Below are 55,419 nucleotides of genomic sequence, written 5' to 3' on the forward strand. Positions count from 1 at the left end.
CGGTTTTCGATATATTCGCGGGCGTGATCGACCAGATGCATGTAATGGACGCCCGACGGGCAGGTCGTCATGCAGGCCAGGCAGGACAGGCAGCGGTCGATATGCTTGACGGTCTTTTCGTCCGGCACACGCTCGTTTTCCAGCATGTCCTTGATCAGGTAGATGCGCCCGCGGGGGCTGTCCAATTCGTCGCCCAACACCTGATAGGTCGGGCAGGTGGCGGTGCAGAACCCGCAATGCACGCAGTTGCGCAAAATCTCGTTCGCGCGGCGGGTGCCGGGGTCTTTCAACTGGTCTTCGGTGAATGTGGTCTGCATCGCCCTATCCCATCAGCCCGGGGTTGAACACGCCGCGCGGGTCGAATTTCTGTCGAATCCCCTGTGTCAGAGCCGCAATACCCTGCGGTTCCGGCTGGAACAGGCCCAGCCGGGCAAGGGTATCGGCCCCGGCCCGCACCAGCGTGGCGTGGCCGGAAAACGCGCCAATGCGCCCGCGCAGGTCGGTGCCTGCGGGCACCAGCGCCCAGATCAACCCGCCGCCCCAGTCGAGCAGGGTCCGGTCGGCCTCGACCCGCGCGGCGATTTCGGGCGCGTCGCCGGGTTTGACCGAAATCCGCCAGACATCGCCGGGCGTGTCGGCGAAATCGGCCGCATCGCGGATCGTCTGCCACAGGGCATCCGACGGCTCGACCGGATCAACCGCGCCGAACCGGCCCAGCAACTCCTGCAGACGCCCGGTGCGATATGAGACCGATTCCGCAAACCCCTCGATCCGGATCAAGGCGCGCTGCTGCTGCGGATCATAGGCTGCGCCGGTGACCTCAAAGGGTGATTTCAGCGCCTCGGACAGGAAGCGAACCGCAGTCGCTGCGTCCTTGGCGGGTACGGCCAGCGTCGCGCTGGCCTCGGGTTTGGGAAGCACCTTCAGTGACACCTCGGTCAGCACGCCCAGCGTGCCCCAGGACCCGGCCATCAGCTTGACCAGGTCATAGCCGGTGACGTTCTTCATCACCCGCCCGCCATTCTTGATGATCTGCCCCTGCCCGTCGACAAAGCGCACGCCCAGCAGGAAATCGCGGCAGGCCCCGGCCTGGATCCGGCGCGGCCCCGAGACGTTGGCGGACACGACACCGCCGATCGTGGGCGCGCCCGAGGACCCCAGCAAGGCCCGATGGTCCATCGGCTCGAATGCCAGTTGCTGGCCTTCGGCCTCCAACGCGGCCTCGATCTCGGCCAGCGGGGTTCCGGCCTGCGCCACAAGCGTCAGCGCCCCGGGCTCGTACAGGGTGATCCCGCGCAGCCCCTCGGTGCTCAGCATCCGGCCGGGGCCCGTCACACCGCGCGTGCCGCCACCGACAACGCGTACCGGTTCGTTCAGGCCGGCCACGATTTCGGCCAGTTCAGACTCTGATTCAGGTCTCATTGCGGGGTCCGTTCTGTCTTGGGAGTCATTCCGCCGCCATCGGCACGACGCGCCGGGCCGCGCTGGCATCCAGCGGGAACACCTTGGCGGGGTTCAGCAGCCATTTCGGGTCGAACACGTCCTTGACGGCCATCTGCGCCTCAAGGTCCTGAGGCGCGTATTGATGATGCATCAGGTCGCGTTTTTCGATGCCCACCCCATGCTCGCCGGTCAGGCAGCCGCCGGCATCGACGCACAGTTTCAGGATCTCGGCCCCGAAGGCCTCGCACTTTTCCAGATCCCCGGGCTTGTTCGCGTCGAACAGAATCAGCGGGTGCATGTTGCCGTCGCCGGCGTGGAACACGTTGCCCACGGGCAAGCCAAACTCTTTGCTCAGTTCGCCGATGCGGCGCAGCACGTCCGGCAGGGCCGACACCGGGATCGTGCCGTCCAGGCACATATAGTCGTTGATCTGCCCCATCGCGCCAAAGGCCGATTTCCGGCCCAGCCAGATGCGGGCGCTTTCCTCGGCCGACTGGCTTTCGCGCAGTTCGACCGGGTTGTGGCGTTTGGCGATCTCGACGATCTTGGCCAGCTGGCTGTCGATCTCGGCATCCGAGCCCTCGACCTCGACGATCAGCAGCGCCTCGCAATTCGGATAGCCGGCATGGGCAAAATTCTCGCAGGCTTCGATGCACAGCCGGTCCATGAACTCGATCGCCACGGGCAGGATGCCGGATTTGATGATGTCCGAGACGCATTCGCCCGCCACCGCGTTGTCATCAAAGCCCATCAGGACCGGGCGCGCGCCCTCGGGCTTGCGGAGGATGCGCAGCGTCGCCTCGGTGACGACCCCCAGCTGACCTTCCGAGCCGCAGACCACGCCCAACAGGTCCAGCCCGCCGGAATCCAGATGCGCGCCGCCGATCTCGACCACGCGGCCATCCATCAGCACCATCGTCACGCCCAGCAGGTTGTTGGTGGTCACGCCGTATTTCAGGCAATGCGCGCCGCCCGAGTTCATCGCGATATTGCCCGCGATGGCGCAGGCCAGCTGCGACGACGGATCGGGCGCATAGAAGAAATCCTGCTCTTCGACCGCGCCGGTGACGCTCAGATTGGTGCGGCCGGTCTGCACGCGGATGAAGCGGTTGTCATAGTCAACCTCAAGCACCTCGTTCATGCGGGCCACGCCCAGGATCACGCAATCGGCGGTGGGCAGCGCCCCACCAGCCAGCGAGGTCCCGGCCCCGCGCGGCACGACCGGCACGCCTTCGTCATGGCAGATGCGCAGAATGTCCGAAACCTCCTGCGTCGAGGACGGCAGAACCGCGATCATCGGCGCGCATTTGTAGGCGGTCAGGGCGTCGCATTCATAGGCGCGGGTTTCGGCCGGGTCGGCGATGATGGCATCTTCGGGCAGGACCTGCCGCAGACGGGCAAGCACGCTGACCTTGCGGGCCAGAACGTCGGGGTTGGGCTGTGGCATGTCCATGGCGAGTCCTCCGGTTTGGTAAAATAATATTACCAATTTCTGCATCTGGCAAGTTGCCTTCGTCGGACGTACTGTCGCGCCATGACATTGACCGAACGCGCCCTGCTGTTTTCGCCCCTGGACTACGCCGCCGTCCTGCTGTTGCTGATCGCCTGGCAATGGATCGGATGGCGGATCGAGAACCCCGCGCCCGGCAAGCGCTCGGTCGCGGTGATGATGGACGAGTTCCGCCGCTGCTGGATGCGCGAGATGGTGACCCGTCAGCCCCGCATGTTCGACGCCCAGGTCGTGGGCACGATGCGTCAGGGCAGTACGTTCTTTGCCTCGACCACGATGATCGCCATCGGGGGCGGGCTGGCCCTTCTGGGCAATACCGAGCGCCTGTCGGGCGTCGCCAAGGATCTGGCCATCGGCAGCGCACCGGCCATGGTGTGGGAGGTCAAGATCCTGATCGTGCTGCTGTTTCTGTCGAACGCCTTTCTGAAATACGTCTGGGCGCACCGACTATTCGGCTACTGCGCGGTGCTGATGGCGGCGGTTCCCAACGACCCCGAGGATCCGCAGGCCTATCCCCGCGCCGCGCAGGCGGCCGAGATCTGCGTGACCGCCGCGCGCAGCTTCAACCGCGCCCTGCGCGCCACTTATTTCGCGCTGGCCTCGCTGGCCTGGATCCTGGGCCCGATCACTTTGATCATCGGCACGCTTCTGACATTGGGGGTTCTTTATCGGCGCGAGTTTGCCTCGCATTCCCGCGCGATCCTGCTGAGCCTGCCGCCGGACACGCAGACGTGATAGCGCCCCGCCCGATCAGATCATAGACTGGCGAAATGCGACACCTGATCCCCTGCCTGTTTCTGGCCGTCCCGGCCCTCGCCGACCCGCCGACGGTCGAAAATGTCACCGCGACGCGCACGGGCGAGACCTGGCGATTCGACGTGACCATCGGCCATCCCGATACCGGGTGGGACCACTATGCCGATGGCTGGCGCGTTCTGGCGATGGACGGGACCGAGCTGGGGATGCGGGTGCTGCATCACCCGCACGAGACCGAGCAGCCGTTTACCCGATCGCTGGGCGGGGTCGCGATCCCCGAAGGCGCGAGTCAGGTTCAGGTGCAGGCCCGGTGCAGTGTCGATGGCTGGAACGCGGACACCACGCTTGTGACGCTGGACTGATCGTCAGAACACGCCCAGCGACAGCCCGGTGCCCAGCGCCGCGCCGATCTCGCGGCATTTGACCAGTTCATCCTCTGGGATAGTCTTTTCCGCCAATATCGCCTCGGGCGTCTGGGCATGGGTGCAGACGATGAGGGGCGGCTGCACCTCTTTCAGGCGCCAACCGGTGGCGATGCGTGCCAGTTGCCGCGCCGCGTTCTGACCGTCGGACCCGGCGCAGATCATCTGCGCATAGGGACGCCCCTCGATCCGGCCCAGAACCGGATAGTAGCATCGGTCGAAGAAGTCCTTCATGACGCCTGACAGCGCCGCGAGGTTCTCGGGCGCGCAAAAGATGTATCCGTCGGCCGCCAGCAGATCGTCGGGTCCCGCCTGCTCGGCGGGTTTCAGGCTGACCTCGGCCTCGGCGCTGCCCGCCTGAGCGGCCGTTTCGGCCATCTGCCGGCTGCCGCCGGTGCGTGAATGGTAGACGATCAGCAGACGGGCCACAGCGGTCAGGCCCGATGATACGGGCCGCCCGACAGGATCGTCGCGGCACGATAGAGTTGTTCGGACAGCATCACCCGGACCAGCATATGCGGCCAGACCATCGCGCCGAAAGAAATCGAAAAATCAGCCTCGGCCCGCAGCGCCGGGTCGATCCCGTCGGCGCCACCGATGACAAAGGCCAGATCCTGCCGGCCCATGTCTCGCCACCCGGCCAGCTTCCGCGCGAAATCGGGGGAAGCAATCACCTTTCCCCGCTCGTCCAATGTGCAGATCACCGCGCCAGCGGGCAGCGCCTTGCGCAGCAAGCCGGCCTCGGCGCCCATACCGGCGTTTTTCTTGTCTTCGACCTCGATCACGCGCGCAGGCCCAAGGCCCAGGCCGCGGCCGGTCCGGTCGAAACGGGTCAGATAGTCGTCAAGCAGGGTCTTCTCCGGTCCGGCACGCAATCGCCCGACCGCACAAATGCTGATACGCATGTCGCTCTCGCCGCCGGCCCTTCAATACGGGCCGGGATGGCGCCTCAGTTGGCCGAGGCGCTGCCGCCCTGAGGCAGCCACATCTTTTCCAGCTGGTAGAATTCGCGCACTTCGGGGCGGAAGATATGGACGATCACGTCGCCCGTATCGATCAGCACCCAGTCGCCGGCATCCTTGCCTTCGACCTTCGAGGTGAAACCGAATTCCTGCTTGATGCGATCCGTCAGCTTTTCCGCCATCGCCGACACCTGACGCGTCGACCGGCCCGAAGCGATGACCATGTAGTCGGCCACCGAAGACTTGCCCTGCAGGTTGATCTGCACAACATCTTCGGCCTTGTCATCGGAAAGTGAGGAAAGGATGCGTTCAAGCAGCTTGTCGCTGATTGACTGAGAGCGGGCCATCACAGCGGCCCCTTCATCGGCGGGCAAACCCGCCTGTGTGTGTAGAGACAGGACATGGTCCTCCTTGCTAAAGCGCCGTGTAACCCCGGCGCCGGGGTACTATTAAGGTAGCAAGGCAATTGCAACATTTCAATGAACGGCAACCGCTGATGGCACGGGGTTGATCAATCCGTGTCCAGATGTGGCACAGCGGTGTCGGTGGCACCCTGCCCCAGCAGGCGCACTTCGCGCTGCGGGAAGGGGATCGAGATGCCCTCGGCCTGGAATGCATCCCACAGCGCCAGATAGACATTGCCGCGGATGTTGGTCAGGCCGGCCGTCGGGTCCCGGATCCAGAACCGCAGCACGTAATCGACGCTGCTGTCTCCGAACCCGGTGATATGGCAGACCGGTTCGTGCTTGCCGCCGCTCAGAACGCGTTTGACTGATTTCACCGTTCGCACGGCGGTCTCGCGCACCTTGTGCGGGTCGTCGCCGTAGCTGGTGCCGAAGGTCAGATCTAGGCGGACGAACTCGTCGGAATGGGACCAGTTCACCACCTGCCCGGTAATCAGATCCTCGTTCGGGATCAGGTATTCGCGCCCGTCGCGGGTGACGACCGAGACGTAGCGGGCGCCCAGCGCGTTGATCCAACCGAACGTGTCGCCCAGCGAGATCACGTCGCCCGGCTTGATCGACCGGTCCATCAGGATGATGATCCCCGAGATCAGGTTCGACACGACCTTCTGCAGGCCGAAGCCGATGCCCACGCCGACCGCACCGGACAACAGCGCGATCCCGGTCAGGTCGAATCCCAGCGTCCGGATCCCGATCAGAAAGACCAGCCCGTAAAACGCGACCTGGATACCCTTGGCCAGCAGCACCTGCATAGAAGGCGAGATGTCGTCATTGCTTTTCAGCCCGCGTTCAGCCGCCCGGGTGCCAAGCCGCGCCAGCACCAACAACGTGCCGATCAGCAGAATGGCCTTGAGAATCCCCAATGCCGAGATGTGAAGGCTGCCGATCGAAATCGCCACGCCGTCCAGGAACTCGGCGACGTCATCGGTCAGACTCAGCGCGACCAGCGTGGCGTAGATCCACATCGACCAGCGGAAGATGCGCCGAATCGTCCGGTTGCGGACCAGTCGCGAAATCAGCGCGATCGCCAGCCACGCGGTTGCCAGCGTTGCCAGAACACCGATGATGTAACTCCGCGATGGCCAGGTGACCTGCTGCATCACCAGATAAACGCCCCAGGCCAGCACGACGAAGTAGACCAGCGTCATCCGCTGCATCAGCTGAACCAGAACCCGCAACCGCCATTTGGGCCATCCACTGCGCGCCCGCGCCCAGGCTTCCCACCGGCTTTTTGTCAGCAGAGTCAAAAGGAAGGACAGCGCCACCAGCCCTAGGATGATGGCGATCTGATACTGCCTCCACCCCGGAGTCACGATCAGCTCGACCAGGTTCCCAAGCTGCAACAGAAAGGCCTCGGCCATGTTGTCGAACAGCTCAGAAATCGAACTTGGGATCAAATCATTGTCCATGCGGGTCTCCTGCCGCCAGATTGAACAGCAATGTGGCGGCTTGCAAGGCCCACCGACCTGTCCCGGGACGCGGATTGAGCCTTGATTGACGAGGGGGCGCGATATATCTGGATCGCATGAGATTCCATCAGGCCCCTGCTCCGAACCTGCAAGACCGCGCGCGCCTGCGTGAACGGTTCTTCGGGGCCGCCCGCACGGTTCTGGCCCGCCTATAATCGGCGCCCAGCCACTCGCCAGCATTTCTCAATACAGACGGGAGAGGACCGATGTCCCCCAAAACACTCTATGACAAGATCTGGGATGCCCATGTCGTGCATGAAGCCGACGATGGCACCTGCCTGCTTTATATCGACCGCCACCTGGTGCACGAAGTGACCAGCCCGCAGGCCTTCGAAGGCCTTCGCATGGCGGGCCGCAAGGTGCGCGCGCCGGAAAAGACGATCGCCGTGCCGGACCATAACGTGCCCACCACGCCCGACCGCGTGAACGGGATCGAAAACCCCGAATCGCGCATTCAGGTCGAAGCGCTGGACAAGAATGCCCGCGAATTCGGCATTCACTACTACCCGGTGAATGATATCCGTCAGGGCATCGTCCACATCGTCGGCCCCGAACAGGGCTGGACCCTGCCGGGCATGACCGTTGTCTGCGGCGACAGCCACACCGCCACCCACGGCGCGTTCGGCGCGCTTGCCCACGGCATCGGCACCTCCGAGGTCGAGCATGTTCTGGCCACCCAGACTCTGATCCAGAAAAAGTCCAAGAACATGAAGGTCGAGATCACCGGCAAACTGCAGCCGGGCGTGACCGCCAAGGACATCACTCTGGCCGTGATCGGCGAAACCGGCACCGCCGGCGGCACCGGCTATGTGATCGAATATTGCGGCGAAGCGATCCGCGACCTGTCGATGGAAGGCCGCATGACCGTCTGCAACATGGCCATCGAGGGCGGCGCCCGCGCCGGCCTGATCGCGCCGGACGAAAAGACGTTCGAATACGTCAAGGGCCGCCCGCACGCTCCCAAGGGCGCGCAGTGGGAGGCCGCCCTGGCCTGGTGGAAGACGCTCTATTCCGATGACGACGCCCATTGGGACAAGGTCGTCACCATCCGCGGCGAAGAAATCGCCCCCGTGGTTACCTGGGGCACCAGCCCCGAAGACGTTCTGCCGATCACCGCGACCGTGCCCAACCCCGAGGATTTCGAGGGCGGCAAGGTCGAGGCCGCGCGCCGCTCGATCGAATACATGGGGCTCAAGCCGGGCCAGAAACTGAGCGACATCGAGATCGACACGGTCTTCATCGGTTCCTGCACCAACGGCCGGATCGAGGATCTGCGCGCCGCGGCCGAGATCCTGAAGGGCAAAAAGATCAAGGACGGCATCCGCGCCATGGTCGTGCCCGGCTCGGGCCTTGTTCGCGCGCAGGCCGAAGAGGAAGGCATCGCCGAGATCTTCAAGCAGGCCGGGTTCGAATGGCGCCTTGCGGGCTGTTCGATGTGCCTGGCCATGAACCCCGACCAGCTGACCCCGGGCGAGCGTTGCGCCGCCACCTCGAACCGCAATTTCGAGGGTCGTCAGGGCCGCGGCGGACGCACCCATCTGCTGAGCCCCGCGATGGCTGCCGCTGCGGCAATCACGGGAAAGCTGACAGATGTGCGCGAATTGATGTAAGGTCCCCTCATATCTAGATATTTGAGGGAGAGACTGAAATGAGTGAATGGGTCAAATGGCTCCTGATGGGGCTTCTATCGATCGTGTTCGGCATATTCGTGCTGGGCGCACCGGTTGTGGCATCCGTGGCAGTGACCGTGGTCACCGGCGTCCTTTTGCTGGTGTCCGGCGTTCTGCAGGTTGTCGGCGGTTTCACCGTCGAAGGAACCGGAAACAAGATCCTGGCCTTCATCATGGGTGCGGTCATGCTGTTCTTGGGTTGGTCGTTTCTGGACCATCCGCTGGCGGGCACTCTGACGCTGGCAACGGTGGTGCTTATCCTGTTCATGGCAGGCGGGATCGCACGGATCATTCTCTCGTTTCAGATGCGAGGCACGTCATTTTTCTGGCCAACCCTGATCTCGGGCATCTTGTCGATCATCCTGGCAGGCATCATCTGGTCTTATGCAAGCTCGGAACCGGCGGTGCTGTTCCAGTTGCTGGGCATCCTGCTGGGCATCGAGATGCTGTTCAACGGGTTCGGGTTGGTCTTCATGGCGTTCTTCGTCAAGAACGCGCCCAAAGACGAAACTACAGAAGCTCAACAAGCTTGAAACGCGGGGCATGGGGCCTGACCTCTCCCGCAGGAGTGTGAACATGGAAAAGTTTGAAAAAGTCCACGGTGTGGCAGCCCCCATGCCCCTGATCAATATCGATACCGATATGATCATTCCCAAGGTGCATCTGAAAACGATCAAACGGTCCGGCCTCGGCGTCGTCCTGTTCGACGAGATGCGCTATCACGATGACGGACGCGAGAACGAAGAATTCGTCCTGAACAGACCCGCTTATCGCAACGCCGAGATTCTGGTGGCCGGCGACAACTTCGGGTGCGGCTCATCTCGGGAACACGCGCCCTGGGCGATCAAGGATTTTGGTATCAAGGTGGTCATCTCGACCAGCTTCGCCGACATCTTCTTCAACAACTGCTTCAAGAACGGCATCCTGCCCATCGTCGTCGAAGAACACCACCACGTCATTCTGATGGAGGATGCCCACAAGGGCGAGAACGCACGTATGACCGTGCATCTGGAAGATCAGCAGATCGTCACCTCTGACGGCGTCGTGATCGAGTTTGATATCGACCCGCACCGCAAGCATTGCCTGTTGAACGGTCTGGACGATATCGGCCTGACGATGGAAAAAGATCACCACATCGACACGTTCGAATCCCATGCCGGACAGGCGCGCCCCTGGGTGTGATTCTGGGGATGAACCTGTGGATACTCAACCTGACGGGGTCGCCAAGGCGGCCCCGTTCGCATTCTTGGGGTTAAAGTCAAAGCAACCACAACATGTAGAGAACCATTTCCATTACACGTCGAATTTGCGACGTGAATGATGCAAAGCCGCACCAGTTTCGCCATCTTTTTGCCCGAAATCACGTGTTTTCTGCACCTCGGCTTGAGCGAAATGCCGCTTATCGCCAATGATGGCGCTAAAGGGGCATCCGCCAAATATCGAGATTGGCGGGCATCAAGTTGGAACCAAGTCGGCAAAGAATCGACTGGTCCGGTTTGGAAAGGGTTCGGATAGTGATTGCTCGCACAACAGGGGCTGCGATACGGGGATTGTTGGTGGCACTTCTGGTGCTGACACCCGCATTGTATCTGCCCGCATCTACGTCCAACGGGACCGAGATCGTTGTCTTTCTGGCAATCCTGGCATTCATTCTGACATTCGCCGAATACAACTCGGCTTTTCCCAGCTTTATCGAATTCCGCGATGCGCCGCCCGTGAACAGACTGCGCTTTGTCGGCCTGATGTCGATGATCTCGTTTCTGACCTTGATCTGCAAGAACGCCTATGCGCCGACGGAACTGACCAGCACCGTGTATTCGGTCGGTCTGGCCGTCGCGAATGTCGTCGACTTCCCCTATTCACCTGTCCGCCTGGTGGTGTTGATGCTGCCTGCTGACGCGAGCCAACCCCTGGTCGAGTTGGTACGCATCACGGCAAGTGTCGCCTATGTCGCCGCTTTGGTCACGATCGCCAGCTTTGCCTATGCGGTCAAACTGCGTGGATGGCCCACTGGCAATGGGGCATTCAATGTCTGGACCAACCTGCCCCTGTTCGACCCCACCAAGGGTGGAGACGTGGTGACTCGCCTGCAGCGCGACGGTCGGTTGAACATTTCGGTCGGCGTTCTCCTGCCGTTCCTGATTCCGGCCCTGATCAAGCTGCTCACGGATTTCATTGATCCGCTGTCGTTGTCCAATCCGCAGACGTTGATCTGGACCATGAGCGCGTGGGCCTTCCTGCCGGCCAGCATGATCATGCGCGGGATGGCAACCCTGCGCATTGCCGGGCTGATCGTGGAAAAACGCCGCGCCTACTCGACCGCCGAGACGACCCAAACCGCATGATCCGTATTCTTGTTCTGCTGTTGCTGCCGTTTGTGGCGCAGGCAGAGCCAGTGCGCGTTGCCAGCTTCAATGCTGAGCTCGGCCGGAAAGGTCCGGGCCTGCTGCTGCGGGATATTCGGCGTGATGATCCCCAGGTGCAGGCCGTGATCGACGTTCTGACCGCCACTGCCCCCGATGTTCTGGCCCTGCAAGGCATCGACTGGGACCATGACAACCTGGCCCTGTCCGCTCTGGCTGATCGGTTGCGCGCGGCAGGGCTGGATTACCCGCATCTCTTCGCTGGTCAGCCCAACTCGGGGCTGATGACGTCGCTTGATCTGGACGGGGACGGGGAACGGGGCGGACCCGGAGACGCCCAGGGATGGGGCCGTTTCACCGGGAATGGCGGGCTGGCTGTGCTGTCCCGTTATCCGATCGCAAAGGATGAGGTTCGTGACCTCTCGGCGCTGCTGTGGAAGGATCTGCCCGGCGCGACGCTACCCACCCGTGGCGATTTGCCTTTCCCGTCCGAACAGGCCCACGCTGTTCAGCGTCTGTCGTCGACCGCCCATTGGATCGTTCCGGTGGAGACGCCTCAAGGCCGCCTGGACCTGATGACCTTTCACGCCACCCCTCCTGTCTTCGACGGGCCTGAGGATCGCAACGGATTGCGCAATCGCGATGAGATCCGGCTGTGGTCGGTGTTGCTGGACGGCGGGCTGGGTCCAGCCCCGAAAAGTCGTTTCATCATTGCCGGTGACGCAAATCTCGACCCGAACCTGGGCGAGGGGCGCAATGAAGCCATCCGCGATCTGTTACAGCACCCCAGCCTGCAGGATCCGCAACCCGTGGATGGCGCAGGCTCGGCTGTAACGGCAGTTTGGAAGGCGGTGGGTGAACGGCGTGTTGACTATCTGCTGCCATCGGTCGACTGGGTGGTTGAAAACGCCGGTATCCACTGGACCGATGCCAAAGGCGTGCCCCTTGCCGCGGCCCGCAAGGCCAGCCGACATCGCCTGATTTGGGTTGACCTGTCACACCCGGACATGCGGCCGGGCCTATGACAGGCCCTGAACTCGATCCACGTCTGTGGTTCGCGGGCTATCATGCCACACGGACAGCACAGCGGTTTTCAAAGCCTCGTGCAGCGGCGTGGATGCGAAATCGCTGACCAAAGAATCGAAGAACGAGCCATCCAAGCGGTGCGGCGTGTCCCACAGATAGCGCATCTCAAGCAGATGCGGGGCCAGTTTCCAGAACGGCTGTGCCAGAACAATTGGCCACCAGTTCATCTGCTTCAGGCGCACCGGAGCCCCGGTCACTTCCGACAAGGCCTGTGCCAATTGCCGGCCGGTCAGCGTGTATCCGGCAAAAGGAATGTCGCAATAGCGTGGCAAGTCATGCCGCATCTCGGCCAACAGAACCGCAGCGCGGGCCAGATCGGGCAGGTAGGCCCAGGCGTGGGCAATGTCAGGATCACCGGGATAGACGAAACGCCCCTTGGCCAGCGGCTTGATCATGATCTGGTCGAACCAATTGCCAGAGGCTTGCGTGTCGAGGAAATCCCCGGCGCGCAGTATCACAGTGCGCACGCCCGACGACCGATAGGCCTCCTCCATCCGGATCCGAATCTGGCCAAGAGGGTTGGTTGCAAGATGCGGAGTATCTGCCGCCCACGGCCCGGGCGTATCGGCCCCGAAAACATAGACGTTCCCGGGCACGATCACGGTCGCCCCGGTTGCCTGTGCCGCACCGATGACCTGAGCATGCAACTCCGGCACCTGCCGCGCCCACTCGGTGTATGGCGGGTTCCAGCCATTCACGATGACATCCGTGCCTCTGGCGGCGGTGGACAGATCATCCCTCGCGCGGTCAAATCCCCGCACCGTCCATCCGGCCGCTTGAAACGCGTCTGCGGCATTGCGGCCAAAACGCCCCGAAGATCCCAGGATCAGCACCCTTCCCGTCATCTCGACCTCCTGTCAGCCCTGGCGGTTGAACAAAAGATATCCATTCACGCACCTTTGGGAATTGCCGAAAAACGCAGAGCATGTATTCATCTGCGCATGGATAAAACCTTGGCACTTTCTGATTGGTCTTTGGTGCAGAGCTTTCTGGCAGTTGCGGAAACGGGATCGTTGTCGGCGGCCGCGCGGGAACTGGGGCGCAGTCAGCCGACGCTTGGTCGCCAGGTGCAGGCGCTTGAGACTGATTTGGGCGTGTCGCTGTTTGATCGCCATGCGCGAGGCCTCAAGCTCAGCGCGGCCGGCCAGCAATTGCTGCCGATGGCGCAACAGATGCACGCGGCCATGCGTGAGCTGAGCCTGGCCGCCGCCGGGCAGTCGCAACAGCTGGGCGGTACGGTCCGCATCACCGCATCGGTCTTCGCATCGCACCATATCCTGCCGTCCATTCTGGCGGACATCCGCAGGCAAGAGCCTTCGATCCAGCTGGAACTGGTCGCCACCGACACCAGCGAGAACCTGCTGTTCCGCGAAGCTGATATCGCGGTTCGCATGTACCGCCCCGAGCAGGTCGATATCGTGACCCGTCATCTGGGCGACGTACCGTTGTGTTTCTGCGCAGCCCGGTCGTATCTGGACCGCGCCGGTCGGCCAACCACCCCCGAAGAGTTGTTTCAGCATGACCTGGTGGGTTTCGACTCCAACGACCTGATCATCTCGAAAATGCAGGCCAAGGGTTGGCCTGCCAGCAAGGAAAACTTTGCCACCCGTTGCGATCTTCAAAGCGCCTATTGGGAGTTGATCCGTGCGGGTTGCGGCATCGGTTTCAGCCAGGTTCAAGTGGCCGAGGCTGATCCTGCGGTCGAAATTCTGCCCTTGGATGTGGACATCCCGGTCCTGCCGGTCTGGCTGGCTGCGCCGCAGGCCATGCGGCAGACACCGCGCATTCGCCGGGTCTGGGACCTGCTGGCAGAAGGGCTGAAAGCCAGCCTGTGACCCAGATCGGGTGACCGGCGCATGTTCAGCGGCGTTTTTCGCGCTGTACGGCCCTGATTCCGCGCATTTTGACCAGAACGCCTCATTGACCAGATGCACCGCAAACGCTAGGCCCGATGCTGAAAAACGCAAGGAGACCGTTCATGTCCAACCCCTCGCTCCTCATCCTGCCCGGAGACGGAATTGGCCCCGAAGTCATGGCCGAAGTGCGCAAGATCATCGGCTGGTTCGGCGCCAAGCGCGGCCTTGAATTCGACGTGAGCGAGGATCTGGTCGGCGGTGCCGCCTATGACGTGCACGGCAAGCCCCTGTCGGACGAGACGATGGCCAAGGCGCAAGAGGTCGACGCGGTTCTGCTGGGCGCCGTGGGCGGCCCGAAATACGACGATCTGGATTTCAGCGTGAAGCCCGAGCGCGGCCTGCTGCGCCTGCGCAAGGAGATGGACCTGTACTCGAACCTGCGCCCGGCCCAGTGCTTTGACGCGCTGGCCGATTTCTCGTCGTTGAAAAAGGACGTGGTTGCCGGTCTCGATATCATGATCGTGCGCGAACTGACCTCGGGCGTCTATTTCGGCGAGCCGCGCGGCATTTTCGAGGAAGGCAACGAGCGCGTGGGCATCAACACCCAGCGCTACACCGAATCCGAGATCGAACGCGCCGCGCGTTCGGCCTTTGAACTGGCGATGCGCCGCAACAAGAAGCTGTGCTCGATGGAAAAGGCCAACGTGATGGAATCGGGCATCCTGTGGCGCGAGGTGGTGACCCGCGTGGGCCAGGACTATCCCGAGGTCGAGCTGAGCCACATGTATGCCGACAACGGCGCCATGCAGCTGGTGCGCGCACCCAAGCAGTTCGACGTGATCCTGACCGACAACCTGTTCGGCGATATCCTGTCGGACTGCGCGGCGATGCTGACCGGCTCGCTGGGCATGCTGCCTTCGGCCTCGCTGGGCGCGCCGATGGCCAACGGCCGGCCCAAGGCGCTGTATGAACCCGTCCACGGCTCGGCGCCCGACATCGCCGGCCAGGGCAAGGCCAACCCGATCGCCTGTATCCTCAGCTTTGCGATGGCGCTGCGCTACAGCTTTGACCAAGGCGCCGAGGCCGATCGCCTGGAAGCCGCGGTCGAAAAGGTTTTGGCCGATGGTGTCCGCACGGCTGATCTGTTGGCCGAAGTAGGCGTTCAGCCGGTCTCGACCAGCGAAATGGGCGACGCGATCGTCGCCGCGCTGGACGAAAGCCTGTAACGACCGATCCGGGCGGCGCCCAGCGCCGCCCGTCTGATCATCTGCGGTCTAATTGCCGCCAAAGAGATCCTTCAACAGACTGTCGACGGCCTTGGCAAAGCCACCCTGCTGCCTGCGGCGTGGCTGGGATTGCTGAGTCGTCTGGACCGGAGCGGCCGGAGCCAGCATCGGCAGCGGGGTCGGAGTCATACCTTCGGTGACCCGCACCATGGTTTCCTTCCAAATCTCGGCTGGCAGCCCACCGCCGGTCACGCCCGACAACGGTGTGTTGTCGTCATAGCCCATCCAGACACCGGCCACATAGTCCGCGGTAAAGCCGATGAACCACGCATCCCGGGCGGCCTGGGTCGTGCCTGTTTTGCCTGCAACCTGCCATCCCGGCAACTTGGCGCGTTGTCCAGTTCCCTCGGATACCACGCGTTCCATCATCCAGGTCAGTTGCTTGGCAGCTTCGTCTCGGATCACTCGCTCGCCAATCCCGGTCGTTGTCACCATCATCGGGGCATCATCACCCAGCAGTTTCAACTCGGTCAGGCCGTACGGCTCCACGGACGAGCCACCATTCAGGATACCGGCATAGGCGCCAGTCATTTCGATCAGCGTGCTTTCCGAGGCGCCCAGCGCCAGCGCAGGGCCCGCCGCCAGATCGCTTTCGATCCCGAACCCGCTAGCCACCGTGCGCACATTGTCCAGCCCGGCAACCTCGGCCACCTTGACGGCTGGGATGTTCAGCGAGTTCTTGAGCGCATCCGCCAGGGTCACGCGGCCGTAGAACTTGTTGGTATAGTTCTTGGGGCACCACTGGCCGGACCCCGGGATGTCGATGCAATAGGGCTCGTCCACCACCGTGGCCAGTGGCGAATAGCCCAGTTCCAGCGCGGTGGCATAGACGAAGGGTTTGAACGAAGATCCGGTCTGGCGCAGCGCCTGCGTCGCACGGTTGAACGCGCCCGACACCTTGGTCTTGCGTCCGCCCACCATGGCCCGGACCGCACCATCGGCCGACATCACCACGATCGCGGCCTGCGCTTTTGAGCCTTCACTGACCTTTTCGTCGAACACCTGTTTCAGCGCCGCTTCGGCCGCCTGCTGGATCCGCTGGTCCAGCGTGGTCTTGATCACCACGTCCTCGGTGGTGTTGCGGGTAAAGAACTCGGGGCCGCTGGCCATGACCCAGTCGGCAAAATACCCGCCAGCGCGGGCGGCGGCGGCCTCGGACAGCTCAGCCGGGTTGTTGCGGGCCGCGGTAGCCTGTGACGTGGTCAGGTAACCCTGATCCTCCATCAGGCTGATGACCACCTTGGCCCGGTCCTGCGAGCGTTGCAGGTTGTTGGTGGGCGCATAGCGTGTGGGCGCAACCAGCAGCCCCGCCAGCATCGCCGCCTCGGCCGGGTCCACCTCGGCTGCGGACTTGCCGAAATAGCGCTGGCTGGCCGCCTCGAACCCGCGGGCCCCGGCCCCAAGAAACGCCCGGTTCAGATAGATGGTCAGGATCTCGTCCTTGGAGTATTTGACCTCCATCGCCATCGCGTAGATCGCTTCCTTGGCCTTGCGCCACAGCGACCCCTGACGGCAGTCAGCCTCGTACGCCGCTTCCGATTCCCACTCGGTCGGATCGTACGGCACGCCCAGACACAGCAGCTTGGCCGTTTGCTGGGTGATGGTCGAACCGCCATGCCCCGACAGTGGGCCACGCCCCTCGGACAGGTTGATCTTCACCGCACTGGCAATGCCGCGCGGGCTTACGCCGAAGTGACGGTAAAACCGCTTGTCCTCGGTCGCGACAACCGCATTCTTCAGATGCGGCGACACGGTGTCGGTGGTGATAACGCCGCCGAACTGATCACCCCGCCATGCAAAGACCTTGCCGTCCCGGTCCAGCAGGGTGACCGACCCGCGCGCGCGCCCGTCCAGCAGGGCATCGACCTCGGGCAAGGTGGAGTAGACAACCCCAACGGCAAGCGCCAGCAGCAGAGCGGCTATCGCACCCACCCGCCAGGTCAGCCCCCAGATCAGGCGCCCTATCCAGCGGAACAGCCGGCGAAAGAAGCCGCCCTGCCCGCCTCCCGAACGCTTGCGCCGGGGCTTGCGGCTGGTCTTTCGGGTCGTGGTCTTGCGCGCCGTCGCCTTCTTGCCCGCCGGTTTCGCCGTCCGCTTGGCAGACGAGGTCTTGCGGCCTCCGGACGGATACCGTTTGTCCGCCACCAGCGGTTTTCGACGCTTGGACTCAGTCATGCTCAAACTCTGCCCGTTTTTGCTTTTGTGGCACCATACCGCGCTGTCGCGCCCATGTAGAGGTGTGAAATAGCGCGAATTTCCCTCTCACACTTGCGTATTTTTTAATCACTTTGCCGCTTTTGTGCAAAAAATGTGCAACTTTGCCCCTCTTCCCCAGCGTCTTTTTGCCGAAATCGTTCCTTGAGCGGCCATGTCGGGCTCTTTTTCTGCAGGTGCAAAGCCGGACCCACCGGAACAGAAGAGGGGAAAGACGTGAAACTGATCATTGCGACAATCAAGCCGTTCAAGCTCGAGGAGGTGCGCGAGGCACTGACCGAGGCGGGCGTGCGCGGCATGATGGTGACCGAGATCAAGGGCTTCGGCTCGCAATCCGGTCACACCGAAATCTATCGGGGCGCCGAATACGCGGTGAACTTCGTGCCCAAGATCAAGCTGGAAATCGTGGTGCCCGCCGCGATGACCGACCAGATCGTCGAGACCATCACCAAAACCGCCAAGACCGGCAAGATCGGCGACGGCAAGATTTTCGTCCTCGATGTCGAGCAGGCCCTGCGCGTGCGGACCGGGGAACTCAACGAGGAGGCGCTGTAAGGCGCCGCGACCGACAATCATTCGAGGACTGAACATGAACCTGATGAAATCACTCATCCCTGCCGCCGCGATCGTCGCGCTGCCGCAGATGGGCCTGGCGCAGGAGGCCGCCGCAACCGGCGAAACCGCGCAGCATACGCAATACATCCTGACTTCGCTGCTGTTCCTGATGGGCGGCTTCCTGGTGTTCTGGATGGCCGCGGGTTTTGCAATGCTCGAGGCCGGTCTGGTGCGCTCCAAGAACGTGGCCATGCAGTTGGTCAAGAACATCGGCCTGTTTTCCTTTGCCGCCATCATGTACTGGCTGGTCGGCTTCAACCTGATGTATCCGGGCGACGGCTGGACCATAACCGGCATTCTGGGCGCCTTCTCGCCCACCTCGCTGGAACCGGTCGGCCTTGATGGTGTCGAAACCGATCTTTCCTATGCGTCGGTCGGTTCGGACTTCTTCTTCCAGCTGATGTTCTGTGCAACCACCGCCTCGATCGTGTCGGGCACCATGGCCGAGCGGGTCAAGCTGTGGCCCTTCTTCATCTTCGTGATCGTCCTGACCGGTGTCATCTACCCGATCGAAGCCTCGTGGCAGTGGGGCGGCGGCTGGCTATCCGAAATGGGCTTCAGCGACTTCGCGGGCTCGACCCTGGTGCATGCTGCAGGTGGCTTTGCCGCGCTGGCCGGTGCCATTGTGCTGGGCCCCCGGATCGGCAAATACAGCAAGGACGGCAAGGTCGTTCCGATCCCCGGCTCGAACCTGGCGCTTGCCACCCTGGGTACGTTCATCCTGTGGCTGGGTTGGTTCGGCTTCAATGGCGGCTCGCAGCTGGCCATGGGCACGATCGGCGACATGGCTGACATCAGCCGCATCTTCGCCAACACCAACATGGCCGCAGCCGCCGGCGCCGTCGCTGCCCTGATCCTGACCCAGGTGATGTACGGCAAGGTCGACCTGACCATGGTGCTGAACGGTGCGCTGGCCGGGCTGGTCTCGATCACCGCCGAACCGCTGGCACCGTCGCTGTTCCAGGCGCTGATCATCGGCGGCATCGGTGGCGTGATCGTGGTCTACACCGTGCCGCTGCTGGACAAGATGAAGATCGACGACGTAGTCGGCGCCATCCCGGTTCACCTGATCGCGGGCTTCTGGGGCACCTTCATCGTGGCCTGGACCAACGGCGACGCGTCCTTCGTGACCCAGATCATCGGCTTCGCGGCCATCGGGATCTTCGTCTTCGTGGTCAGCTACATCCTGTTCTCGATCCTCAAGGCCACCGTCGGCCTGCGGGTTGGCGAGGAAGAAGAGATCAACGGCCTCGACATGGGTGAGCTGGGCATGGAAGCCTATCCCGAGTTCTCGAAGGGCTGAGATCCCTTCAATCCAAACAAAAAACCCGGGCATTCGTGCCCGGGTTTCTTTTTTGAAATGCCTTATCTCAGACGCCGACGTCGATGATGGCCTTGGCCAGGATCGGCACGGTGGCCTCGTTCAACCCGGCGATGTTCATGCGGCTGTCGCCGACCATGTAGATGCCGTGCTCGACCCGCAGTTTCTCGACCAGCTCGGGCGCGGCGCCCAAGCGCGAGAACATGCCGCGATGCTGGGCCAGGAAGCCGAACCGGTCCGATCCGCTCAATTGCTGCAACTCGTCCGCCAGCTGGCGGCGCAGCCCCAGCATCGACAGGCGAACCTCCTCCAGTTCGGCCATCCAGTCGGCGCGCAGACCCTCATCCATCAGGATCGCGGTCACCACGCGCGCGCCGTGATCCGGCGGGAATGAGTAGTTCTGGCGGTTCAGAAACGCCAGCGTGCCCTGGTTCAACGCGGTCTGGCCCGCATCGGCACTGACGGCCATCAGCAGGCCGGTCCGCTCGCGGTAGACACCGAAATTCTTCGAACAGGACGCCGCGATCAGGCATTCCTTGACCGACGCAGCGACAAGCCGGGTCGCCTGGGCATCCTCGCTCAGACCGTCGCCGAAGCCCTGATAGGCGATGTCAATCATCGCCACTAGACCACGGTCGTTGATCAGGTTCACCACCTCTTGCCACTGGACCATGTTCAGGTTGGCGCCGGTCGGGTTGTGGCAGCAGCCGTGCAGCAACACGACGTCGCCCGCCTTGGCAGTCTTGAGGTCCTCGATCATGCCGTCGAAATCGACGCCACGGGTTTCCTCGTCGAAATAGCGGTAGGCGACGGTTTCGATGCCCAGGTAGTTCAGGATCGAGATGTGGTTCGGCCAGGTCGGGTTCGACACGAACACCCGGGCCGAGGGGTTGGCCATGCGGATCAGCTCGAACGCTTGCCGGCAGGCACCGGTGCCGCCCGGGGTGGCCACGGCGGCGATGTTGGCGCGCGGCACGCTGGTGCCGAGGATCAGGCTGATCATCGCATCGGCATAGACCGGATCACCGGCCAGCCCGGTATAGGCCTTTGAGTCCTGCTCTTCCCAGATTCGCTGCTCGGCGGCCTTGACCGCCCGCATCACCGGGGTCACCCCATTGGCGTTTTTGTAGACGCCGACACCCAGATCAATCTTCTGTTCGCGCGGGTCCTCGCGATACATCTGCATCAGGGCCAGGATCTTGTCGGCTGGCTGCGGCTTGAGGTTTTCAAACATCAGGAGTCTCCGGTTGCGACGGGCAGGGTCGGGAAGGCGCCCCATTCGGCCCAGCTGCCGTCATAAAGCGAATGGTCTTTCTTGCCCATGCGCTCGAGCGCAAGGCTGAGGATCGCGGCGGTCACACCCGACCCGCAGGTGGTGATGGCGGGTTTCGACAGATCGACGCCTGCGGCTTCGAACACCGCGCGGCAGTCCTCGGGCGATTTCATGGTGCCATCGGGGTTCAGCAACTGTCCGAAGGGCACGTTGCGCGAGCCGGGGATGTGCCCTGCCCTCAAACCTTCGCGCGGTTCAGGCTGGGTTCCGGCGAAACGGTCCGCGGCGCGGGCGTCGATGATTTCGTGATCGGCCAGCTTGGCGGCGGCTGAGACCTGGGTCACGTCGCGGACCAGCTGGTTCTGCACGCGCACGGTCATGTGGCGATCGCGGATGACAGGGGGCAGATCCTCGATTTCGCGCCCTTCGGCGACCCATTTGGGAAGGCCGCCGTCCAGAACGGCGATGTTCTCCTGCCCCATAAGGCGGAACAGCCACCAGACCCGTGCGGCCGAAAACAGGCCCGCGCCGTCATAGACCACGACCTGATGACCGTCGCCCACGCCCATGGCCCGCAGGCGCGACATGAACTTCTCGACCGGAGGCGCCATGTGCGGCAGGTCCGAGCGGTGGTCCGAGATCTCGTCGATGTCGAAGAACCGCGCGCCAGGAATATGTCCGGCCTCGTATTCGGCGCGGGCGTCGCGCCCCTGCTGCGGCAGGTACCACGAGGCGTCGAGGATCCGCAGATCCGGGTCCTTGAGGTGGGCGGCAAGCCACTCGGTGGAAACCAGGGTTTTTGGATCGTCCAGCATCAAAGCCTCCCCTTTACGCGCAGGGATTTCCCTATACGCGCAAGGGTGCGGGTTCAAGGCTGGATCGGGTCCCTGCGGCCCTATCGCGCCCGTCGCAGGCGGAAATGCTGGATGATGCCGATCAAGCTGATGGCGATCCAGAAACTTTCGATCAGCATCGAGGCCAGGTTGAAGTTCTGCAGCAGCGAATAGACGATCAGAACCGACCCCACCAGGTTGACGACCGGAAAGGCCAGATCGTCGGAATTCATCATCCGCATCTGGGTGGCGAAATAGGCCGCGACCACGATCAGCGCCCCGAAGGACCCGATGCCATCGGCCAGCGTCAGGCCGTTCAGGAATTCCGTCATCGGGTCATCTCCTTCTGCCGTATCAACCGGCCGTGGCGGTCGCGGACCGGTGTCCGTAGTGATGCATGTTCAGAAACGCCGCGCCCTCGGGCCCGGCGCGATAGCCATGCGGCAGATCGGCCGAAAAGCGCAACCCCTGGCCCGCGCTCAACGGCACCCATTCGCCGTTCCGCAGCACCTCGAGCGCGCCGCTCAGCACAAAGACTTCCTCGGTCACGCCGGCGGCATGGGCGGGGGATTCGTGGCATTGGTTGCGGTCCAGTTCGACGTGAAAGGTCTCGGCCCCCAGAACCGGGTCGAAGGGAAAGACGATCTTGACCTTCAGACTGCCCGGAAAGGTCACGGTGCGGAACCGGGCCGCATCCGCCGGATCGCGCAGGGCGCTGGTTCCGATCAGCGCGCTCAGCGGCATCTGGAACCCCTTGGCGATCTTCCACAGCGTCGCGATGGTGGGGCTTGATTCGCCGCGTTCGATCTGACCCAACATGGCTTTGCTGACTCCGGTCAACTCGGCCGCTTTGGCCAGGCTCAGCCCCGATGCTGCCCGGACGTCTCTGAGTTTCAGGGTGATGTCGTCCGATTCCATGGCCACGTCCCGCGATTTACCTTGTGCGTTATAACGCACATGTGCTACGTGCGCTATAACGCACGCACCCCCGGTTTTGCAACCGGGCAAAAGGGAAACAGCATCATGCCAATGTACCGATCCAGAACTTCGACCCATGGCCGCAACATGGCCGGTGCCCGCGGCCTGTGGCGCGCCACCGGGATGGGCGACGACGATTTCGGCAAGCCGATCATCGCCATCGTCAACTCGTTCACGCAATTCGTGCCGGGCCATGTCCACCTCAAGGATCTGGGTCAGATGGTCGCCCGCGAGGTTGAGGCCGCCGGCGGTGTAGCCAAAGAGTTCAACACCATCGCCGTCGATGACGGAATCGCCATGGGCCATGACGGGATGCTGTATTCGCTGCCCTCGCGCGAGATCATCGCCGACAGCGTCGAATACATGGTCAACGCACACTGCGCCGATGCGATGGTCTGCATCTCGAACTGCGACAAGATCACCCCGGGCATGCTGATGGCAGCGATGCGCCTGAACATCCCGGCCATCTTCGTCTCGGGCGGGCCGATGGAGGCCGGCAAGATCGACATCGCCGATCTGGATGTGAAGAAGATCGACCTGGTCGATGCCATGGTCGCCGCCGCCGATGACAAATACACCGACGAGCAGGTCAAACATATCGAAGAAAACGCCTGCCCCACCTGCGGATCGTGCTCGGGCATGTTCACCGCGAACTCGATGAACTGCCTGGCCGAGGCGCTGGGTCTGGCGCTGCCGGGCAATGGCTCGACGCTAGCCACCCATGCCGACCGCAAGGAGCTGTTCCTGGAGGCCGGCCGCCGCATCGTCGAAATCACCAAGCGCCACTATGAGCTGAACGAAAAAGGCTTCCTCCCGCGCGAGATCGCGACCTTCGAGGCCTTCGAAAACGCCATGAGCCTGGACATCGCCATGGGCGGCTCGACCAACACGGTGCTGCACCTGCTGGCCATCGCGCATGAGGGCGGGGTGGATTTCACCATGTCCGACATGGATCGGCTGAGCCGCAAGGTGCCCTGCCTGTGCAAGGTCGCGCCCAACACCGAAAACGTCCACATGGAGGACGTGCATCGCGCGGGTGGCATCTTCTCGATCCTGGGTGAGTTGAGCCGCGCCGGTCTGCTGCATGACGACTGCTGCACGGTGCATTCGGCCAGCATGGCCGAGGCCATCGCCAACTGGGACATCACGGTGACCAACAACCCCAAAGCGCAAGATCTGTTCAAGGCCGCCCCCGGTGGCGTGCGCACGACCCAGGCGTTCAGCCAGTCGAACCGCTACAAGGAACTGGACACCGACCGGGAAAACGGCGTGATCCGATCCAAGGACCATGCGTTCAGTCAGGATGGCGGTCTGGCCGTTCTGTTCGGCAACATCGCGCGCGACGGCTGCATCGTGAAGACCGCGGGTGTGGATGAGAACATCCTGAAATTCACCGGCACCGCCTATGTCTGCGAAAGTCAGGACCAGGCGGTGAACGACATCCTGACTGGCAAGGTCAAGGAAGGCGACGTGGTCGTGATCCGGTATGAAGGCCCACGCGGCGGGCCTGGTATGCAAGAGATGCTGTACCCGACCTCGTACCTGAAATCCAAAGGTCTGGGCAAAGCCTGCGCGCTGCTGACCGACGGTCGCTTCTCGGGCGGCACTTCGGGTCTGTCGATCGGGCACGTCTCGCCCGAGGCGGCCGAAGGCGGTGAGATCGGTCTGGTGCAGAACGGGGACACGATCGAAATCGACATCCCCAACCGCTCGATCCACCTCGCCGTGTCCGACGAAGAGCTGGCAGCCCGCAGGGAAGTCCAGGACGAAAAGGGCTGGGTTCCCGCTGCACCGCGCAAGCGCAAGGTGTCCACGGCACTGAAGGCCTATGCCAAGCTGGCGACCAGCGCTGCAAAAGGCGCGGTGCGTCAGGTTTGAACACTACCAGCCTGCTTCATGCGGGCCGGTTCGTTACCTGAAACCGAAGTGCTCCCGCGCCTGACAGGACCCATCGGCTGCGCCGCTGCCTCCGTCAGTCTTGGGCCGGGCGCCGCGCCGTGCGCGGCGCCCGGCCCAACCAGAGGAGATGTCTCGCCAGAGACATCGACGATGGGCGGGAGCGCCCCTGCCTGTGGGATCAATCACCCAGCTTGGCGTGAATCTCATCCAGGTCGATTTCACCTGTCGGCATCTTGTTGGCCGGGTTCTCGAAATCGTATTTGAACAATTCGAAATCCTGTTTGTAGATTTCGTAGACCAGATGCATCGACAGGTCGTCGAAATAGTCCTCGACCGGGTGCGCACGTTTGGGGCCGTGGCCCTCGGATTCGTTGAAGCGCGGGATCTCGGACAGGGTCACGGGATGCGGGGTTTCCAGCGCGTCCAGCACGCCTTGCATGCCCTCGTTGAACTTCTCGGTCCAGAATATCCGGTCATAGCGCCCGCCATTCACGATGAAGGTCGACACATGCCCCGACATGGCCGACCAGTGAATGTCCGGGTCCATTGGCCGCCGCCAACGGATCGTGTCGCGGGCAAACAGAAGAAACCGGCGGAAACTGGCGATCTGGTCGAATTCGCCCTTGCCGTCCTCGCCCCCGACCTCGATCCCGTAATTGTAGATCAGCGTCGGCACCAGATTGCCCCGGTACCGTTTCCCGTTGCGCTGAATCCCGCAGATCTTGTCGAAGAACGAACTGAGGATCCGCGTATAAGGGTTGCGCACGCAGGTGAAGGCGAACGACTTGTGTCCGCGCACATTGGCCGAGATCACATCCTGGCTGTGGTCAAACGCCCATTTGTGCATCCCGTCTTTGGCGTCGTGGATATCGCCGTCAAAGAACCGACCGTGATCGGAGTAATACATGATCTGCCCGATGGTCGAGCAGGCGCATTTGGGCACGACGCGATAGACCATGCTTTCGCTTTCGGTCATCCATGTACCGGGAAATCCCATCTGCCATGCCTCCTTAGCCGGCCGAGTCTCAAGGTGATGCGCCAGCTTTTGACGCCAGAGAAGCAAAAATATTCTGTTTATTCAATCGCTCATCCTCAGTATCACGGTTGGAACCGGGCAGTAACGGACTTCATGCAACGCCAATGGCCAAGATCGCCTACATTCTGCTGTGTCACAAAGACCCTGACGCGATTATCGCACAGGCCGAACGGCTGACGGCCGCCGGGGACTGCATGGCCATCCATTTCGATGCCAGCGCATCCGCACAGGACTTTGACCGGATCCAGACGGCCCTGAAAAGCAATCCCAATGTGACCTTCGCGGCCAGGCGGATCAAATGTGGCTGGGGGGAATGGTCGCTGGTGCAGGCAACACTGAACGCGGTGCAAGCTGCGGTCGAGGCCTTCCCGCGAGCGACCCATTTCTACATGCTGTCGGGCGACTGCATGGCGATAAAGACCGCAGAATATGCGCATCGGTTTCTGGATGAAACCGACAAGGATTTCATCGAAAGCCACGACTTTTTCGAAAGCGACTGGATCAAGACCGGCATGAAGGAAGACCGGCTGATCTATCGCCACTATTTCAACGAACGCACGCAGAGCAAACTGTTCTATGCCGCCTACGAGGCCCAGAAACGTCTCGGCCTGACCCGCGAGATCCCGGAGGATCTCCAGATCATGATCGGCAGCCAGTGGTGGTGCCTTCGCCGCCGGACAATCGAGATGATCCTGGATTTCCTGCGCCAGCGCCGGGACGTGGTCCGTTTTTTCTCGACCACCTGGATTCCGGACGAGACGTTCTTTCAGACCCTCGTGCGCCACCTGATCCCGAAAATCGAAATCGAAAACCGTACGCTGACTTTCCTGATGTTCTCGGACTACGGGATGCCGGTGACGTTTTACAACGATCACTACGACCTGCTGCTGACCCAAGATTACCTGTTCGCCCGCAAGATCAGCCCCGAGGCGCAGTTGCTGAAGCAGAAATTGGGTGCGCTCTATGCCAGCGAAGGGGTCGCGTTCCAGATCTCGAACGAGGGTCGGAATCTGCACGGATTTCTGACCGGCCGTGGCCGCGTGGGACGCCGGTATGCACCCCGCTTCTGGGAAACCGCCAACACGCTGGGCGCCGATCGCGATCTGTACATGGTCGTCTGCAAGAAGTGGCATGTGGCCAAGCGGCTGATCGACCAGATCGCCTCTGAGACCAACCTGCCCTGCATCGAGTACCTGTTCAACGAGGAAACCGCCCCGCTGCCCGATCTTGGGGGCTTGGAGACCACGCTGGTCAAACGATCCCGGCATCGCAGGGCGGTCACCCGGATGCTGTACGATCACTTCGGCGCCGACCGGCTGCTGATCTGCCTCGATCCCGCCAGTCTGGATATCGTACAGGATTTCTGCTCGGACAAGGCGCGCACCCATGTGCTTGAAATCGAGTGCACTTATTCAGACGCGTATCTTGTCGGCCACGCCCACAGGGTCGGGTTGGCCGGAGAAAACAGCCCAGCCGCAACCGTCGAACGCCTGTTACCGACGATCCGCAGCGATCTGGCCTATGAATCCGAACAGCTGCGCGGTGCCGGGATCGAGAGGTTCTTCCGATTGCGCGAAACCGCTGACCCGGCCGAGAACGTGGCCGCGATCGCGGGGTTCCTTGGGGTTTCGGAGGAAACCGCCCAGTCAATCATGCAGCTTGACTACCTGTTCACGGACTGAACGCAAGTGTTGGCCCGGCCGCACTATGCCGCCGGGCCGGGTTTTCAGATGTCGAACTTCACGCCCTGCGCCAATGGCAATTCGGCCGAGTAGTTCACGGTGTTCGTCTGGCGCCGCATATAGCCCTTCCAGGCGTCCGAACCGCTTTCGCGTCCGCCACCGGTTTCCTTCTCACCGCCGAACGCGCCACCGATCTCGGCGCCCGAGGGGCCGATATTCACGTTGGCGATGCCGCAATCGGACCCGGCGGGCGACAGGAACTGTTCCGCCTCGCGCATGTTCAGCGTGAACACGCAAGACGACAGGCCCTGCGGCACGTCGTTCTGCATCTCAAGCGCCTCGTCGAAACCGTCATAGCCCATGACATAGAGGATCGGCGCAAAGGTTTCGGTCTTTACGATCTCGGTCTGGCCCGGCATTTCGACGATCGCGGGCTGCATGTAGACACCGCCCTCGGGCACGCCGTCGGACACGCGCTTGCCGCCGAAGACGGTGCCGCCCTCGGCCTCGGCCGCCTTCAACGCGGCCTCCATCGCCTGCCCCGAGGCCTCGTCCACCAGCGGCCCGACCAGCGTGCCTTCGGCCAGCGGGTCACCGATGGGCAGACCGGCATAGGCCTTTTTCAGCCGTGCAACCAGATCGGCACGGATCGAGTTGTGCACGATCAGCCGCCGAAGCGAGGTGCAGCGCTGACCCGCGGTGCCCACGGCCGAGAACACGATGGCCCGCACCGCCATTTCCAGATCGGCCGAGGGGCCCACGATCATGGCGTTGTTGCCGCCCAGCTCCAGGATGCATTTGCCGAACCGCTGCGCCACGATCGGTGCGACCGCGCGGCCCATCCGGGTCGAGCCGGTGGCCGAAATGATCGGCACCGCCTCGCTGGCCACAAGCGCCTTGCCCAGATCGGCACCGCCGATCAGCAGTTGCAGCAGCCCCTCGGGCGCGTCGCCGAACCGGGCCACGGCCTTTTCAAAGATCTTCTGACAGGCCATCGCGGTCAGGGGCGTTTTCTCGGACGGTTTCCAGATCACCGGATCGCCGCAGACCAGCGCCAGCGCCGCGTTCCACGACCAGACTGCGACCGGGAAGTTGAAGGCCGAGATCACGCCGACCGGACCGGCCGGGTGCCAGGTCTCCATCATCCGGTGGCCGGGGCGTTCCGAGGCGATGGTCAGGCCATACAGCTGCCGCGACAGGCCCACGGCAAAATCGCAGATGTCGATCATCTCCTGCACTTCGCCCAGACCTTCCGAGGTGATCTTGCCGGCCTCCCAGCTGACCAGCGCGCCCAGGTCCTCCTTGGCCGCGCGCAGTTCCTCGCCCAGCAAGCGGATCAGCTCGCCCCGGCGCGGGGCGGGCACGGTGCGCCAGACCTTGAAGGCCGCCGTTGCGCGGGCAAAGACCGCATCCATGTCGGCAACGGGTGTTTCATGCACCCGCGCCAGGAAGCGGCCGTCGATGGGCGAGCGGACCTCCAGCGTCCCGCTGGTCAGCTCGGCCGCCGTCAGGCCCAGTTTTTCGAGTGTGTGTTCTGCAGTCATGACTACGTCTTTCATGTTCAGGCCGCCTTGTTCTGGGGGGTCACTTCGCCAGCGCGGTACAGCTGGCCGAATTCGGTGTTCAGGAAGTCATCCAGCCCGACCTGCTCTTGCCGGACAAAGCCTTGGGTGGGCAGCGCGCCGGTGCGCATCAGGTCGACCACGCCCAGAACGCCGGCGGCGGTGGTGATCTGGATCGCGCTCCAGACCTGGCCGTCGATGGTGCGGGCAAAGGATTTGTTGATCAGGGATTTCTCGCGCAGGGCCCCGTCGATCATGCCCTTGGCCGTGCAATAGACCAGAACCACATCCTGATCGGTGCGCGGCAGCGCGGTTTCAAAGATGTCCTTCAACAGGTCGCGGCGCTGGCCCAGGCCCAGATCGGTCAACAGCAGCCTCAGGATGTCGCGATGGCCGGGATAGCGGATCGAGCGATAGGACACCGCCCGCGCCTTGCCGGCCAGCGTCTCGGGCAAGGTGCCGAGGCCGCCCGAAGTGTTGAAGCATTCGTATTCCACACCGTCATGGCCGATGATCTCGTAATCCTCGAGCGGCGCGGTCTTGACCCGTTCGCCATTCACGATGGCATCGCAGGGGTTGCAGTATTCGTTGATCAGTCCGTCAGTGGACCAGGTCAGATTGTATTTCAGCGCATTGGTCGGATAGAGCGGCAGCGCGCCCACCCGCATGTGCAGGCTGTCCAGCGTGTCGAAGTCGGCCGCCAGTGCGGCTCCCGCTATGCCGACGAAACCCGGGGCCAATCCGCATTGCGGCATGAAGGCGGTGCCGCTGTCGCGGGCCAGTTCGCGCACGGCGTTGGTCGCGGCGACATCCTCGGTCAGGTCGAAATAATGCGCACCCGCGGCCTTGGCCGCCTTGGCGATGGCAGGCGTCAGGAAAAACGGTGCGGCCGAGATCACCGCATCGAACCCCGCAAGCCCCTGTGCCAGCCCGGCTTCGTCGCCCGCGTCGATCTGGCGGGTGGTGATGCCCTGCCTGTTCAACGCCGACAAGGCCGTCAGGTCATGGTCGGCCACGGTTACGGTATAATTGTGCGATTTCTTCAACAGGGCGGCGATCATCTGTCCGATCTTTCCGGCCCCGACGACGCAGACGTTCCAACTCATTGTGCGCCTCCTCCTCTGCTCTGGTTCCAGTATGACCGCGCCGCCGTCCTGGCACAGCAATCGAGTTGACGAAACGGGCAACTTTTCCGTCATATTGACGAAAATTGAATCACAATGTCGGATCACGGCCGCAGCGTTTTGGAACCTGACGTCAGGGGTGGAAATGTCTTGCAACCGATTGCACCATTTTTGCAATGATGCGACATTCAACAGACCCGATCGACCTCACGAAGGAGACCAGGCAAGTGGGCGTTACGCTGAAGGAAGTTGCGGCCTTGGCCGGGGTGTCGCGGTCAGCGGTGTCGCGCACCTTCACGCCGGGCGCCTCGGTCTCGGCCAAGACCCGCGCCAAGGTCGAAAAGGCCGCCAAGGAACTGGGCTACAGCCCCAACGCGCTGGCTTCGTCGCTGACGACGGGGCGGACCAAGCTGATCGGACTGATCTCGAACAACTTCCACAACCCCATTTTTCTTGAGGTTTTCGACCAGTTCACCCGCGCCTTGCAGGAACGCGGGCTGCGCCCCCTGATCGTGAACCTGACCGACGAGACCGAGCCCGCCAATTCCGTGCGCATGCTGCGGCAATATTCGGTGGATGCGGTGATCGTCGCCTCGTCGACCTTGCCGCCCAGCTTTGCCAAGGCGTTCCACGATGCCGGCGTGCCGGTGGTGCACACCTTCGGGCGCTCGGCGACCTCGCCCGAGGTGCATGTGGTGGGCATCGACAATGTGGAATGCGGACGCATGGCCGCGCGCGAGTTGGTCTCGCGAGGCTATGCCAGCGTGGGCTATCTGGGCGGGCCGATCGATGCGACCTCGGCACGGGACCGGCAACGGGGCTTTACCGAGGAAATGGCAAACCACCCACAGGTTCCCGTCAGCCACTCTTTCGCCGGGGCCTACTCCTTCGAGGCCGGCCGGGCCGAGATGCTGCGCCTGCTGGCGGGTGACCCGGCGCAGGCCTATTTCTGCGGCGACGACATCCTGTCGATCGGTGCGCTGTCGGCGCTGGCCGACCACGGGCTGAAACCGGGTTCCGACATCGGGATCATCGGCCTGAACGACATGGAGATGTCGCGCTGGGAATACATCAACCTGACGACCATCCATCAGCCGATCAAGCAGATCATCACCGCGTCGGTCGATCTGGTCGAAGAGATGCTGAAGACGCCCGATCGCTACCCCGAGGCGCGGATTTTCCCCTGCCGGGTGATCGAGCGGGGCACGTTGCGGCCCCGCCCCTGATCAGCGGAACATCGGCGGGCGCGCGTCCTGCCAGGCGCCCTCTGCCCGAGCCGAGGCCACGGCCGCGTGCACCGCGGCAATCGAGCGGACGCCATCGGCGGGGTTGGGCAGCCCATCGCGCGGTTCGCCCCGGATCGCGTCGGCCAGATCGCAATAGATATTGGCCACGGCCAGCGGAAAGCCTTCGGGATGGGCAATCGCCACGCGCGACAGACGCATCGCGTCTTCATGCAGGCCGCCCTCGCCCTTTTCGATGATCTGGGTGCGTCCACCGACCGGGGTGTAGATCAGCTGGTTGGGATGTTCGGACGCCCAGCGCAGCCCGCCGGTCTCGCCGAACACCTGGATATCGAACCCGTGCTGCCGCCCGATCGCCACGGACGAGGTCCACAACCGGCCCACGGTGCCGCCCTCCATGCGGAAATTGACCATGGCGTCGTCCTCCAGCTGGCGGCTGGGAATGGTCGAGGCCATGTCGGCCGACAGCGTCGCGACCTCGTCATCGCAAATGAAGCTGGCCATGTGCAGCGCGTGGATGCCGCAATCGGCGAATTGCCCCGACACGCCCGCCATGGCCGGATCATAGCGCCAGCGCACGCGCGGATTGTCCGCGTCAGTGGCATCCCCATGATGGCCGTGGCTGAAATTGGTGACGACCAGGCGCACCTTGCCGATCTCTCCGGCGCGGACCATGGCGCGGGCCTGCCGCACCATCGGATAGGCCGAATAGCAGTAGTTGACCGCGCAGATCCTGCCCGAGGCCCGGGCCACGCGCACGATCTCTTCGCCCTCTTCCACGGTCATGGTCATCGGCTTTTCGCACAGCACGTTGAACCCGGCCTCAAGATAGGCCTTGGCGATCTCGAAATGGGTCGCGTTCGGGGTGGCGATGGTCACAAGGTCGATCCGGTCGGGCCGGTCCTTTTCGCCGGCCAGCATTTCCTGCCAGTCGCCATAGGCGCGGTCGGCGGGCACACCCAGCCGCTGCGCATAGGCGCGCCCCGCATCGGGCCGGTGGTCCAGCGCGCCGGCGGCGAATTCGAACAGGCCGTCGGCCTGTGCGCCCAGACGGTGGGCGGGTCCGATCTGGCTGCCTTCTCCGCCCCCGATCATGCCCCATTTCAACTTTGCCATGGTCTTGGTCTCTCTGCGAACGATGTTGGAAAACGTGCCGGGCCTAGAACGCGCCAACGTCCTGCCAGCCGCGACTGTCGGCCGAGGCCAGCGCCGCCGCCAGCACCCGGTTGACCTCGTGCCCGTCCCGGAAGGTGGGCCAGTTGCTCCGGCCGGAATGAATGGCGGTCAGAAAATCCTTGGCTTCGATGATGATCTGATCCTGATATCCGGTGCCGTGGCCGGGACCCTGGCAAAAGGGCTCATAATCGGGATGCTCCGGACCGGTCAGGATCTTGGTGAAACCGCGCTGGGTCTCGGGGCCTTCGCGGCGATAGAGCCACAGGGCGTTCTGATCCTCCTGGTCAAACCGGATCGCGCCCTTGGTGCCCGAAATCTCGTAGGCATAACCCATCTTGCGGCCGGTCGCGATACGGCTGAAATATAGGTTCCCCATGACGCCGTTTTCAAACCGGCACATCATCTGGGCGTGGTCGTCATTGGTCACTGCACCGCCCGGGCGGGTGTGGTGAACGGTTTCCACATCGGCCATGACCTGCGCGATCGGCCCCACCAGAGCCAGCGCGCCATTGACCATGTGTGGCGCCAGATCGCCGATGGTGCCGTTGGCCATGCCGGTCGTGCGCCAGGTCGCCGGGGCCTCGGGGTCGGCATAGAAATCCTCGGTATGTTCACCGCGGAACCATGTGATGTCGCCAATCGCGCCGTCGGCGATCAGCTGGCGGGCAAACTGGCTGGCCGGGGTGCGGATATAGTTGAACCCAACCATGTTGACGGTGCCCGAGGCCTCGGCCGCCGCCACCATGGCACGGCTGTCCTCAAGCGACGCGCCCAGCGGTTTTTCGCACAGCACCGGCTTGCCCAGCGCCAGCGCCGCCTCGGCGATCTGCCGGTGGGTGGACTGGGGCGATGCAATCACGACGGCCTCGACCACCGGATCTTTGACCAAGGCCTGCCAGTCGGCGGTGGCACGGCGGAACCCGTAGGCGGCGCGGTAGCGTTCGGCACTGTCAAGGCTTGAGGCGCAAATCATCTCGAGCCGCGGTCTGAGCGCGGTGTCGAACACGGCGCCCACGGCGGACATGGCCACCGAATGGGCCTTGCCCATATAGCCGCCTCCGACGATTCCAATTCCGATTTCTGGCATTTTGGGCGGCTCCGAACATACTGATTGCAACCGGTTGCAAAATCAGTATCGTGAGAATCGATCCAATGCAAGGTCCATCGGATCGGCGGGATCAAAATGCCTGGGAGGTACAGTTTGAGTCACTTGATCGACGGCATCAAAGGAAACCGGTTTGCCGTTTTCGGGCGCGCTGGCATGGACATGTTCGCCGATCCGGTCGGTGTCAAAAGCGAACATGCCGACATGTTCCGCGCGGACTTGGGCGGTTCGTCCGCGAATATCTGCGCGGGTCTGGTCAAGCTGGGCAGCCAGGCGTCGCTGATCACCTCCGTCTCGGATGACGCGGTTGGGCGGTTCTGCCTCAACAAGTTGCATCACTATGGTGTCGACACCTCTTTCATCCGCGTCGTCGGCGGTGAATACCGCATGTCCTTGGCGGTCTATGAAAGCTGCATCGAGGACTTTCAGAACGTCATCTACCGAAACGGCGCCGTCGATTTTCAGGTCACTGAAGATGACATGGACCGGGTCGACTATGGTCGTTTTAGCGCGGCGATCTCGGCCGGAACCGTGTTTGCCGCCGAACCGTCGCGCAGCGCCACCTTCCGCGCCTTCGAAAACGCGCGCAAGGCCGGTCTGCCGGTGATCTTCGACATCGACTACCGGCCCTACAGCTGGCCCTCGGCGCAAGTCGCCGCCGACGTGCTGTCGCGCGCGGGCGAGGCCAGCGACATGATCGTCGGCAATGACGAAGAGTTCGGTTTCATGGCCGGTGGGATCGAGAAAGGCTTCCGGAAAGCCTGCGATCTGGCCGAGAAACCCGGCCGCATCGTCATCTACAAGATGGGCGAAAAGGGCGCCGTGACCCTGACCGACGGGCAAGAGATCCACACCGGCATCTACCCGGTCACCGCCGTCAAACCCAACGGCGCGGGCGACAGCTTCATGGCCGGGCTGCTGGCCTCGGTCGCGGCGGGCCATTCGCTGGAACAGGCGGTGTTGCGCGGCTCGGCCTGCGCCTCGATCGTCGTGTCCAAACCAGGCTGCGCGCCCGCCATGCCAACCACCGAAGACCTGGACGCTTTCCTTGCGTCCCACCCCGGCCCCACCCCGGCCGGATAGGAGAGCCCGATGCACATCCCCCCGTTCGACAACCAGAACAAACCCATCGTCGATGTCGATGATCCGACCGTGCCGCTGAACTATTTCAACATCGTCAAGTTGAAGCGCGGCGAAGCCTTCGAATACCAGGTCCCAGGGTACGAGACCTGCATCGTGCCCGCCACCGGCAGCGTCGATCTGGATGTCGAGGGCGTGCACTTTGCCCATCTGGGCAACCGGGGCGAGGATGTCTGGGATGGCGAGCCCGAGGGGGCTTATGTCCCGTCAGGGGCACGGGCGCAGATGGTCTGCGTCTCGGATACGGCCGAGGTGTTCGTGGCCGGCGCAAAGTATGACAAGGTGCTGGACCCGTTCGACGTGCGCGAGCATGACTTGGTGCAATATGGCAGCGACGACACCAAGACCCATCGCAAGATCAAGCATATCCTGGGCCAGAAACAGCATGACAAGGTCGGCCGCCTGCTGGTGAGCGAGCTGTTCACCGTGGGTCAGGGCGGCTGGTCGGGCTTTCCCAGCCACAAGCACGACACCAACCGCCTGCCGGACGAGACCCGGCATGACGAGACCTACAATTTCCGTTTCAAACCGAACTGGGGCTCGGGCCTGCAGATGCTGCAGCGCGAGGACAACGAACCGGGTGACGCCTATCACATCGTCGATGGCTCCACGATCTGTATCGACAAGGGCTATCACCCCTGCTGCGTTCTGCCGGGATACGAGATGTATTACTTCACCATCCTCGGCGGGCTGACCCAACGATCGCTGGTGCAGTATTTCCAGCCCACCCATGCCTATCAGATCGAGACGATCCCGGGCATCAAAGACATGATCGCCAAGTTCAAATGACCCTCGTTACGCTCAAAGACGTCCTGCAACCCGCCTATGAACAGGGCTATGCCGTCGGCGGCCTCGTGACGTTGGGCTGGGAGGACATGCGCGCCTATGTCGCCGCGGCCGAGGCCGAGAACGCCCCGGTGATCCTGCAGGCCGGCCCCAGCTGCCGCGAGCACACGCCGCTGCCGGTTCTGGGCAAGATGTTCCGGTATCTGGCCGAAAACGCCTCGGTGCCCGTCGTGGCGCATCTGGACCACGGCTATACGTTCGAGGAGTGCAAGATCGCGCTGGACAGCGGGTTCACCTCGCTGATGTTCGACGGATCGCGCAAGCCCCTGCAGCAGAATATCGACGAGACCGCCGGGATTGCCGAAATGGCCCATGCCGCCGGGATCTCGTGCGAGGGCGAGATCGGCTTCGTCGGCTATTCCGGGGGCGAAGGCTCGGCCGGGACCGACCCGGACGAGGCCGCCACCTTCGCCGCCCAGACCGGCGTGGATGCGATGGCGATCTCGGTCGGAAACGTCCACCTTCAGCAGAACAAGGAAGGCGGGCTGGACAAGGACCGCATCCGCCGAATTCAGGCCGTGACCAGCGTACCGTTGGTGATCCATGGCGGATCGGGCGTGCCCGTCGAACAGCGCGCGCGGCTGGCGCGTGAAACCGCGATCTGCAAGTTCAACATCGGGACCGAGTTGCGCATGGCCTTCGGCGCCGCCCTGCGCGAGGCCGTCAACCGTGACCCCGACCGGTTCGACCGGGTGACGATCCTGAAGGAAACCCATGATCCGGTCGAGGCTGCCGCCCGCGCCGTGATCCGCGCCTTTGGTGCGCCGCCGCAGCGCTAACCGTCCCGACCTGTGCCGTTCTTCAAAATGCGCTGGCGGGTCCTAATCGTCGCGCCCCGGTTCGTTTGGATTGCTGGAAAACAGGGCGATCTTGTTGCCCTGTGGGTCCCGCAGATAGCCGACATAAAAACGCGGCCCGTACATAGCGCGAAAGCCCGGCTGACCTTCGTCCGATCCGCCGGCCCGCAGCGCGGCGGCGTGCAGGTCTCGTACCTGCCGCTGACTGCGCGCCTCGAAGGCGACCATCGCACCATTCCCGGCCGAGGCCGCAGCCCCATCAAAAGGCGGTTTGACATAAAATTCCGGCAGAACCAGTTGCTGGCCCGGCGGCACCGGCAAGGCGAAACTCAGCCCCTCGGGACCCTCTTCCAGCGCATAGCCGAGATCCGGCAGAAAGGCGCAGTAAAACCGTTTTGCACGCGCGATGTCGTCCGCGCCAACCGTGACATAGGAAATCATCCCGCATCTTTCCTTGCCGGGTGTCGATCCGTCAACCGGCCCCAGTGTATCGACGCACGTCCATTCCGGACGGGAACGACCCCATGGGCGTCAGATAGAGCCGCCCTCGACCATGAAATTGGCCGCGCTGCACATGGCCGCGTCGTCCGAGGCCAGAAACAGCACCATCCGCGCCACATAGACCGGGTCGATCGGGTCGGGCAGGCATTGGCGGTCGATCTGCTTGGCCAGCGCCTCGGGCGTGACCCACAGGTCTTTCTGGCGCTGGGTCATGATCCAGCCGGGCACGACCGTGTTGACCCGGATCCGGTGATCGCCCAGTTCCCGCGCCATGGTGCGGGTCAGGCCGTGCACAGCGGATTTCGCGGTGGCATAGGCGGGAAAGCCCGCGCCGGCCTCCCACCAGGAATTCGAGCCGATATTGATGATCGACCCCGCGCCCTTGTCGATCATGCCGGGCGCCACGGACTGGATGGCGAAGAACATGTGGCGGAGGTTGGTCGCCATGCGCTCGTCCCAATAGTCCGGCGTCACCTCGCGCCAGTCGTGCCGGTCGTCATGTGCGGCGTTGTTGACCAGAACGTCCGCTGTGCCCAGCGCGCCCGCCAGCTCGTCAAAAGCGGACCGCAGCGCCGCGATGTCGCGCAGGTCGCAGGCGGCAAAGGCGTGGGTTCCGTCCAGTTCTTCCAGCAGCGCGTTTCCGCCCTCGGCGTTGATGTCGACAAAGCCGACCTTGGCCCCCTGCTCGGCAAAGCCGCGCACGATTTCGCGCCCGATGCCCGAGGCCCCGCCGGTCACGAACACCGTGCGCCCTTTCAGGCTGGGATGGATGGCAAAGGCCTTGGTCATTTGTCGCGCTCCATGATCCATTCGACTTCGGGCGCCGGAACGAAACGCCATTTGCGCAGCGGCCCGGCCATGACGTTGAGGTAATACATCTCGAACCCGTAGGGCGCCCCGCAAGGGTGGTGCCCGCGCGGCACCAGTACCACATCGCCATCGGACACGGCCATGGTTTCGTCCAACTGACCGTCATCGGTATAGACGCGCTGGATGCCGAACCCGCTGGCCGGGTTCAGGCGGTGGTAATAGGTCTCTTCCAGATAGGTGATGCGGGGATAGTCATCCTCGTCATGCCGGTGACTGGGGTAGGATGACCAATGGCCGTGGGGGGTGAAGACCTCGGTCACCAGCAGGCTGTCGGCGCAATCCTCGGCCTCCATCGCGATGTTGTTGATGTGGCGCGTGTTCGTTCCCTTGCCGCGCTCGGTCAGGGTGATGCCCTCGGGCCCGATCCGGCGCGGGGCATGGCCGCCCTTGCCCGGGGCCGAGCACACGGCGATCACGCAATCGGTTTCGGCTGCTGCCTCCCACTCGGTGCCGTTGGGCAGGTACAGGCAATGGGGCGGGGATTTTTCGAACACGTTCATCCGGTCGCCCAACACGCCCCAATCCTGCCCGGCGCCGGTAATCCGGGCCTTGCCCTCGACCATCACCAGAATGACCTCGCGGTCGCCGGTGACCTCGGCGGCGCGCTCGCCGGCCCGCAGGTGATAAAGGCCAAAGCCCACATAGCGCCAGCCAGCGTTGGCCGGCGTGATGTCATGCACCTTTCCATGGGTTCCGAACGGTTTTCTCAGCAGTTCTGCCATCGGTTTCACCTGTGTTGGGGCAGCACCGGCCGCCCGGGTTCCGTCATACCGCCTGCCGCGCCTGTCGCGCGTCCAGCGCCTGTTCCAACTGTGCCTGCGTCCAGCTTTCCGACACCGCCCGGCGCAGGATATCGGCCTGGCTGGGCGGAGCGTTTCCGCCCACCGGCGGATCGGTGTCCAAATTGGTCGGAAAGGGATAGCCTTCGGCCGTGGCCGCGATTGCGGCGCCGATGCGGGCATCATCCAGATCGCCGCGCTGTTTCAACGCCATCAGTGCCGGGAATACGGCCACACACATCGCCTTGCGGTCCATAGCTTCCATCGCGCGCCCGAAGGCCGACGAAACCTGCAGCAGGTTGGCCATCCGGTGGATGTCGGCGCTGCTGTTTTCGCCGGCTGCATGGAACAGCGCCGGGTTGAAGAACACCGCATCGCCCTTGGCCAGCGGCAGCTGGATGCAGGTCTGTTCGAAATGCGCCCGATGCGCGTCGTCGTGAAAGGCGACATAGCCGGGCCCATACAGCTGCGAGAACGGCAACAGCTTGGTCGGGCCGCTCTCGATGGGCATGTCGCAATGGGCAACCGCGCCCTGCAGGGTCAGCGCGGCGGTGACCATATGGGCATGCGCCGGGAACTGGGCCGCCTTGTCGGCGGTCTGGAACCCCAGGTGATAGTCTCGATGCGCCTGCTGCGCCTTGCCGCCCGGCCGCACCTGGTTGATCTGCGCGGTCATCTGGTAATCGGGGCCCAGCCAGGCCTCGCTGGCGGCGGCAATCGCCGTGTTGCCGAAATAGAGCGCAAAACCCTCGGGGTCGCGCAGGCATTGCTTTTGCAGCGCGTTCCACACCCGATCATTCGCGCCCGAAGCCGCAAAGTGATCACCTTCGCCGCCCCCGGCCTGACGCTCATCTTCGATGATCCGGCGAAACACCTCGGTCGCCCGGTCGATGACCGAGGTCTCGGCATAGGCCCCTTTCAGCGCGATCACCCCGGCAGATCGGCCCAGAATCCAGCCCCATTCGGCCAGCAGGGCACGCCGGGCGTCCGGCGTTTCCAGGGCGGGCCGCAGCGCGTGCATGTCATAGATGGGCACGTTCTTCTCCACCGCGGCCGCGTGAGGCACCTGCTCGGGCCACAGGCTCTGCGAGGTCAGCACCTTGAATTCGTCCAGATCACAGGACTCGGGGCCGAAACAGCCGGCGAAACCAGGTTGCTGACGGACCATGAAACGCTCCTTTCCCATGGCTGCGCCCCGGGGGGCGAAAGATCAGGCCGTGATCGTCAATCCGGCCTGACCGCAGACCTCGACGATGTGGTCATAACCCATCTTCGAGTATTCATAGGGCGGGGCCTTGGCCGGGTCCTGCTCGGCCTCGACCACGATCCAGCCCTCGTAATCCAGGGCTTTCAACGCATGGGCGACCTCCTGAAAGTCGATGCAGCCATCGCCGGGCACCGTGAAGGCCCCTGCGATCACCGCATCCAGGAAACTGCGCCGGTTGCCGCGCGTGTCGCGCACGATGCCGGGGCGGATGTCCTTGAAATGCACGTGGTGAACCCGATCACCCCAACGGTTCAACGTGGCCAGCACATCACCGCCGCCGAACAGCAGATGCCCGGTGTCAAAGCACAGCCTCACCTCGGGGCCGGATCCGTCCATCAGCCAGTTCACGTCATCTTCGCTTTCGATGATCGTGCCCATGTGATGGTGATAGGCCATCGGCATGCCCTGATCGGCCATCCACTTGGCCAGTTCGGTGATCTTGGCACCATAGGCTTTGATCTCGTCTTTCGACAGTTGCGGGCGGTCATTGACCGGGGTGCCGATCTGTCCCTGAATCGTGTTCGAGCATTCGGCATAGACGATGCAGGGGCTGTTCAGCGCCACGAACTGCTCGACCCGCGCGCGCACCGCGTCGCGTTCGGCGGCGAAATCATTGACCAGCGAATTGCCCGAACACCAGCCGCCGCACAGGGCAATGTCGTTGCCTTCCAGATAGGCGCGCAGGCCTGCGGTATCGGCGGGCATGCGCTGCCCGCGCTCGACCCCGGTATAGCCGATCTGACGCGCCTCTTTCAGGGCCTGTTCCATCGTGAACGCCGCCGTCAGGTCGGGCAGGTCGTCATTTTGCCACGCAATCGGAGAGATGCCGATCTTCACGCTCATTTGGAGTTTCTTTCCTTGATGGCAGCCTCGTAGGCCGCACGTTTTTCATTCACTGCAGGGCGGGTGCTGACCTCGGGCACCGCCACCTCCCACCACGTGCCGCCATATTCGGTCGAGGGGTACGGGTCGGTGTCGATGACGATCACATAGGGGCCTTTGACTTCGCCACGTTTGGCCAGCGCCTCTTCCAGCTCGGCGATCGAGGCGACCTTGACCGAGGTCGCCCCCATCGCCGCCGCGTGGGCCGCAAAGTCGATGGCCGAGGGCGTCTCGTGCACCGCATGGTCCAGCAGGTTGTTGAACTCGGCCCCGCCGGTGCCCATCTGCAGCCGGTTGATGCAGCCAAAGCCCCGGTTGTCGGTGATTACCACGGTGAAGGGCACGCCCATCATCGCCGCCGTCGCCATTTCCGAGTTGGCCATCATGTAGGTGCCGTCCCCGGTGAAGCAGATCACGTCGCGGTCGGGCTGTGCCATCTTGATGCCCATGGCGCCGGCGATCTCGTAGCCCATGCAGCTGAAGCCGTATTCCATGTGATAGGCCCCCGGACGCGGCGCCTTCCACAGCTTGTGCAACTCGCCCGGCATGGTGCCGGCGGCGCACATCACCACCGTGTCGTCATGTGCCGCGCGCTGCACTGCGCCCACCACCTGCATGTCGGTGGGCAGCGCGTTGGAATCGCCCGGTGCGTCGGTCAGCGCATCGACCTTGGCAAACCACTCGGCCTTGAGCGTGTCGGGAACCGGGTCGGCGCGATAGCCCTGCAGGGCTGCGCCCAGTTCCTCGATCCCGACCCGCGCATCGGCCAGCAGCGGCATCGCGCCGTGTTTCGCGGCGTCATAGGCGGCGGTGTTCAGGCAGACCATCTTGCGCTCGGGGTTGGAAAACAGCCCCCAGGACCCGGTGGTGAAATCCTGAAACCGCGTGCCGATGCCCAGGATCAGATCCGCCTCGGCGCAGACGGTGTTGGCGGGCTCACCCCCGGTCACGCCGACCGGGCCCAGGTTCAGCGGGTGATCCCAGGCCAGGGCCGACTTGCCGGCCTGCGTCTCGGCCACGGGGATGTTGTGGGTCTCGGCAAAGGCCTGCAGCGCGTCGGTCGCGCCGGAATAATGGACACCACCGCCGGCCACGATGATCGGACGTTTGGCTGACAGGATGGCCTCGGCCGCGCGGGCCAGTTCGCCCTCGTCCGGGCGGATGCGGCGCTGGTGCCAGATGCGCGGCTCGAAGAAGCTGAGCGGATAGTCATAGGCCTCAGCCTGCACGTCTTGGCAAAAACCCAGGGTCACCGGCCCGCAATCGGCCGGGTCGGTCATGGTGCGGAAGGCGCGCGGCAGGGCAGTCAGCAGATGTTCGGGCCGGGTGATCCGGTCGAAATAGCGGCTGACCGGGCGGAAACAGTCATTGGCGCTAACGGTGCCGTCGGTGAAATCCTCGGTCTGTTGCAGCACCGGGTCGGGGCCGCGGGTGGCGAAAACGTCCCCCGGCAACAGCAGCACCGGCAGGCGGTTCACATGCGCCAGCGCGGCGGCGGTGACCATGTTGGTCGCCCCCGGCCCGATCGACGAGGTGACCGCCATGGCGCGGCTGCGCCGCATCTGCTTGGCATAGGCGATCGCGCAATGGGCCATGGTCTGTTCATTGTGACCGCGATAGGTGGGCAGGCTGTCGCGCACACCGTGCAGCGCCTCGCCCAGACCGGCCACGTTGCCATGGCCGAAAATCGCCCAGACACCGGCGATGAAGGGCTGGCCGTCTTCGTTCATCTGCGCGCCAAGGTAACGCACCAAGGCCTGCGCCGCGGTCAGTCGGATTGTCTTGCTCATCATGATCCCTTTCAGAACGAGGCCGCTATGGGCAATCCGTTGCAATCATTCTGTCGTGAAAGGATCCGACACGCCCACCACCCAGACCGGGTGGCCCGGCCTGCCGGACCCTGGTGATATTGGTGCCCCGCATGATGCGGGACACTGGGGAGAAACCTTCAGACGGTGCCGCCCAGCGACCCTTCCAGCTCGGCCATCTCCTGCCCGCCGGCCATCATGTCCTGCAGCTCTTCGGGCGAGATCTCACCGCGCCGGGCGGTGCCCAGCGTCTTGCCGCGGTTCAGAACCGTGAACCGGTCGCCCACGGCCAACGCGTGCCGGACATTGTGGCTGATGAAGACCACGCCGATGCCCTGGTGGCGCACCTTGTCGATGGTGGCCAGCACGTTCGATGTCTGCCGCACGCCCAACGCCGAGGTCGGTTCGTCCAGAATCAGGATCTTGGCGCCGAAATAGACCGCACGGGCAATCGCCACGGTCTGACGTTCGCCCCCCGACAGGGTGCCCACCGCCTGATCGGGGCCGCGCAGGTTGATGCCCATCTTGCGCATCTCTTCCATGCAGACCTCGTTGGCGTGCTCGATGTCGAACCGTTTCAACAGGCCTTTCCCCTTGGTCGGCTCGCGCCCCATAAAGAAATTGCGCGTGACGCTCATCAGCGGGATCATCGCCAGGTCCTGGAACACGGTGGCGATGCCCGCCTCCATCGCGTCGCGGGGCGTGTCGAAGGACATCGGCTGGCCTTCGAAATAAATCTCGCCCTTGGTGGGTTTGTGCACCCCGGACATCGTCTTGATGAAGGTCGATTTGCCCGCCCCGTTGTCACCCAGCAGGCAGTGGCATTCACCCGGCTTGACGTCGAAACTGACGCCCGCCAACGCGATGATGTTGCCGAAATGCTTCTCGATCTCTTTCATTTCGACGACCGGGGCCACGTCCTTGACCGCGTCGCCGTGGTGGAACTTGGTATCTTCGGTCATGTCAGCGCTCCCCGGTTACGCGTTTGCGGATCGCGTTGTTGAACAGAACGGCGATCAGCAGCATCGCCCCCAGGAACACCTGAAACCAGTCCTGATCGAAATCGGTATAGGTCAGGCCTATGACCACCATGCCGAAGATGATCGCCCCGAAGAACGCCCCGATGGCCGATCCATACCCTCCGGTCAGCAAACAGCCACCGATCACCGCGGCGATGATCGCCTCGAATTCCTTCTGGAAGCCTCGCCGCGCGTCGGTCGAGCCTGCGTCGATCACGGTGATGATCGCCACCAGCGCGGCACAACAGGCAGTCAGCATGAACAGTGAAATCTTGACCCGGTTCACCGGTACGCCCGAGTTCGACGCCGCAACCCGGTCGCCGCCCGAGGCGAAGATCCAGTTGCCGGCCGGGGTGCGCAGCAGAACATAGGTGGCGGCAATGGCGAAGGCCACGAACCACAGGATTTCAACCGGGACACCCGGCACTTTGGGCGCGCCGCTTTTGAACGTGTCGATCAAGCCCTTTTCGGCCAGCCAGGTGAACAGGCTGGCAAAGGCTTCTCCGGAAAAGAACGGCGCGAGCCAGTCATTTTCGACCTGATCGCGCACGCCGCGCAGCTGGGTCGACCCGCCGGTGGCCGCCTTCAGCCCCACCAGGGACAGGCCGCGCAGAATGAACAGAAAGGCCAGCGTCACGATGAAGGATGGCAGACCCGAGCGGATGACGATGGTGCCGTTGATTGCCCCGACAAAGGCGGCAAAAACAAAAGTCATCGGGATCGCGGCCACCAAGGGCAGCTGCCAGGTCACCACGCAGACCCCGAAGAACAGGCCGGCAAAGGCCACCATGGAGCCGATCGACAGGTCAAACTCGCCCCCGATCATCAGCAGCGCCGCGCCGATGGCCAGAATACCCAGTTGGGCGGCCGGGGTCATGAAGTTCATGATGCCGGCAAGCGTGAACATCGATTCATCGGCCGTGATGGCGAAGAAGATGAAGACAAGGATCGCCCCTGCGATGGCCCCCAGTTCGGGCCGCTTCATCAGCTTGGTCAGGAACGGTTCCTTCTTGATCCGTTCGTCCATCGCCGCTTGTGCAGACTCGGTCATGGTTTCCTCCCGTTTGGCAGGGGCGGCGCCCTGACGCCGCCCCGATTTTCAGCCCGCCGGTATCAGCGGATACCCTGAGCGGACAGCTCGACCACCTGACCGGCCTTGTCGGCGGTGATCAGGTTCGGACCCGAGGGCACGTTGCCGCCCGGCATCAGGCCGTACTTGGCGTTCAGCGCCATGAACACGACCGGCAGGTAACCCTGCAGATACTGCTGCTGGTCCACGGCAAAGGCCGCGTCACCATCGACGATCGACTGCAGGAAGTTGGCCGACAGGTCGAACGAGGCCACGTTCACGTCGCGCCCCGACCCTTTGACGGCGGCCACTGTGGGCTCACCGGCCGAGCTTGCGCCCAGCGCCATCACGGTATCGACGCTTTCATCTGAAGCCAGAGCCGCCGACACTTTCGACTCGATCTCGGACGGGTCGTTCGACGTGGGCAGAACAGTCACGTTGCCGCCAAAGCCTTCGGCAAAGCCCGCGCAGCGCAGGTCCAGCGCGACGTTGCCGACCTCGTGGTTCACACAGATCGCGTTCTTGCCGCCCATTTCGGCCAGCTTCTCACCGGCGGCCTTGCCGGCGTCGAACTCATCCTGACCGACATGCAGCGCCGCGCCCAGCTCCTTGGACACGTCCGAGCCCGAGTTCATCGAGATCACCGGGATACCCGCGGCAACCGCGCGTTCGATCGAGGGGCCAAGCGCGTCGGCGTCCGGGATCGAGACGATCAGCCCGTCGGGTTCCTGGTTCACGGCGGCATCGATCAGCTGCGACATGGCAACCATGTCGAAGGTTTCGGGCGCGCGGTATTCGACGTTCACGCCCATATCCGTGCCGGCCTGCTCGACCCCGTTCTTGACCACGTTCCAGAACGCGTCATTCGCCTGGCCGTGCGATACCACGACGATGTCCTGCGCAAAGGCCGGAGTGGCCAGCGCCAGCGCGCCGGCGGCCAAAGCACCTATGAAAAATTTGTTCATTACGTTTCCTCCCACTAGGACAGATTTTTGTCTTGTCCGGGTCCTGGACCCATTCATCCGGCAAGGCCGAATCTCTGTCGCACCGATACGCATCGGGGCCGTTTCAGTTTCAATACTTCACGTCATTTTGCAACCGGTTTCAAAATTTCCTCCAGCTTTACCGGAATACCCGTCCTGGCCGATCGGGTCGCAGCTTCGGCCAGGGCCAGCGCTGCGACGCCGTCTTCCAGCGTCACCGGCACGGCGGATCCGGTCTTGACCGCAGTCACGAACGCATCCCATTCCGCCCGATAGGCAGGCATGTAGCGTTCGAGGAAGAAGTAGGTCGGCTTGGCACTGATCACGCCGTCGGACGTGGATTTCACCAGGTTGTTCTCGAGCACGTTGCGCGCCTGCAGCAGCCCGCCGGACCCCAAGACCTCGACCCGTTGATCATAGCCGTATACGGCCCGGCGAGAATTCTTGATGACGGCGATCCGACCGTCTTTGTAGGTCATGGTGACGACGGCGGTGTCCACATCCCCCGCCTCGGCGATGGCCGGATCCACGGTTGATGTGCCAACGGCCGAAACAGTGACCGGTAAGTCACCCATGATGAAATTGGCGAGGTCGAAATCATGTATCGTCATGTCCCGAAATAATCCGCCCGATACTTTGACATAGGAAATCGGGGGCGGCGCCGGATCAAAAGAAGTGATCGACAGCAATTCGGGGCCTCCGATCTCGCCGGACTGAACGGCGGATTTCAATGCGCCAAAGCCCGGATCGAAACGCCGATTGAACCCGATCATGACCGGTTGACCGGTACCTGCCACGGCTTGCTGGCAGGCGAGGGCGCGGTTCAGGTCCAGATCGACCGGCTTTTCGCACAGAACGGCCTTTCCCGCGGCGGTCGCCGCCTCGATGAGGTCCGAATGCGTATCCGTCGGCGTGGCGATCAGTACCGCGTCGATATCCGGGTCGGCGATGATGTCTTCCGACGTGCGCGCTACAGCTCCATGCGCTTGCGCCAGACGTGCGGCGGCGTCTTCCATTGCGTCCGAAACCGCAACAAGCGTGCTGTCCGGGTGGTCCGAAATGGCTTGCGCGTGGACGGTTCCGATGCGCCCTGCTCCAAGCAATCCGATTCTGAGCATTGTGACCTCTGGGTATAATTCTGGCGGGAGCATGTTCTTTTTTGCAACCGGTTGCAAGGATTATTTGCGCCCTGTATGTGCCCGCGCTCTTGCCCGCCATTGCACCGCGGTCAGGACAGAACTCAGCCGGTCGTGGGCGGGGTCAATCTCTTGAATTTGCAGCCTGGGCATCCTTGGATGGCTTGGTATTGGCCCGTTTGGTTCTGCTTTTGTGATTTTTCAATCGTCTGTTAAACCTTTGAGTCGGGGCAGAAATTGACACCGATACCAAACCGCCCCGACCAAGGAGACGATGATTTGATGAATGTGTCCCTGCCGATTCCGCTGCTGGTCATGGCCATTCTCCCTGCTGCGTTGCTGGACCGATGTTCGGGCCAGAACACCGGCACCGCGCTGGGAGTTCTGGCGCGGGACCGGGTCGCACTGACGGCAACGGCCAATGAGATCATCGTGGAACTGCCTGTTGCAGAAGGGTCTCCGGTCAAGGTCGGCGACGTGCTGGTCAGGTTCGACACGGATCTGCAGACCGCGAAGCTGAACCTCGCGCAGGCGGAACTGGAAAAATCGCAGGCCACGCTGCTGAAACTGGAAGTCGGCCCGCGCGAAGAGGAGATTGCGATCGCGCGCGCCAACGTCGCCGGTGCCGAGGCACGTCTGCTGGACGCTGAGGCCGTGTATCAGAGGAATTCCCAGCTGGTCGTCAACTCGGTCGTCAGCCAGGCGCGCCTGGATCAGGATATTGCCGCACGCGATTCCGCTCGGGCGGCACTGGAAAGCGCTCGGGAGTCCCTGAAAGAACTGGAGAACGGAACCCGCCCCGAAGATCTGTCGGTAGCCCGGGCCAATGTGCGGGCGGCCGAAGCGGCGGTTGCCGCCGAGCAGACCGTTCTGGATGACCTGACGGTTGTTGCGACACGGGACGGCATCCTGGATTCCCTTCCCTGGAACCTGGGGGAACGGGTCGCTCAGGGCAGCCCGGTCGCGGTGCTGGTGTCCGGCGCGGCCCCTTTCGCCCGCGTCTATGTCCCCGAACCCAGCCGGGTGGACATCGCTCCCGGAGACTCTCTCGAGGTTCGGGTCGACGGGCTGGACCAACCTCTGACGGGCACCGTGCGATGGGTCAGCGACGACCCGTCCTTCACCCCCTACTACGGGTTGAACAAGGATGATCGGACGCGGTTGGTCTATCTGGCAGAAATCGACCTGCCGGAAACCGCCCGAGATCTGCCCGCAGGCGTTCCCGTCCAGGTGAAGATGCCATGAGCGATCTGGTGGTCTCGACCCAGGGTCTGACGCGCCGGTTCAAGGAAAAGACAGCCGTCAGCAACCTGGACCTGGAGATACGCCAGGGTCAGATCTATGGGTTTCTGGGCCCGAACGGCTGCGGCAAGACAACGACGATGCGAATGCTGACCGGACTGCTGACGCCCAGCAGCGGATCCGTCTCGGTGCTGGGCCGACCAATGCCGCAATTCGCCGAGCCGCTGAAGAATGAAATCGGGTACATGACGCAGATCTTTTCGTATTACCGCGACATGACGGTGCTGGAGAACCTGCGCTTTGCCGCCGAGATCTACGGAATGCCGCGCCGCAAATCCGCCGACCGGATCGACGAACTGCTGACAACCTACGACCTGACCGAAAACGCCAATCAACTGAGCGGCAGCATGAGCGGCGGGCAGCGGCAGAAACTGGCGCTGGCGGCCACGGTGCTGCACGGCCCCAAGCTGTTGTTTCTGGACGAGCCGACATCGGCCGTCGACCCCGAAACCCGCCGGTCTTTCTGGGAACAGCTGTTCGACCTGGTCGATCAGGGCGCGACGATGATCGTGTCCACGCATTTCATGGACGAGGCGGAACGGTGTCACAAGCTGGCCATTCTCGAGCATGGGGTGAAAAAGGCGGATGGATCGCCCCGGCAACTGATGGAAGACCTGAACGCCACCGTGATCGAGGTCGAGGGTGAGGGGCTGCGGCAGGTCAAACACCTGCTGGACGACACGCCCAAGGTGCTGTCGACGGCGCAGGTGGGTGCCCGATTGCGCGTTCTGGTGGACAAGTCGGAAACCGAACCGATGGCGATGATCACGTCGCGCCTTTCGGACTTTCCCAACGTGACGATGTCGATGCAGCGCCCCAATCTGGAAGACGTGTTCGTCAGCGCGACGAAGGGGCCCGCCCAATGAAATCGCTCCGCCGCATCACCGCCGTTCTCAAGAAAGAGCTGCTGCAACTGCGGCGCGACCGGATGACCTTTGCCATGGTCATCATGATCCCGCTAATCCAGCTGCTGTTGTTCGGATACGCAATCAACACCAACATCCGCCATATACCGGTCGGGATCGTGGATCAGGCCGATTCGTCGCTGTCCCGGACCTTGGCTCAGATCGTTCAGGCTACGCAGGTCGTGACCATCACCGAGGTCTTCTCGACCCCGGAAGAAGCCGAACAGGCGATCACCGAGTCCACCGTGCGCGCCGCGTTCATCATTCCGCCCGACGTCGATGACCGGCTTGCCCGAAGCCCGTCCATCGGATTGGGTCTGCCCAACGCGACGAACCAGACATCCAGCCGCCCCGTGGCTCATTGGATCGTGGACGGGTCGGACACCATGGTGGCCAGCGCCATCAAATCCCTGCGCAGCATGCCACTGACCGAATTGCTGCGACAGCCGCCAAACCGTCAGGTCCCGACCTTCGAGGTCACGCTGTATTTCAATCCCGAGCAACGTTCGGCGGTGAACATCGTGCCCGGGCTTGTGGGTGTCATCCTGACCATGACCATGATCCTGTTCACCTCGGCCGCCATTGTCCGAGAGCGCGAGCGGGGGAACATGGAGATGCTGATCAACACCCCGGTCAAATCCATCGAACTGATGATCGGCAAGATCATTCCCTACATCTTCTTGGGCTTGCTGCAGGTCGCGATCATCCTCGGGCTGGGACATTTCCTGTTCGACGTCCCCATAAACGGAGGGATGATCCCGCTGCTGGTGGTAACGCTTCTGTTCATCATCGCCAGCCTGTCGCTTGGCCTAGTGATCTCGACACTGGCCCAGAACCAGCTGCAGTCCATGCAGATGACGATTTTCGTTCTGCTGCCTTCGATCCTGATGTCGGGATTCATGTTCCCGTTCGACGGGATGCCCAAGCCGGTTCAGGTGATCTCCCAAGTGCTGCCGGCCACCCATTTCATGGACATGATCCGCGGCGTGGTTCTGCGGGATGCAACGCTTTACGCTCTGCGCGGTGACATCCTGTGGATGATCGGGTTTGCCGTCCTTGGGATGCTGGCCGCGACGCTCAGGTTCAAGAAACGCCTGGGATAATAGAGGGGCGACCAAGGCCGCCCCAAGTGTCTGGATTGCCAGTCTCCTATCCGTGTCGGACCGTTCAGATGATCTCGTCCTCGTCGAACATGGGATCATCTTCCAGCTGCGCGTTGATGTCTTCCATCGAGTCTTCGGCCTTTTCCACGGACCCGACCCGCCCCAGGTGAAACACGGCATCGCCCTCATTCACCACAGGCATGACCGCACGCCCGACGATCAAGCCGTCGAACGGAGCGATGATGTCCTCGCTGGCTTCGCCGAACGGGTCCGATACGGCACCCAGCAGATCACCTTTGCGAACCAGTTCACCGTCCGCTTTGTAGATCCGAAGGATTCCGCCCATCGGGGCGCGCAACCACTTGCTGGACGAACAGAACTGCGGTGCCGCTTTGGGCTTGGAGATCCGCTTGGCGGGAACCATCCCCATGTGCCTCAGCACCCGCAGAATGCCCGCAAGGCCCGCGCGGATCGACAGTTCATCCAGGCGAAGACCCTCGCCCGCTTCGTACAACAGGATGTCTTTCCCCTGCGCCTTGGCCGCGCCGCGCAATGATCCGTCGCGCAGGGGCGACTGGATGACGATCGGTGCTCCGAAAACGCTGGCCAGTTCCTTGGTCCGAGGGTTGTCGGGCGAGATCCGGATCTGCGGATAGTTCGTACGATGGATCGCCGCCGAATGCAGATCGATCCCCAGATCCGAGCGGGCGACGATTTCTGTCATGAACAGATGCGCCAGCCGCGAGGCCAGCGACCCGTTCTCGCTGCCGGGAAACACCCGGTTCAGGTCGCGGCGGTCGGGCAGATAGCGCGAATGGTTGATGAAGCCGAACGCATTCACGATCGGCACCGCGATCAGCGTGCCTTTCAAGGTCGCCAGGTTGGGCGCACGCAACAGACGGCGTATGATCTCGACGCCGATCACCTCATCGCCATGCACCCCACCGCTGACAAAAACGGTGGGCCCGTCCTGTCGGCCGTGCACCACATGCGCTGACATGGTCACCGGGGTATGGTCCGACAGAACGCTGACCGGCAGATCCACGGTAAGCCGCGATCCCGGCGCCACAGTGGCCTGGCCGATCGTGAATGGCTGCCGCTTTGCCATGCCGTTACCCTTTGCCCTTGGTCTTGGTGGCCCCGGCTTTTGCGTTCTTTTCCAGGAACTCGATCATCTTTCCGGCAATATCCAGACCCGTGGCTTTTTCCACACCCTCCAGACCCGGCGAGGAATTGACCTCCATCACCACAGCGCCGTGGTTGGCGCGCAGCATGTCGACGCCGCAGGCATTCAGGCCCATCGACTTGGCCGCGCGAACGGCCGTTGCACGCTCTTCCGGTGTCAGCTTGACCACCTTGGCCGAACCGCCGCGATGCAGGTTCGAGCGGAAATCGCCCTCGGCGCCGGTGCGTTTCATCGCAGCGACAACCTTGCCGCCCACCACGATGGCCCGAATGTCGGTTCCTCCGGCTTCCTTGATGAACTCCTGCAGCAGGATGTTCACACCCGCACCGCGGAACGCCTCAACAACCGATTTGGCGGACCGGTCCGTATCGGCCAGAACGACACCGATGCCTTGCGTCCCTTCCAGCAGCTTGATGACGATGGGCGCGCCACCGGCCAGCCTCAGCACCTCGTCGGTCTGTTTGGGGTCGTGGGCAAAGGTTGTGACGGGCAGGCCGACACCGTCGCGGGCCAGCAACTGCATCGACCGCAGCTTGTCGCGCGACCGGCCGATGGCGACGCTTTCGTTCAACGGGTAGACACCCATCATTTCGAACTGACGCAGCACTGCGGTTCCGTAGAAGGTGACCGAGGCACCGATCCGCGGAATCACCGCGTCATACCCCGTCAGCTTTTCGCCGTTGTAATAGATCTCGGGGCGACGGGTTGCGATGTTCATGTAGCACCGCAGGGTGTCGATGATGTCGAGCTGATGCCCACGCTCCTCGGCCGCTTCCTTGAGGCGGCGGTGCGTGTACAGGTTGGCATTGCGCGCCAGCATGGCAATCTTCATGACAAATCCCCTTTGTCCTGGTGTTTTGGTTTGCCGCGCAACAGATGCGCGCGCTTGGTGTGAACGGCGATCGCGTGGTTCTTCAGCGCCGCCCGGCCCACGATCATCTGAAAGGTCATGTTCGTGCGATCGGTCAGAGACAGATCCAGCGGCCAGGTTTCGTCGCCCAACCGGATGGTGGTTCGGATGACGATCCTGTTTTCAGGAATTCCGCTGGTGTTCTTGATGTTGCGCCGTTCCTTGATCGGAGCCTCGATACGGATCATGCCTTCTCCGCCCGGTACCTCCGTCAGGAAGGACACCCAATGATGTCCGTCCCGTTGAAACCGCCGAATGTCGGTTGCATGCAGCGCTGACGTGCGGGCGCCGGTGTCGATCTTGGCCTTGATGTCGTTCAATGGCAGGTCGGGAAGGTCGATGTATTCCATCCAACCAATGACCTTCGGCATCTGCGGCTGACCCTTGTCCGAAACGTTTGCCATGATCAAACCAGCCAGGGCATCAGAAGGGTTGCAAGGCTGAGCACGAAGAAGAAGCCGGCCATGTCCGTAATCGTGGTCAACAGCGGGCCACTTGCGGCGGCCGGGTCCTGTCCGATCCGCTTCAGCAGCAAAGGAACAACACCGCCGATGGATACCGCCAGCATCGTATTGAGTGCCAGCGCAGTACCAATCACCAGACCCAGGGCCGGATTGCCTTTCCAGAACCACGCGACCAGCCCGATCAGAATACCCAGCGCGATCCCATTGATGACCCCGACCGAAATCTCCTTGATCCAGACCCGCACAGCATCTTGCGGCCGCACCAACCCCAGGCTCAATTCACGCATGGTGACGCCAACGGCCTGGTTGCCGGAACAGCCGCTCATGTCAGATACCATCGGCAGGAAGATGGCCAGCGCAATCACTGCGGCCAGTGTTTCTTCGTAGGCCGAGATCACGCTGGCCGCGATGATGTTGAGCACGATGTTGGCCGCAAGCCAGGCCAGCCGGCGACGGGACCGCACCGACAAAGGCATCGAGCGCAGCTCGTCGCCAACCACACCCTGACGTTTGAGGCTTTCACTTTCCGAGCGTTCCAGAGTGGCTTCTGCCACCGCCGTGCGGGACACGACACCCGCCAGGACACCGTCGGCATAAACCACCGGCACCCCCAGGAAAGGATGATCGTTGAACACGTCTTCCAGCTGTTCCAACGGGGTATCCACGGTCACGGTCAGTGGTGGAACCATGATGCTTGTCAGCTTTTCGCTGCGCTTGGCGGTCAGCAGGCTGCGCAGCGATACCACGCCCACGGCGCGCCCCTCGGAATCGACAATATAGGGGTGCTGCCCGCGATACCTTTCAAAATCCTCGTCGTCCGAAGCAAGTTCGCGCAGGACATTGCCAACGGTCTGCGTGTCGCGGAACTTGAACACCTCGGTCATCATCAGACCGCCGGCGGTGTCATCCTCGAACGTGCTGAGCAGGCGGACATCCGCAGCCTCTTCGGCGTCCATTTCGGACAGGATGGCCTCGGCATCCGGTGTATCCAACTCGCCGATAACATCGGCCTGAATGTCCGAATCCAGCTGTTCGATGATCTCGGCAGCACGCTCGGGCTTGAGGCGTTCCACAAGCTCGACCGCCATCTCGTTTGGCGCTTCTTCAACCAGTTCCGCCGCAAGTCCAACGGGCACGATCTCCAGAACGGTATCGCGCTCAGCCGGTGTCAGCTGAAGAACTTCGCGCAGGGCTTCGCTGCTGGTCAGCGGATCCAGAAGCGCCTCAAGCTCGGACGCATTGGACTGCTCGACCGCTTCCTTGATCCGAAGCGAAAGCTCTTCGTCGGTTGAGGGAATGTCTACGTTTCCGTCCATGCCTTGGCCATTCAATTGGGTTGTCGTTCCTTTATATAGGTGATAAATTTTTGTCTATAGGCAAAATTACACGAGATATAGAATGTCTGACTTCACGAATGCCGCGGAAACCCTAGCCGGGCTGTATGCCCGGGAGTTCGGAGGAAAGGCCTCGGGCCGGTATCGCATCCCGCAGAAGCTGCTGCGTGAACTGTGTGGCCGGAGAAGGCTGTACCAGGAGGACATCACGGCTCTGACCCGTGAACTTCTGGAAATGGGCTATGTCATGATTGATTTGGACAGCTTCTTTGTCGTCATGAGCGCCAATTCCTTCGTGAACTATCGGCGAGTCGGCAAGGAAATGCTGGCCCACGCGGAAGGCACCAGCTGAGTCCCATTCCAGGCAATCGTCGCAATGGCGCCCGATCTTGTCAGATCCTCAGTGCGCGAGCCGCCGCAGTCTTTGTTGCAAAAACTTTCTGGACGCCAGGTTCGGTGCCGCTTCTATGGCCTGCCGATAGGCCGCGACCGCCGCGGCGGTGCGGCCCGTCTTCTGAAGAATATGCGCGCGGGCCGCGTGCCATGGCTGAAAATCGTCAAGATCGGGCCGCAGGCTGTCCAGCTTGTCCAAGGCCAGTTGGGCATGACCTGCCTCGGCCATCACGACGGCCCAGTTCAGGGCAACCACCGGGGTTGGCTCGCAGGCCCAAAGGGACTGATACAGCAGCGACATCTGCCACCAATCCGGGGCCGGCGCCATCATGTGGCAATCCGCAATGGCGGCCTTGAGTTGAAACGGTCCCGGTTTTCTCTGGTCGACCGCAGCTTGCAGGAGCCGCTGCGCCTGACGTATCTGACCCTGCCGCCAAAGTGTTCGGTCCTGATCCTCTACGGGCACCATAGCGCCATCAGCGTCGATACGCGCAGGGCGGCGGGCATCGGTCAATAGCATCAGGGCCAGCGCACCTTCGATCTCGGGCTCTCCCGGTTGGAGATCTCGCAGAACCCGCGCAAGGTGGATACCTTCGTGGCAGAGATCCCGCGGTCCCGTATCCTCGGTCACGTATCCGGTGGTGAAGATCAGGTAGAGGGTCGTCAGCACCGTATCCAAACGTTCAGGCCAGATTTCCGGATCGGGAACGGAGTAGCCAATCCCCTTGGCGCGAATCTTGGCCTTGGCTCGGGACAGGCGCTGGCCCATGGTTTGGTCATTGTCCAAGAATGCCGCGGCGATTTCACGTGTGGTCAGGTTGCAGACCGTGCGCAAGGTCAGCGCGATGCGTGATTTCTGGTCCAGCGCGGGGTGACAGCAGGTGAAGATCAGACGCAACCGGTCATCCGGTATCTGCTCAGACATATCGTCCGTCACAGAGTCCGGCAGGGTTATGGCCAGGGCTGCTGTTTTCCGTCCCTCCCTGTGTTGCGCTCGAATGCGATCGATGCCCTTGTTCAAACCAACCCGCATCAACCATGCGGTCGGGTTGTCCGGAACTCCGTTGCGGCTCCAGTGTTTCACGGCCGAGATTGCGGCCTCCTGCAGTGCGTCCTCGGCCAGTTGGAAGTCACCCAACCGGTTGATCAGACCGGCCAAAAGCAGCCCCCGATCCCGCCGCAACACATCATCAATGACATGTCCAACTGCGAACGCTTTGGGGGCGGCGTTCTTCATGGATTATCCAGCCGGATTGTAGTCCATCAGAGGCCGAACCTCGATTGTGCCGTAGTTGGCGGCCGGGATCAGTGCCGCGTATTTCAGCGCCGCATCCAAGTCAGCAACGTCAACCACATATTATCCGCCCAAATGCTCC

At 62.9% G+C, this 55,419-nt stretch carries 55 protein-coding genes (2 of these 55 only partly in view); 21 read left to right on the forward strand and 34 right to left on the reverse strand.

What is annotated here, in order from left to right; all coding sequences use genetic code 11:
- The 3 genes in view from glcF to ACR0BA_RS14430 are tightly spaced (at most 25 nt apart) and all read right to left on the reverse strand, a layout consistent with a single transcriptional unit that may run on beyond the window.
- Nucleotides 1–317, reverse strand: the 5' portion of a protein-coding gene (gene glcF / locus ACR0BA_RS14420; protein ID WP_480728567.1) for a glycolate oxidase subunit GlcF. The gene continues 1,006 nt to the left of window position 1, outside the view; only the first 317 of its 1,323 coding nucleotides appear in the window; it begins with the start codon at nt 315–317; its stop codon lies off the left edge, out of view.
- A gap of 4 nt (nt 318–321) precedes the next feature.
- Nucleotides 322–1,422 carry a glycolate oxidase subunit GlcE gene (gene glcE / locus ACR0BA_RS14425; RefSeq protein ID WP_480728569.1) on the reverse strand — a complete coding sequence of 367 codons (1,101 nt, stop codon included), beginning with the start codon at nt 1,420–1,422 and terminating at the stop codon, nt 322–324.
- A 25-nt stretch (nt 1,423–1,447) separates the two neighbouring features.
- The gene (locus tag ACR0BA_RS14430; protein WP_480728571.1) at nt 1,448–2,896 is read right to left on the reverse strand and encodes an FAD-linked oxidase C-terminal domain-containing protein; all 1,449 of its coding nucleotides are present in this window, start codon (nt 2,894–2,896) and stop codon (nt 1,448–1,450) included.
- A gap of 81 nt (nt 2,897–2,977) precedes the next feature.
- Between ACR0BA_RS14430 and ACR0BA_RS14435 the strand changes: the two genes are divergently transcribed.
- Entirely contained in the window at nt 2,978–3,688 is a 711-nt protein-coding gene (locus tag ACR0BA_RS14435) for a DUF599 domain-containing protein (protein WP_170367511.1), read from the forward strand.
- 35 nt (nt 3,689–3,723) lie between these two features.
- The gene (locus ACR0BA_RS14440) at nt 3,724–4,071 is read left to right on the forward strand and encodes a hypothetical protein (protein WP_480728573.1); all 348 of its coding nucleotides are present in this window, start codon (nt 3,724–3,726) and stop codon (nt 4,069–4,071) included.
- 3 nt (nt 4,072–4,074) lie between these two features.
- On the opposite strand, the gene ACR0BA_RS14445 is transcribed toward ACR0BA_RS14440, so the two are convergent.
- The 4 genes from ACR0BA_RS14445 to ACR0BA_RS14460 form a co-directional block, all read right to left on the reverse strand.
- Complete coding sequence (locus ACR0BA_RS14445) at nt 4,075–4,560, reverse strand: flavodoxin family protein (protein WP_480728575.1); 486 nt, start codon at nt 4,558–4,560, stop codon at nt 4,075–4,077.
- A gap of 5 nt (nt 4,561–4,565) precedes the next feature.
- Nucleotides 4,566–5,036 carry a 23S rRNA (pseudouridine(1915)-N(3))-methyltransferase RlmH gene (gene rlmH, locus ACR0BA_RS14450; protein WP_170343173.1) on the reverse strand — a complete coding sequence of 157 codons (471 nt, stop codon included), beginning with the start codon at nt 5,034–5,036 and terminating at the stop codon, nt 4,566–4,568.
- 44 nt (nt 5,037–5,080) lie between these two features.
- Nucleotides 5,081–5,440 (reverse strand): ribosome silencing factor, encoded by a 360-nt coding sequence (gene rsfS / locus ACR0BA_RS14455; RefSeq protein WP_093963679.1) that lies wholly within the window; start codon nt 5,438–5,440, stop codon nt 5,081–5,083.
- A 164-nt stretch (nt 5,441–5,604) separates the two neighbouring features.
- Entirely contained in the window at nt 5,605–6,966 is a 1,362-nt protein-coding gene (locus tag ACR0BA_RS14460; protein ID WP_170589244.1) for a mechanosensitive ion channel family protein, read from the reverse strand.
- A gap of 266 nt (nt 6,967–7,232) precedes the next feature.
- On the opposite strand from ACR0BA_RS14460, the gene leuC reads away from it, so the two are divergent.
- The 5 genes from leuC to ACR0BA_RS14485 all read left to right on the forward strand — a co-directional run bounded on the left by leuC (nt 7,233) and on the right by ACR0BA_RS14485 (nt 12,084).
- Nucleotides 7,233–8,636 (forward strand): 3-isopropylmalate dehydratase large subunit, encoded by a 1,404-nt coding sequence (gene leuC / locus ACR0BA_RS14465; protein ID WP_170373252.1) that lies wholly within the window; start codon nt 7,233–7,235, stop codon nt 8,634–8,636.
- A gap of 38 nt (nt 8,637–8,674) precedes the next feature.
- The gene (locus ACR0BA_RS14470) at nt 8,675–9,229 is read left to right on the forward strand and encodes an HdeD family acid-resistance protein (RefSeq protein WP_170343176.1); all 555 of its coding nucleotides are present in this window, start codon (nt 8,675–8,677) and stop codon (nt 9,227–9,229) included.
- A 43-nt stretch (nt 9,230–9,272) separates the two neighbouring features.
- Complete coding sequence (gene leuD, locus ACR0BA_RS14475) at nt 9,273–9,878, forward strand: 3-isopropylmalate dehydratase small subunit (protein WP_480728578.1); 606 nt, start codon at nt 9,273–9,275, stop codon at nt 9,876–9,878.
- 332 nt (nt 9,879–10,210) lie between these two features.
- The gene (locus ACR0BA_RS14480; protein WP_093963685.1) at nt 10,211–11,041 is read left to right on the forward strand and encodes a hypothetical protein; all 831 of its coding nucleotides are present in this window, start codon (nt 10,211–10,213) and stop codon (nt 11,039–11,041) included.
- The gene (locus ACR0BA_RS14485; RefSeq protein ID WP_480728580.1) at nt 11,038–12,084 is read left to right on the forward strand and encodes an endonuclease/exonuclease/phosphatase family protein; all 1,047 of its coding nucleotides are present in this window, start codon (nt 11,038–11,040) and stop codon (nt 12,082–12,084) included. Before ACR0BA_RS14480 ends, ACR0BA_RS14485 begins: the two co-directional genes overlap by 4 nt.
- Here ACR0BA_RS14485 and ACR0BA_RS14490 read toward each other — a convergent pair.
- The gene (locus ACR0BA_RS14490) at nt 12,079–12,990 is read right to left on the reverse strand and encodes a Rossmann-fold NAD(P)-binding domain-containing protein (RefSeq protein WP_480728582.1); all 912 of its coding nucleotides are present in this window, start codon (nt 12,988–12,990) and stop codon (nt 12,079–12,081) included. The genes ACR0BA_RS14485 and ACR0BA_RS14490 overlap by 6 nt on opposite strands.
- A gap of 96 nt (nt 12,991–13,086) precedes the next feature.
- Between ACR0BA_RS14490 and ACR0BA_RS14495 the strand changes: the two genes are divergently transcribed.
- Entirely contained in the window at nt 13,087–13,980 is an 894-nt protein-coding gene (locus ACR0BA_RS14495; RefSeq protein ID WP_480728583.1) for a LysR family transcriptional regulator, read from the forward strand.
- Nucleotides 13,981–14,123: 143 nt separating this feature from the next.
- On the forward strand, nt 14,124–15,227 hold the full coding sequence (gene leuB / locus ACR0BA_RS14500; RefSeq protein WP_480728585.1) for a 3-isopropylmalate dehydrogenase: 1,104 nt from the start codon (nt 14,124–14,126) through the stop codon (nt 15,225–15,227).
- Between the two features lie 48 nt (nt 15,228–15,275).
- Here the strand turns inward: leuB and ACR0BA_RS14505 are convergent, their stop codons facing one another.
- Nucleotides 15,276–17,462 (reverse strand): transglycosylase domain-containing protein, encoded by a 2,187-nt coding sequence (locus tag ACR0BA_RS14505; protein WP_170407095.1) that lies wholly within the window; start codon nt 17,460–17,462, stop codon nt 15,276–15,278.
- Between the two features lie 255 nt (nt 17,463–17,717).
- Here ACR0BA_RS14505 and ACR0BA_RS14510 point away from each other — a divergent pair, with 255 nt between their 5' ends.
- Both ACR0BA_RS14510 and ACR0BA_RS14515 read left to right on the forward strand, forming a co-directional pair.
- Entirely contained in the window at nt 17,718–18,056 is a 339-nt protein-coding gene (locus tag ACR0BA_RS14510) for a P-II family nitrogen regulator (RefSeq protein ID WP_093963790.1), read from the forward strand.
- A gap of 34 nt (nt 18,057–18,090) precedes the next feature.
- A complete protein-coding gene (locus tag ACR0BA_RS14515; protein ID WP_093963690.1) occupies nt 18,091–19,419 on the forward strand; it encodes an ammonium transporter in 1,329 nt (442 codons plus the stop codon).
- Nucleotides 19,420–19,486: 67 nt separating this feature from the next.
- Here ACR0BA_RS14515 and ACR0BA_RS14520 read toward each other — a convergent pair whose 3' ends face one another.
- The 4 genes from ACR0BA_RS14520 to ACR0BA_RS14535 form a co-directional block, all read right to left on the reverse strand.
- Nucleotides 19,487–20,671: an amino acid aminotransferase gene (locus ACR0BA_RS14520; protein WP_480728588.1), complete on the reverse strand. Its 1,185-nt coding sequence runs from the start codon at nt 20,669–20,671 to the stop codon at nt 19,487–19,489.
- Nucleotides 20,671–21,525, reverse strand: coding sequence for a 3-mercaptopyruvate sulfurtransferase (sseA, locus tag ACR0BA_RS14525; protein WP_170541306.1), 855 nt, complete (start codon nt 21,523–21,525; stop codon nt 20,671–20,673). Before sseA ends, ACR0BA_RS14520 begins: the two co-directional genes overlap by 1 nt.
- An 80-nt stretch (nt 21,526–21,605) precedes the next feature.
- Nucleotides 21,606–21,875 carry a CBU_0592 family membrane protein gene (locus tag ACR0BA_RS14530; RefSeq protein ID WP_170342531.1) on the reverse strand — a complete coding sequence of 90 codons (270 nt, stop codon included), beginning with the start codon at nt 21,873–21,875 and terminating at the stop codon, nt 21,606–21,608.
- A 22-nt stretch (nt 21,876–21,897) separates the two neighbouring features.
- Nucleotides 21,898–22,461 carry a helix-turn-helix domain-containing protein gene (locus tag ACR0BA_RS14535; RefSeq protein ID WP_480728590.1) on the reverse strand — a complete coding sequence of 188 codons (564 nt, stop codon included), beginning with the start codon at nt 22,459–22,461 and terminating at the stop codon, nt 21,898–21,900.
- Nucleotides 22,462–22,566: 105 nt separating this feature from the next.
- Between ACR0BA_RS14535 and ilvD the strand changes: the two genes are divergently transcribed.
- Nucleotides 22,567–24,399: a dihydroxy-acid dehydratase gene (gene ilvD, locus ACR0BA_RS14540; RefSeq protein WP_480728592.1), complete on the forward strand. Its 1,833-nt coding sequence runs from the start codon at nt 22,567–22,569 to the stop codon at nt 24,397–24,399.
- Between the two features lie 199 nt (nt 24,400–24,598).
- On the opposite strand, the gene ACR0BA_RS14545 is transcribed toward ilvD, so the two are convergent.
- Nucleotides 24,599–25,417 (reverse strand): sulfotransferase family protein, encoded by an 819-nt coding sequence (locus tag ACR0BA_RS14545; protein WP_170342537.1) that lies wholly within the window; start codon nt 25,415–25,417, stop codon nt 24,599–24,601.
- A gap of 143 nt (nt 25,418–25,560) precedes the next feature.
- On the opposite strand from ACR0BA_RS14545, the gene ACR0BA_RS14550 reads away from it, so the two are divergent.
- Complete coding sequence (locus tag ACR0BA_RS14550; protein ID WP_480728594.1) at nt 25,561–27,138, forward strand: DUF5928 domain-containing protein; 1,578 nt, start codon at nt 25,561–25,563, stop codon at nt 27,136–27,138.
- Nucleotides 27,139–27,182: 44 nt separating this feature from the next.
- Here the strand turns inward: ACR0BA_RS14550 and amaB are convergent, their stop codons facing one another.
- Nucleotides 27,183–28,682 (reverse strand): L-piperidine-6-carboxylate dehydrogenase, encoded by a 1,500-nt coding sequence (amaB, locus tag ACR0BA_RS14555; RefSeq protein ID WP_480728646.1) that lies wholly within the window; start codon nt 28,680–28,682, stop codon nt 27,183–27,185.
- A 17-nt stretch (nt 28,683–28,699) separates the two neighbouring features.
- Nucleotides 28,700–29,806 carry a saccharopine dehydrogenase family protein gene (locus ACR0BA_RS14560; RefSeq protein ID WP_480728596.1) on the reverse strand — a complete coding sequence of 369 codons (1,107 nt, stop codon included), beginning with the start codon at nt 29,804–29,806 and terminating at the stop codon, nt 28,700–28,702.
- Nucleotides 29,807–30,051: 245 nt separating this feature from the next.
- Between ACR0BA_RS14560 and ACR0BA_RS14565 the strand changes: the two genes are divergently transcribed.
- Entirely contained in the window at nt 30,052–31,050 is a 999-nt protein-coding gene (locus ACR0BA_RS14565) for a LacI family DNA-binding transcriptional regulator (protein ID WP_170343223.1), read from the forward strand.
- Here the strand turns inward: ACR0BA_RS14565 and ACR0BA_RS14570 are convergent, their stop codons facing one another.
- Together ACR0BA_RS14570 and ACR0BA_RS14575 are read right to left on the reverse strand one after the other, a co-directional pair.
- Nucleotides 31,051–32,184, reverse strand: coding sequence for a Gfo/Idh/MocA family protein (locus ACR0BA_RS14570; protein ID WP_480728598.1), 1,134 nt, complete (start codon nt 32,182–32,184; stop codon nt 31,051–31,053).
- 43 nt (nt 32,185–32,227) lie between these two features.
- Nucleotides 32,228–33,331: a Gfo/Idh/MocA family protein gene (locus ACR0BA_RS14575; protein ID WP_170600970.1), complete on the reverse strand. Its 1,104-nt coding sequence runs from the start codon at nt 33,329–33,331 to the stop codon at nt 32,228–32,230.
- A gap of 96 nt (nt 33,332–33,427) precedes the next feature.
- Here ACR0BA_RS14575 and ACR0BA_RS14580 point away from each other — a divergent pair, with 96 nt between their 5' ends.
- From ACR0BA_RS14580 to ACR0BA_RS14590, 3 genes are read left to right on the forward strand one after another with little or no spacing between them, the layout of a single operon-like run.
- Nucleotides 33,428–34,432, forward strand: a complete 1,005-nt coding sequence (locus ACR0BA_RS14580) for a PfkB family carbohydrate kinase (protein ID WP_480728600.1) — start codon at nt 33,428–33,430, stop codon at nt 34,430–34,432.
- A 9-nt stretch (nt 34,433–34,441) separates the two neighbouring features.
- Nucleotides 34,442–35,278 (forward strand): 5-deoxy-glucuronate isomerase, encoded by an 837-nt coding sequence (locus tag ACR0BA_RS14585; RefSeq protein WP_170359807.1) that lies wholly within the window; start codon nt 34,442–34,444, stop codon nt 35,276–35,278.
- On the forward strand, nt 35,275–36,114 hold the full coding sequence (locus ACR0BA_RS14590) for a class II fructose-bisphosphate aldolase (protein ID WP_480728602.1): 840 nt from the start codon (nt 35,275–35,277) through the stop codon (nt 36,112–36,114). Before ACR0BA_RS14585 ends, ACR0BA_RS14590 begins: the two co-directional genes overlap by 4 nt.
- A 42-nt stretch (nt 36,115–36,156) precedes the next feature.
- Here ACR0BA_RS14590 and ACR0BA_RS14595 read toward each other — a convergent pair whose 3' ends face one another.
- The 10 genes from ACR0BA_RS14595 to iolG all read right to left on the reverse strand — a co-directional run bounded on the left by ACR0BA_RS14595 (nt 36,157) and on the right by iolG (nt 46,428).
- On the reverse strand, nt 36,157–36,573 hold the full coding sequence (locus ACR0BA_RS14595) for a VOC family protein (RefSeq protein WP_480728604.1): 417 nt from the start codon (nt 36,571–36,573) through the stop codon (nt 36,157–36,159).
- Nucleotides 36,574–36,663: 90 nt separating this feature from the next.
- Nucleotides 36,664–37,422, reverse strand: coding sequence for an SDR family NAD(P)-dependent oxidoreductase (locus ACR0BA_RS14600; RefSeq protein WP_480728606.1), 759 nt, complete (start codon nt 37,420–37,422; stop codon nt 36,664–36,666).
- Nucleotides 37,419–38,225, reverse strand: a complete 807-nt coding sequence (gene iolB / locus ACR0BA_RS14605; protein WP_480728608.1) for a 5-deoxy-glucuronate isomerase — start codon at nt 38,223–38,225, stop codon at nt 37,419–37,421. The genes ACR0BA_RS14600 and iolB overlap by 4 nt, the downstream gene beginning before the upstream one ends.
- 43 nt (nt 38,226–38,268) lie before the next feature.
- On the reverse strand, nt 38,269–39,450 hold the full coding sequence (locus ACR0BA_RS14610) for a phytanoyl-CoA dioxygenase family protein (protein ID WP_480728610.1): 1,182 nt from the start codon (nt 39,448–39,450) through the stop codon (nt 38,269–38,271).
- A gap of 42 nt (nt 39,451–39,492) precedes the next feature.
- A complete protein-coding gene (iolE, locus tag ACR0BA_RS14615) occupies nt 39,493–40,392 on the reverse strand; it encodes a myo-inosose-2 dehydratase (RefSeq protein WP_480728612.1) in 900 nt (299 codons plus the stop codon).
- The gene (iolD, locus tag ACR0BA_RS14620) at nt 40,389–42,221 is read right to left on the reverse strand and encodes a 3D-(3,5/4)-trihydroxycyclohexane-1,2-dione acylhydrolase (decyclizing) (protein WP_480728614.1); all 1,833 of its coding nucleotides are present in this window, start codon (nt 42,219–42,221) and stop codon (nt 40,389–40,391) included. The genes iolE and iolD overlap by 4 nt, the downstream gene beginning before the upstream one ends.
- Before the next feature lie 158 nt (nt 42,222–42,379).
- Complete coding sequence (locus ACR0BA_RS14625; RefSeq protein WP_093963708.1) at nt 42,380–43,201, reverse strand: ATP-binding cassette domain-containing protein; 822 nt, start codon at nt 43,199–43,201, stop codon at nt 42,380–42,382.
- Between the two features lies 1 nt (nt 43,202).
- Nucleotides 43,203–44,309, reverse strand: a complete 1,107-nt coding sequence (locus ACR0BA_RS14630; RefSeq protein ID WP_170343202.1) for an ABC transporter permease — start codon at nt 44,307–44,309, stop codon at nt 43,203–43,205.
- Between the two features lie 62 nt (nt 44,310–44,371).
- Complete coding sequence (locus ACR0BA_RS14635; RefSeq protein WP_480728617.1) at nt 44,372–45,292, reverse strand: sugar ABC transporter substrate-binding protein; 921 nt, start codon at nt 45,290–45,292, stop codon at nt 44,372–44,374.
- Nucleotides 45,293–45,414: 122 nt separating this feature from the next.
- Nucleotides 45,415–46,428: an inositol 2-dehydrogenase gene (gene iolG / locus ACR0BA_RS14640; protein WP_480728619.1), complete on the reverse strand. Its 1,014-nt coding sequence runs from the start codon at nt 46,426–46,428 to the stop codon at nt 45,415–45,417.
- Nucleotides 46,429–46,728: 300 nt separating this feature from the next.
- Between iolG and ACR0BA_RS14645 the strand changes: the two genes are divergently transcribed.
- Genes ACR0BA_RS14645 through ACR0BA_RS14655 form a run of 3 tightly spaced genes read left to right on the forward strand, consistent with a single transcriptional unit; the run spans nt 46,729 to nt 49,756 of the window.
- Nucleotides 46,729–47,691 carry an HlyD family secretion protein gene (locus ACR0BA_RS14645; RefSeq protein WP_254432983.1) on the forward strand — a complete coding sequence of 321 codons (963 nt, stop codon included), beginning with the start codon at nt 46,729–46,731 and terminating at the stop codon, nt 47,689–47,691.
- Entirely contained in the window at nt 47,688–48,614 is a 927-nt protein-coding gene (locus tag ACR0BA_RS14650; RefSeq protein WP_480728621.1) for an ABC transporter ATP-binding protein, read from the forward strand. The genes ACR0BA_RS14645 and ACR0BA_RS14650 overlap by 4 nt, the downstream gene beginning before the upstream one ends.
- Nucleotides 48,611–49,756: an ABC transporter permease gene (locus ACR0BA_RS14655; protein WP_170342570.1), complete on the forward strand. Its 1,146-nt coding sequence runs from the start codon at nt 48,611–48,613 to the stop codon at nt 49,754–49,756. Before ACR0BA_RS14650 ends, ACR0BA_RS14655 begins: the two co-directional genes overlap by 4 nt.
- Before the next feature lie 64 nt (nt 49,757–49,820).
- On the opposite strand, the gene ACR0BA_RS14660 is transcribed toward ACR0BA_RS14655, so the two are convergent.
- The 4 genes from ACR0BA_RS14660 to mgtE are packed head-to-tail and all read right to left on the reverse strand — an operon-like array spanning nt 49,821 to nt 53,632.
- Nucleotides 49,821–50,864 carry a succinylglutamate desuccinylase/aspartoacylase family protein gene (locus tag ACR0BA_RS14660; protein WP_170343207.1) on the reverse strand — a complete coding sequence of 348 codons (1,044 nt, stop codon included), beginning with the start codon at nt 50,862–50,864 and terminating at the stop codon, nt 49,821–49,823.
- 4 nt (nt 50,865–50,868) lie between these two features.
- Nucleotides 50,869–51,774: a 30S ribosomal protein S6--L-glutamate ligase gene (gene rimK / locus ACR0BA_RS14665; protein ID WP_093963715.1), complete on the reverse strand. Its 906-nt coding sequence runs from the start codon at nt 51,772–51,774 to the stop codon at nt 50,869–50,871.
- Nucleotides 51,771–52,256 carry an ATP-dependent zinc protease family protein gene (locus ACR0BA_RS14670; protein ID WP_170342576.1) on the reverse strand — a complete coding sequence of 162 codons (486 nt, stop codon included), beginning with the start codon at nt 52,254–52,256 and terminating at the stop codon, nt 51,771–51,773. The genes rimK and ACR0BA_RS14670 overlap by 4 nt, the downstream gene beginning before the upstream one ends.
- A 2-nt stretch (nt 52,257–52,258) precedes the next feature.
- On the reverse strand, nt 52,259–53,632 hold the full coding sequence (gene mgtE / locus ACR0BA_RS14675; RefSeq protein ID WP_170373268.1) for a magnesium transporter: 1,374 nt from the start codon (nt 53,630–53,632) through the stop codon (nt 52,259–52,261).
- Nucleotides 53,633–53,714: 82 nt separating this feature from the next.
- Between mgtE and ACR0BA_RS14680 the strand changes: the two genes are divergently transcribed.
- Nucleotides 53,715–54,002: a hypothetical protein gene (locus ACR0BA_RS14680; RefSeq protein ID WP_170343210.1), complete on the forward strand. Its 288-nt coding sequence runs from the start codon at nt 53,715–53,717 to the stop codon at nt 54,000–54,002.
- Nucleotides 54,003–54,050: 48 nt separating this feature from the next.
- Here ACR0BA_RS14680 and ACR0BA_RS14685 read toward each other — a convergent pair whose 3' ends face one another.
- Both ACR0BA_RS14685 and ACR0BA_RS14690 read right to left on the reverse strand, forming a co-directional pair.
- A complete protein-coding gene (locus tag ACR0BA_RS14685; protein WP_480728623.1) occupies nt 54,051–55,280 on the reverse strand; it encodes an RNA polymerase sigma factor in 1,230 nt (409 codons plus the stop codon).
- 120 nt (nt 55,281–55,400) lie between these two features.
- Nucleotides 55,401–55,419: the 3' portion of a YciI family protein gene (locus ACR0BA_RS14690; RefSeq protein WP_254432984.1), read on the reverse strand. It continues 224 nt past the right edge of the window; 19 of the gene's 243 nt are visible here — the last part of the coding sequence; its start codon lies beyond the right edge, outside the window; the stop codon is at nt 55,401–55,403.

Source organism: Ruegeria sp. CI5 (assembly GCF_056536885.1).

What these genes read in the sequence shown, in the direction of transcription:
- glcE (WP_480728569.1), bottom strand. Translation starts at nt 1,422, where the DNA reads ATGAGACCTGAATCAGAGTCTGAACTGGCCGAAATCGTGGCCGGCCTG.
- ACR0BA_RS14430 (WP_480728571.1), bottom strand. Translation starts at nt 2,896, where the DNA reads ATGGACATGCCACAGCCCAACCCCGACGTTCTGGCCCGCAAGGTCAGC.
- ACR0BA_RS14435 (WP_170367511.1), top strand. Translation starts at nt 2,978, where the DNA reads ATGACATTGACCGAACGCGCCCTGCTGTTTTCGCCCCTGGACTACGCC.
- ACR0BA_RS14440 (WP_480728573.1), top strand. Translation starts at nt 3,724, where the DNA reads ATGCGACACCTGATCCCCTGCCTGTTTCTGGCCGTCCCGGCCCTCGCC.
- rlmH (WP_170343173.1), bottom strand. Translation starts at nt 5,036, where the DNA reads ATGCGTATCAGCATTTGTGCGGTCGGGCGATTGCGTGCCGGACCGGAG.
- rsfS (WP_093963679.1), bottom strand. Translation starts at nt 5,440, where the DNA reads ATGGCCCGCTCTCAGTCAATCAGCGACAAGCTGCTTGAACGCATCCTT.
- ACR0BA_RS14460 (WP_170589244.1), bottom strand. Translation starts at nt 6,966, where the DNA reads ATGGACAATGATTTGATCCCAAGTTCGATTTCTGAGCTGTTCGACAAC.
- leuC (WP_170373252.1), top strand. Translation starts at nt 7,233, where the DNA reads ATGTCCCCCAAAACACTCTATGACAAGATCTGGGATGCCCATGTCGTG.
- ACR0BA_RS14470 (WP_170343176.1), top strand. Translation starts at nt 8,675, where the DNA reads ATGAGTGAATGGGTCAAATGGCTCCTGATGGGGCTTCTATCGATCGTG.
- leuD (WP_480728578.1), top strand. Translation starts at nt 9,273, where the DNA reads ATGGAAAAGTTTGAAAAAGTCCACGGTGTGGCAGCCCCCATGCCCCTG.
- ACR0BA_RS14485 (WP_480728580.1), top strand. Translation starts at nt 11,038, where the DNA reads ATGATCCGTATTCTTGTTCTGCTGTTGCTGCCGTTTGTGGCGCAGGCA.
- ACR0BA_RS14490 (WP_480728582.1), bottom strand. Translation starts at nt 12,990, where the DNA reads ATGACGGGAAGGGTGCTGATCCTGGGATCTTCGGGGCGTTTTGGCCGC.
- ACR0BA_RS14495 (WP_480728583.1), top strand. Translation starts at nt 13,087, where the DNA reads ATGGATAAAACCTTGGCACTTTCTGATTGGTCTTTGGTGCAGAGCTTT.
- leuB (WP_480728585.1), top strand. Translation starts at nt 14,124, where the DNA reads ATGTCCAACCCCTCGCTCCTCATCCTGCCCGGAGACGGAATTGGCCCC.
- ACR0BA_RS14505 (WP_170407095.1), bottom strand. Translation starts at nt 17,462, where the DNA reads ATGACTGAGTCCAAGCGTCGAAAACCGCTGGTGGCGGACAAACGGTAT.
- ACR0BA_RS14515 (WP_093963690.1), top strand. Translation starts at nt 18,091, where the DNA reads ATGAACCTGATGAAATCACTCATCCCTGCCGCCGCGATCGTCGCGCTG.
- ACR0BA_RS14520 (WP_480728588.1), bottom strand. Translation starts at nt 20,671, where the DNA reads ATGTTTGAAAACCTCAAGCCGCAGCCAGCCGACAAGATCCTGGCCCTG.
- sseA (WP_170541306.1), bottom strand. Translation starts at nt 21,525, where the DNA reads ATGCTGGACGATCCAAAAACCCTGGTTTCCACCGAGTGGCTTGCCGCC.
- ACR0BA_RS14530 (WP_170342531.1), bottom strand. Translation starts at nt 21,875, where the DNA reads ATGACGGAATTCCTGAACGGCCTGACGCTGGCCGATGGCATCGGGTCC.
- ACR0BA_RS14535 (WP_480728590.1), bottom strand. Translation starts at nt 22,461, where the DNA reads ATGGAATCGGACGACATCACCCTGAAACTCAGAGACGTCCGGGCAGCA.
- ilvD (WP_480728592.1), top strand. Translation starts at nt 22,567, where the DNA reads ATGCCAATGTACCGATCCAGAACTTCGACCCATGGCCGCAACATGGCC.
- ACR0BA_RS14545 (WP_170342537.1), bottom strand. Translation starts at nt 25,417, where the DNA reads ATGGGATTTCCCGGTACATGGATGACCGAAAGCGAAAGCATGGTCTAT.
- ACR0BA_RS14550 (WP_480728594.1), top strand. Translation starts at nt 25,561, where the DNA reads ATGGCCAAGATCGCCTACATTCTGCTGTGTCACAAAGACCCTGACGCG.
- amaB (WP_480728646.1), bottom strand. Translation starts at nt 28,682, where the DNA reads ATGACTGCAGAACACACACTCGAAAAACTGGGCCTGACGGCGGCCGAG.
- ACR0BA_RS14560 (WP_480728596.1), bottom strand. Translation starts at nt 29,806, where the DNA reads ATGAGTTGGAACGTCTGCGTCGTCGGGGCCGGAAAGATCGGACAGATG.
- ACR0BA_RS14570 (WP_480728598.1), bottom strand. Translation starts at nt 32,184, where the DNA reads ATGGCAAAGTTGAAATGGGGCATGATCGGGGGCGGAGAAGGCAGCCAG.
- ACR0BA_RS14575 (WP_170600970.1), bottom strand. Translation starts at nt 33,331, where the DNA reads ATGCCAGAAATCGGAATTGGAATCGTCGGAGGCGGCTATATGGGCAAG.
- ACR0BA_RS14580 (WP_480728600.1), top strand. Translation starts at nt 33,428, where the DNA reads ATGCCTGGGAGGTACAGTTTGAGTCACTTGATCGACGGCATCAAAGGA.
- ACR0BA_RS14585 (WP_170359807.1), top strand. Translation starts at nt 34,442, where the DNA reads ATGCACATCCCCCCGTTCGACAACCAGAACAAACCCATCGTCGATGTC.
- ACR0BA_RS14590 (WP_480728602.1), top strand. Translation starts at nt 35,275, where the DNA reads ATGACCCTCGTTACGCTCAAAGACGTCCTGCAACCCGCCTATGAACAG.
- ACR0BA_RS14595 (WP_480728604.1), bottom strand. Translation starts at nt 36,573, where the DNA reads ATGATTTCCTATGTCACGGTTGGCGCGGACGACATCGCGCGTGCAAAA.
- ACR0BA_RS14600 (WP_480728606.1), bottom strand. Translation starts at nt 37,422, where the DNA reads ATGACCAAGGCCTTTGCCATCCATCCCAGCCTGAAAGGGCGCACGGTG.
- iolB (WP_480728608.1), bottom strand. Translation starts at nt 38,225, where the DNA reads ATGGCAGAACTGCTGAGAAAACCGTTCGGAACCCATGGAAAGGTGCAT.
- ACR0BA_RS14610 (WP_480728610.1), bottom strand. Translation starts at nt 39,450, where the DNA reads ATGGTCCGTCAGCAACCTGGTTTCGCCGGCTGTTTCGGCCCCGAGTCC.
- iolE (WP_480728612.1), bottom strand. Translation starts at nt 40,392, where the DNA reads ATGAGCGTGAAGATCGGCATCTCTCCGATTGCGTGGCAAAATGACGAC.
- iolD (WP_480728614.1), bottom strand. Translation starts at nt 42,221, where the DNA reads ATGAGCAAGACAATCCGACTGACCGCGGCGCAGGCCTTGGTGCGTTAC.
- ACR0BA_RS14625 (WP_093963708.1), bottom strand. Translation starts at nt 43,201, where the DNA reads ATGACCGAAGATACCAAGTTCCACCACGGCGACGCGGTCAAGGACGTG.
- ACR0BA_RS14630 (WP_170343202.1), bottom strand. Translation starts at nt 44,309, where the DNA reads ATGACCGAGTCTGCACAAGCGGCGATGGACGAACGGATCAAGAAGGAA.
- ACR0BA_RS14635 (WP_480728617.1), bottom strand. Translation starts at nt 45,292, where the DNA reads ATGAACAAATTTTTCATAGGTGCTTTGGCCGCCGGCGCGCTGGCGCTG.
- iolG (WP_480728619.1), bottom strand. Translation starts at nt 46,428, where the DNA reads ATGCTCAGAATCGGATTGCTTGGAGCAGGGCGCATCGGAACCGTCCAC.
- ACR0BA_RS14645 (WP_254432983.1), top strand. Translation starts at nt 46,729, where the DNA reads ATGAATGTGTCCCTGCCGATTCCGCTGCTGGTCATGGCCATTCTCCCT.
- ACR0BA_RS14650 (WP_480728621.1), top strand. Translation starts at nt 47,688, where the DNA reads ATGAGCGATCTGGTGGTCTCGACCCAGGGTCTGACGCGCCGGTTCAAG.
- ACR0BA_RS14655 (WP_170342570.1), top strand. Translation starts at nt 48,611, where the DNA reads ATGAAATCGCTCCGCCGCATCACCGCCGTTCTCAAGAAAGAGCTGCTG.
- ACR0BA_RS14660 (WP_170343207.1), bottom strand. Translation starts at nt 50,864, where the DNA reads ATGGCAAAGCGGCAGCCATTCACGATCGGCCAGGCCACTGTGGCGCCG.
- rimK (WP_093963715.1), bottom strand. Translation starts at nt 51,774, where the DNA reads ATGAAGATTGCCATGCTGGCGCGCAATGCCAACCTGTACACGCACCGC.
- ACR0BA_RS14670 (WP_170342576.1), bottom strand. Translation starts at nt 52,256, where the DNA reads ATGGCAAACGTTTCGGACAAGGGTCAGCCGCAGATGCCGAAGGTCATT.
- mgtE (WP_170373268.1), bottom strand. Translation starts at nt 53,632, where the DNA reads ATGGACGGAAACGTAGACATTCCCTCAACCGACGAAGAGCTTTCGCTT.
- ACR0BA_RS14680 (WP_170343210.1), top strand. Translation starts at nt 53,715, where the DNA reads ATGTCTGACTTCACGAATGCCGCGGAAACCCTAGCCGGGCTGTATGCC.
- ACR0BA_RS14685 (WP_480728623.1), bottom strand. Translation starts at nt 55,280, where the DNA reads ATGAAGAACGCCGCCCCCAAAGCGTTCGCAGTTGGACATGTCATTGAT.